A 56,618-nucleotide genomic window follows, 5' to 3' on the forward strand; every position below is an offset into this window, starting at 1 on the left:
GGTGGGTGGGTGGGGGAGAAGGTCGGCCGCAGGCCGGTGGGGTGGGTGGGGGAGTCAGCCGAATTGCTGTTCGAGGTCCTTGAGTTTGCGTTCCAGTGAGTCGAGGCGGGGCAGCGTCTGGGTGTCGTCCTCGGCCGTGAGGTCGACGGTCACCGGACCCGCGGCTTCACTCGGTACGGCCTGTAGGGAGGGCCTGGACCGTACGGGCAGCTCTTCCTGCGGGGGCGGCGACGACGGCGACGTACCTATGGCAGGGTCCGCGCCGGCCTGCGCGGACCCGCCGGACGAGGCGACGGCAGGCACATCCACCTGCCGCCCGCCGCGGTGGTAGCCGCGATGCCCCCGGCTGATGGCCTTGAGCTGGGCCCGCGACAGCTTCTCCTGGTCGCGCCGCCGTGTCCGCGCCTGCTCCTTCTCGCGCCGGTCCTCGCGGACCTCCTCGACGGCCTCGTCGAGGGTGCGCACACCTTCGAGCAGCATCAGGGACCAGGCGCCGAACGTCTCCCGGGGTGCCCGCAGCCACCGCACGATGCGGATCTGCGGCAGCGGCCGCGGTACGAGTCCCTGCTCGCGCAGCGCGGCCCTGCGGGTCTGCTTCAGCGCGCGGTCGAAGAGGACCGCCGCCGACAGCGACATCCCGGCGAAGAACTGCGGGGCGCCCGCGTGCCCGATGCCGCGCGGCGCGTGCACCCAGTTGAACCAGGCGGCGGCGCCCGCGAACGTCCACACGAGCAGGCGCGAGCCGAGCGCCGCGTCGCCGTGGCTTGCCTCGCGCACCGCGAGGACCGAGCAGAACATGGCGGCGCCGTCGAGGCCGAAGGGGACCAGGTACTCCCAGCCGCCAGTGAGGTTCAGGTTCTGGCGGCCGAAGCCGACCAGACCGTGGAAGGAGAGCGCGGCGGCGACCGCCGCGCAGCAGAAGAGCAGGACATAGGAGGCGGTGCCGTACACGGCTTCCTTGCGCCTGCGGCGCTCCTCGCTGCGCTCCCACGAATCGTCGTGCGCGGTGGCCGCCTTCGCCTGGGCCTTCCTGCCCCGCGCGAGCACCGCCACCGCCACTGCCATGCCCAGAAGAAGAATGCCGCCGGGCAGCAGCCAGTCCAGCGATATATCGGTCAGTCTCATCTGGCGTCCCTTGCGTCGCGGTAGGGCGTTTTCGGGCGCCATAGTGGCCCACGCCGCACGGCGCCCACGGCGGTTTTCCGGCAAGAGGCCGCGAAGAGGGTGGTGAATGCCGCGCCGAGCGCCGCATACCTCGAACTCATGGCAGGGGGACGCGAATTGAGTTCGATTAAACAGGCACGAACGGATGGTTCAGTGCGCGAGGGTGGGGAGGGAAGGTGTCAGGGGTGACCCGCGAGGCCGCCGGGACGGCGCACGAGGGGGCTGCGGGGCGCCGGGGCAGGGGCAGGGCGGAGCGTCAGCTCGCCGCCGCCGTGGTGTCGGCCGTCAGCCGGGCGACACGGTCCGCGTCGCACATGCGCGGGCAGGTGACGCAGGTGTCCGCGGGACGCAGGGTGTAGAACATGCAGCAGCTCGCCCGGTCCCGGGTGGGCAGCTCCTCACCGTTCGGGCCGGAGAGCGTGCGGAACGCGGCCGTGCCGACGTACGGCTTCGTGGCGCCGGGGAGCAACTGCTCCAGCTCGGTCGTCGCGCGCTGCTCCTCGCCGAGCAGATGGGCGACGTACCACAACCCCTCCACGATCTCGTCGGTGGCGACGGCCCACAGCGCCCTGCCCCGGCGCCGCATGCGCGGCCCGAAGCCGTCGAGCAGCGGGCCCATGTGCTCCGCGACCGCGGCCCGCACCTCGCCGCGCAGCGCCTCCTCGTCCGGCACGACCCGGGCGCCGGGCAGCGTGGCCGCCGGGTCGTCGGGGAGGCAGGCGAAGGAGCCGGGGCGCACGGCGAACCTGCCGAGGGCGCGCTGGAAGGCGACGTTCTGGACGGGGTAGCGCGGCACGCGGCGCTGGAGGAACCACGGCACCGTGAACAGGAGGGTGGCGGGCCAGGCGTAGCGGTGCAGGGCGAAGCTGGCGACGACGTCGGGGCGGGCCTGTTGGCCGTAGTCCTCGATGACCTGCGCCTCGTCCCAGGCGAGGAACTCGTCGAAGTCGGGTCCCGCCGCCGCGAGCCGGTCCGCGCTCACCCAGCCGCCGTCGCGCGGCGGTTGCTCGCCCTCGGTCAGCTCCTGGATGCGCAGCCCGGGGAAAACCTCGGCGAGGCGGGCATAGGCGGCGGTGACGGAGCTCTGAGCGCGCTCCGCACGTCGGGCGCCGCTTTCCAGGGTGGGAACGGACATGCGCGGGGACCACCGAATCACGATCGATTGCAGGTAAGCCTAACCTTACCCAAGTTGATCGAGGTTTCAACTGGGGTCCTGTCCGCCTATGGTGCTTCTCGTACGTTTCGGGCCGGAGGGGCGCGGAATCACAGGAGGCGAAGGTGGAACGGACGAGCGCACGAGCGGCGGACGGTGCCGCAGGCCGCGCCCCCGTGCGCCTGCCGGAGCAGCCCCGGGTGGAGCATGTGGACCGGGTGCCGCGCGGTGCCGCCCGCGACATCGGCGGTCCGGACGCCCCCAGCCCCCGCCTGCCGGCCCCCCGCAGGAGCGTGCGGCGCTCCTCCGTGCGGGCGCAGGTGCTCGACGCGTTGCGGGCCGCCCTGGTGGGCGGTGACCTCGTCCCGGGGGAGGTGTACTCCGCCCCGGCCCTCGGTGAGCGTTTCGGGGTGTCCGCGACGCCCGTGCGCGAGGCCATGCAGCAGCTCGCCCTGGAGGGCGCCGTGGAGGTGGTGCTGAACCGCGGCTTCCGGGTGCTTCGGCGCGGGGCGCGGGAGCTGGCGGAGCTGGCGGAGGTGCGGGCGCTGATCGAGGTCCCGGTGATGCTGCGGCTCGCACGGAGCGTGCCCGCGGGCGAGTGGGTGCGGCTGCGCCCGCTGGCGGAGGCCACGGTCGCGGCCGCGGCGGTCGGCGACCTGGCCGGGTACGCGGAGACGGACCGGGCCTTCCACGCGGCGCTGCTCGGCCTCTCCGGCAACCAGCAGCTCGTCCACGTCGCCGACGATCTGCACCGGCGCTCCCAGTGGCCCCTGGACACCGGCCCCGTGGGCGCCCGCCGCGCCGACCTGGTGGCCGACGCCGCGGAGCACCTGGCCCTCCTTGAGGCCCTCGTCGCCCGCGACCTCCCGGTGGTCCAGTCCCTGGTGCGGGAGCACTTCGCGGGCGGAGGGGGCTGAACCGGCGGCGAGAGCGGGCCGCCGGAGCCGCCAGCCGCCGGACCCATGAAGCCGCCAGCCGCCAGCCGCCAGCCGCCGAGCCGCCGAGCCGCCGAACCGTCAAGCCGCCGGTGCGGGCGGCGTCAACTGTGCGGCCAGCCACGCCGGCACCCCGCCGAGCAGCCGGAAGAGCCGCGCGGCCTCCGCGCGGAGCCGGGAGGCCTCCGGCTCGGGCTCGGCGTCCGCGAGGGCGGCGAGGGCAGGTGCCGTACCCACCAGGAAGCCCAGCTCCTCGCGGAGCCGCAGGGACTCGGTGAAGCCGTGCCGGGCCTCGGCCAACTCGCCCTCGCGCAGGGCGATACCGGCCAGATGGCGCCAGGTGAAGGAGAGCAGGAGCGGGTCGTCGTGGGCGGTGGCGCCCGCGTGGGCGCGCCGGTACGCGGCCCGCGCGGACTGCGGCGAGTCCGCGAGGTGCTCGGCGATCAGCCCGCGCCGGAAGTCGAGGAGGGGCCGCCCGGCCGACCCGGGCGCGAGCAGCGCGGCCGACCGGCCGAGCGCGGTGCGCGCCTCGTCAGCTCGGTCCCGTACCCCCAACACGGTCGCGGCGTAGGCGAGTTGCCCCCGCTCGCAGGCCGCGGCCCCGCGCGCCTCGTCGTCGTCGGCGACCGCCTCCGCCGTCCGCAGGCTGTCCTCGGCCTCGTCCCAGCCGTCCCCGGTGAACAGGCAGCGCTCGACGAGGAGCGAGGTTCTCTGGACGGCGGCGTCCGCACCCTCCCGGGTGGCGAGCAGCGCTGCCGCGTCGGTCCAGCAGCCGCGCGAGCGCAGCCGCCATACCGCGGTCTGGAGTGGATCGATCCCTGAGTGCGTTCCGGTACCAGACATGGCGGTATGCGCCACGTTGCCCTCCCCTAGCGCGCCGTCGAGCTGTGAGTCGTGGGCGAATCTCAGCACGGATCGGCGGGCCCGGCCAAGGGGATGGGTGAAAGATTTCACAAACGAGGGGGAACGGAAGCGGGCGCCTCACGGGGCGCCCGTGCCGCCCGGGGCCCGTGGGCAGGCCGTGGGCAGGCCGTGGGCAGGCCCTTTCGGCCTCAGCTCATGCGCAGGGCCAGGAAGAAGTCCAACTTGTCCTCCAGGCGCGAGAGATCACGGCCCGTCAACTGCTCGATACGCCCGACCCGGTAACGCAGGGTGTTGACGTGCAGGTGCAGCCGCGCCGCGCACCGCGTCCAGGAGCCGTCGCAGTCGAGGAACGCCTCCAGGGTCGGGATGAGCTCGGCCCGGTGCCTGCGGTCGTACTCGCGCAGCGGGTCGAGGAGCCGGGCGGTGAACGCGCGGCGCACGTCGTCGGGGACGAAGGGCAGCAGCAGGACGTGCGAGGCCAGTTCCTGGTGGCCCGCGGCGCAGACCCGCCCCGGCCGGGCGGCGGCGACCCGGCGGGCGTGCCGCGCCTCCTCCAGGGCGCCCCGCAGGCCCTCCGCCGAGTGCACCGACGCGCTCACGCCGAGGGTGAGGCGCCCGTCGTCGGCGAGGCCCGCCGTGAGCGGCTCCCGCACGGCGGCGAGCAGCGCGTCGGCGAGCAGCCCCGGCTCGGCTCCTTCGGCCTCCGCGGACATCGCGGACAGCGGCACGAGCGCGATGGCCTCGTCGCCGGTGTGGGCCACCGCGATGCGGCCCGAGGGGTCGGGCCCCGCCGTCCCCGGGTCGACCAGGATCTCCTCCAGGAGCGACTGGGCCACCGGGCCGCCCGCGACCTCGCCCGCCGTCCCGCCGTCCCACTCGACCCGTGCCACGACCACCTGCCAGTGCGGCGCCGCCCCGAGGCCGGGCAGCAGCACCGGCGCGGCGACCCGCAGCCGGGCGGCGATCTCCGCGGGCGCGGCACCCGTCTGGACCAGTTCGAGTACCTCCTGGGCGAGCCGCCTGCGCACCGTGCGCGCGGCGTCCCTGCGGTCCCGCTCGACCGCGATGAGCTGCGTGACGCCCTGGAGCAGGTCGAGGCGCTCCTCGGGCCAGTCGCCCGCGTCCGCCTCGACCGCGAGCAGCCAGTCCGACAGAACCGTCTCGCGCACGTCCCGGGAGGCGTTCGCCGCGCCCCGGCCGCTGGACCGGATGGGGAACAGCGAGTACGTCACGCCGGCCACGGTCACCCGGTGCGGGCCGCGGCGGCCGGTGCGGGCGGCGGCCAGATGCTCCCCGGAAAGGCGGGCGCAGACGGCCGCGGGCAGCGCGGGCCCCGCCGTGCTCGCCCCCGCGATGGGGCGCCCCGCCGGGGAGAGGACCCAGGCCCGCAGGTCCAGGTCCGAGCCGAGCAGGTCGAGGACCACGTCTGGGCCGCCGCCCGCGGGGCCCGAGGTCATCAGGCGGCGGTGCCGGTCCACCACGGCCGCGAGGTCCCCGGCGCGCTCGCCGGACACCTGCCTGACGACGTGCTCGGTGATCGTCGCGAACGCCACCGACTCGTTGACGGCGAACAGCGGCAGGCGGTGCCTGGCGCACGACTCCACGAGGTCGTCGGGGATGGCGCCGAGCTCGGCCTCACCGGCGGCGAGGGCCGCGACCCCGGCCGCCGCGAGGATGCGGACGAAGGGCTCGCTGTCCGCGGCGTCCCTGCGCCAGGCGAGGCCGGTGAGCACCAGCTCGCCGCCCGTGAGATAGCGGCTGGGGTCGCGCAGGTCCGTGGTCATCACCCCGCGCACCGTGCGGTCGAGCTCGTCCTCGCCGCCGAGCAGCCGGAGGCCGAGGGCGTCGGTGTCAAGGAGTGCGCGCAGCCGCATGGGGTCGTCGCCGCCGATCTGTCTCGATTTCACGTGTGGCCGCGGGCCCGGTCGGTCCGGGGCCGCCGGGGCCCGGGGGGCGCCGCGGTTTCCGGGGGGAATCCGCGAGGTTACCCGGGCCCGTTCTTCATACGAATCTACAAGACTTGCAGCGTGGCCAGCCAACTCCTTCATGGTTTCGGTGACTGACCCCATTGGCGGAGCGGGCGGTGTACTTGCCCCACTCCGCGTTAACAGCACCTGAACGAGCAGTCGAGAGGCGAAGGGCCACCTTGGCCGGAACGTTCGCCCCGGCTCATCAGCCTAATCAGCCCCGGTCGGATCCCCAGTGGGACCCGGCCGTCAGGCACGATCACGAAGAGAGAGCCACTCATGGACTTCCTTCGCCCCGCCAGTTGGGAGGAGGCGCTCGCCGCGAAGGCCGAGCACCCCACCGCTGTGCCGATTGCGGGTGGCACCGACGTCATGGTCGAGATCAACTTCGACCACCGCCGTCCGGAGTACCTCCTGGACCTCAACCGCGTCGGTGAGCTGCGGGAGTGGGAGGTCGGCGCGGACACGGTCCGGCTCGGTGCCTCCGTTCCGTACACCCAGATCATGGAGAACCTGCGCACCGAACTGCCCGGCCTCGCCCTGGCCTCGCACACGGTCGCGTCCCCCCAGATCCGCAACCGCGGCGGCGTCGGCGGCAACCTCGGCACCGCGTCGCCCGCGGGTGACGCCCATCCGGCCCTGCTCGCCGCCGACTGCGAGGTCGAGGTGGAGTCCGTACGCGGCTCCCGCCTGATCCCGATCGACGCGTTCTACACCGGCGTGAAGCGCAACGCCCTCGCCGCGGACGAGCTGATCAGATCCGTGCACATCAAGAAGGCCGACGGACCGCAGCAGTACTCGAAGGTGGGCACGCGCAACGCGATGGTCATCGCCGTGTGCGCCTTCGGCATCGCCCTGCACCCCGAGACCCGCACGGTGCGCACCGGCATCGGCTCGGCCGCGCCGACGCCGATCCGGGCCGCGGCCGCCGAGGAGTTCCTGAACGCGGCGCTCGAAGAGGGCGGCTTCTGGGACAGCAGGAAGATCATCACTCCCTCGATCGCCAAGCAGTTCGCCCAGCTCGCCGCCGGCGCAGCCAACCCGATCGACGACGTGCGCGGCACCGCGAGCTACCGCCGCCACGCCGTCGGCATCATGGCCCGCCGCACGCTCACCTGGACGTGGGAGTCCTACCGCGGCAACGGCCGCACCACGGAGGGAGTCGCGTAATGCGTGTCAACTTCACGGTCAACGGCCGCCAGCAGGAAGCCGACGACGTGTGGGAGGGCGAGTCCCTGCTGTACGTGCTGCGTGAGCGCATGGGCCTGCCGGGTTCCAAGAACGCCTGCGAGCAGGGCGAGTGCGGTTCCTGCACGGTCCGCCTTGACGGGGTGCCGGTGTGCGCGTGTCTGGTCGCCGCCGGGCAGGTGGAGGGCCGCGAGGTCGTCACCGTCGAGGGCCTCGCCGACTTCGCCAAGCAGCGCGCGGAGCACGGCGGTTGCGCGTCCGGCGCCTGCGGCACACCGCTCCAGGAAGCACAGCGGTGGCGGGCGGACCCGGCCAAGGGAGCGATGGACTCGGGGACCGGCGAGGTCGGCGGCGGCAACCCGGACGCGACGCTCTCCCCGATCCAGCAGGCGTTCATCGACGCGGGCGCCGTCCAGTGCGGTTTCTGCACCCCCGGTCTGCTCATCGCCGCCGACGAGATGCTGGAGCACAACCCGCAGCCCACCGACGCGGACATCCGCGAGGCGCTGTCCGGCAACCTCTGCCGCTGCACCGGTTACGAGAAGATCCTGGACGCGGTCCGCCTCGCGGCCGCCCGCCAGGACCGTCAGGGACTCCAGGAAGGGGCGGTCTGACCATGGGATCCACACGGACGACCGGCGTACCCACCAAGCTCACCCAGGGTTCGCAGACCAAGGGCGGCATCGGCGAGTCGACACTGCGCCCCGACGGGACCCTGAAGGTCACCGGCGAGTTCGCGTACTCCTCGGACATGTGGCACGAGGACATGCTCTGGGGCCAGACGCTCCGCTCCACCGTGGCGCACGCCGAGATCGTGTCCATCGACACCTCCGAGGCGCTCGCGCAGAGCGGTGTGTACGCGGTCCTGACGTACGACGACCTGCCGGCCGAGATGAAGAAGTACGGGCTGGAGCTCCAGGACACCCCGGTGCTCGCGCACGGCAAGGTCCGCCACCACGGCGAGCCGGTCGCCCTCGTGGCCGCCGACCACCCGGAGACCGCGCGCCGCGCCGCCGCGAAAATCAAGATCGAGTACCGGGAGCTGCCCCTCGTCACCGACGAGGCGTCGGCGACCGCTCCGGGCGCCGTCCTCGTCCACGAGGGCCGCGACGACGAGTACATCAAGCACGTCCCGCACCCCAACATCGTGCACCGCCAGCCCATCATCCGGGGCGACGCCGACGAGGCCGCGAAGAAGGCCGACGTCGTCGTCAGGGGCGAGTACACCTTCGGCATGCAGGACCAGGCCTTCCTCGGCCCGGAGTCCGGCCTCGCCGTGCCCGCCGAGGACGGCGGCGTCGACCTCTACGTCGCCACCCAGTGGCTGCACTCGGACCTGGAGCAGATCGCTCCCGTCCTCGGCCTGCCCGAGGAGAAGGTGCGCATGACGCTGTCCGGTGTCGGCGGTGCCTTCGGCGGCCGCGAGGACATCTCGATGCAGATCCACGCCTGCCTCCTTGCGCTGCGCACCGGCAAGCCGGTCAAGATCGTCTACAACCGCTTCGAGTCCTTCTTCGGCCATGTGCACCGCCACCCGGCGAAGCTCTACTACGAGCACGGGGCCACGCGCGACGGCAAGCTGACGCACATGAGGTGCCGCATCGTCCTGGACGGCGGCGCCTACGCGTCGGCGTCCCCCGCGGTCGTCGGCAACGCTTCCTCGCTGAGCGTCGGCCCGTACGTGATCGACGACGTCGACATCGAGGCCATCGCCCTCTACACCAACAACCCGCCCTGCGGCGCCATGCGCGGCTTCGGCGCCGTTCAGGCCTGCTTCGCCTACGAGGCCCAGATGGACAAGCTGGCCGCGAAGCTCGGCATGGACCCGGTCGAGCTGCGACAGCTCAACGCCATGGAGCAGGGCACGCTCCTGCCGACCGGGCAGGTCGTGGACTCACCGGCGCCGGTCGCCGAGATCCTGCGCCGCGTCAAGTCCCGCCCGCTGCCGCCCGAGCGCCAGTGGGAGAGCTCCGAGGGCGCGGACGTCCGCCAGCTTCCCGGCGGCCTGTCCAACACCACGCACGGCGAGGGCGTCGTACGCGGTGTGGGCTACGCGGTCGGCATCAAGAACGTCGGCTTCTCCGAGGGCTTCGACGACTACTCCACCGCCAAGGTGCGCATGGAGGTCATCAACGGCGAGCCCGTGGCGACCGTGCACACCGCGATGGCGGAGGTCGGCCAGGGCGGCGTCACCGTCCACGCGCAGATCGCCCGGACCGAGCTCGGCGTCACCCAGGTGACGATCCACCCCGCCGACACCCAGGTGGGCAGCGCCGGTTCGTCGTCCGCGTCGCGGCAGACATACGTCACCGGTGGCGCCGTCAAGAACTCCTGCGAGCTGGTGCGCGAGAAGGTCCTCGAACTCGGCCGCCGCAAGTTCGGTACGTACCACCCCGCGTGGGCCACCGCCGAACTCCGCCTGGAGGGCGGCAAGGTCGTCACCGACGGCGGCGAGGTACTCGGTGACCTCGTGGACGTCCTGGAGGACGAGAGCGTCGAGGTCGAGGCCGAGTGGCGGCACCGCCCCACTGAGCCCTTCGACCTGCGCACCGGACAGGGCAACGGCCATGTCCAGTACTCCTTCGCCGCGCACCGCGCCGTCGTCGAGGTCGACACCGAGCTCGGCCTGGTCAAGGTCATCGAGCTGGCCTGCGCGCAGGACGTCGGCAAGGCGCTCAACCCGCTGTCCGTGCTCGGCCAGATCCAGGGTGGCACCACCCAGGGCCTGGGCGTCGCGGTCATGGAGGAGATCATCGTCGACCCGAAGACCGCGAAGGTGAAGAACCCCTCCTTCACGGACTATCTGATCCCCACCATCCTCGACACGCCGACCATCCCCGTCGACGTGCTCGAACTCGCCGACGAGCACGCGCCGTACGGGCTGCGCGGCATCGGCGAGGCCCCGACCCTGTCGTCCACCCCGGCCGTCCTCGCGGCGATCAGGAACGCGACGGGTCTTGAGCTCAACCGGACACCGGTCCGCCCCGAACACCTCACGGGCACGGCGTAGCTCGCCACCGTCGCTGTGGGCAGGCGTCCCGCATGGCGAGTGGGGTCTCCCCTGCTCGAGCGGAGCCGAGAGCTCGGGGAAGGGTGGGCACAGCGACGGCCACCCTGGCACCGGGCAACGGAGAGCCGGCGGTCACCTCGGTCCGGCTCAAGTCCAGTACCACGTTTCGTTCGTCTCGGGCCGTCCCCCGGGTCGTGCGCACCATCCCAAATCCCGCAGCTCTGCGGGTGCCCCTGTGAACCTTGGGAGTAGGCACCATGACCCAGCAGTCACTGGAGCCAAAGACCACCGCCGAGGACGCGGGCTCCGGCTCACGCGTCCCGGCCGGACGGTCCTGGCTCGACCGGTACTTCCACATATCCCGCAGAGGATCGACGGTCGCGCGTGAGGTGCGCGGCGGCATCACCACCTTCATGGCGATGGCGTACATCGTCCTGCTCAACCCGCTGATCCTGTCCGGCAAGGACGCGGCGGGCGACACCATGGGGCAGAAGGCCCTCATCACCGCCACGGCGTTCGCCGCCGCCGTCACCACCCTGCTCATGGGCTTCGTCGGCAAGGTGCCGCTGGCCCTGGCCGCCGGACTCTCGGTGTCCGGAGTGATCTCCTCGCAGGTCGCGCCCGAGATGACCTGGCCGCAGGCCATGGGCATGTGCGTGATGTACGGCGTCGTGATCATGCTCCTTGTCGTGACCGGGCTGCGCGAGATGATCATGAACGCGATCCCGCTCGCGCTCAAGCACGGCATCACCATGGGCATCGGCCTGTTCATCGCCATCATCGGCCTGGTCAAGGGCGGCTTCGTCCACCAGGGCAAGGCGACCCCGCTGACCCTCGGCCCCGGCGGCGAGCTCCAGGGCTGGCCCGTCCTGCTCTTCGCGGGGACCCTGCTCCTGATCTTCATGCTGCAGGCCCGCAACACCCCCGGCGCCATCCTGATCGGCATCATCACCGGCACCGTCGTCGCCGTCGCCCTGAACGCGATGGACGTCATCGACCCCAAGCAGTGGGCCAACGGAGCACCCGAGCTGCACGGCGGCGCGGTCTCCTCGCCCGACTTCTCGCTCTTCGGAGACGTCGAGTTCGGCGGCTGGGGCGAGGTCGGCGCGATGACGGTCGGCATGATCGTCTTCACTCTCGTCCTCGCGGGCTTCTTCGACGCCATGGCGACGATCATCGGCGTCGGCACCGAGGCCAACCTGGCCGACGACAAGGGCCGTATGCCCGGCCTGTCCAAGGCCCTGTTCATCGACGGGGCGGGCGGCGCCATCGGCGGCGTCGCGGGCGGCTCCGGGCAGACCGTCTTCGTGGAGTCCGCGACCGGCGTCGGCGAGGGTGCCCGCACGGGCCTGTCCTCCGTCGTCACCGGCCTGTTCTTCGCGGCCTGCCTGTTCTTCACACCCGTCACCGCGATCGTCCCGCAGGAGGTCGCGTCCGCCGCGCTCGTCGTCATCGGAGCGATGATGATGATGAACGCACGACACGTCGACTGGGCCGACCGCGGCACGGCGATCCCGGTCTTCCTGACCGTGGTCCTGATGCCCTTCACCTACACCATCACCACCGGTGTCGCGGCGGGCGTCATCGCCTGGGTCGCCATCAAGATCGCCCAGGGCAGGGCACGGGAGATCGGGGCCTTCATGTGGGGCCTGACGCTGATCTTCCTCGTGTACTTCGCCCTGAGCCCCATCGAAAGCTGGATGGGCGTCCACTGAGGCGCCACCGTCCGCCCCGTATCCGCGGAGCCTCTCGGGGAGGCTCCGCAGACTCCCTGAGGAGACCGACATGCTGGACATCGCCGAAGAGCTGAACCGGTGGGTCGAGCAGGGACGCGCGTTCGCCGTCGCCACCGTGGTGGCGGTCGGCGGCAGCGCGCCCCGGCAGCCCGGCGCCGCCCTCGCCGTGGACAGCGAGGGCACGGCCATCGGGTCGGTCTCGGGAGGCTGCGTGGAGGGCGCGGTGTACGAGCTGTGCCGACAGGCGCTCGACGACGGCGAGACCGTCGTCGAACGCTTCGGCTACAGCGACGAAGACGCCTTCGCCGTGGGCCTGACCTGCGGCGGCGTCATCGACATCCTGGTCACACCGGTCCGCGCGGACGGTCCCGCGCGGCCGGTGTTCGGTTCCGCGCTCGCCGCCGCCGCCCGTGGCGATGCGGCGGCGGTGGCGCGGGTCACCGAGGGCCCGGCCGAGCTGATGGGGCGAGTGCTCCTTGTCCGTGCGGACGGCGGCGCCGGGCTGCAGGGGGTCGCGCACGGTGACGGCCCCGCGTACGACGAGGAGGTCCCGTACGCGGCCACGACCGGGTACGAGGGCGGGCTCGGCGGCCACCCCGGTCTCGACAGGACCGTGGCCGCCGAGGCCCGGGCCCTGCTGGACGCGGGGCGCACCGGGACCGTCGTGATCGGTGCGGAGGGGTCGCGCTGCGGGCAGCCCCTGACCGTCCTCGTCGAGTCCTCCGTGCCGCCGCCCCGCATGATCGTCTTCGGGGCCATCGACTTCGCGTCGGCGCTCGTACGGGTCGGCAAGTTCCTCGGCTACCACGTGACGGTGTGCGACGCCCGGCCCGTCTTCGCCACGCCCGCCCGCTTCCCCGACGCCGACGAGATCGTCGTGGCGTGGCCGCACGAGTATCTGGAGCGCACCGGGGTCGACGGCCGCACCGTTCTGTGCGTGCTCACCCACGACGCCAAGTTCGACGTGCCCCTGCTGCGGCTCGCACTGCGGCTGCCCGTGGCGTACGTGGGCGCGATGGGGTCCCGGCGCACGCACCTGGAACGCAACCGCCGTCTGCGCGAAGTCGGCGTCACCGACCTTGAGTTGTCGCGGCTGCGGTCGCCCATCGGCCTCGATCTGGGGGCGCGGACGCCGGCGGAGACCGCGCTGTCCATCGCGGCGGAGATCGTCGCCGTCCGGCGGGGCGGGCAGGGGGGCTCCCTCGCCGGGGGGCACACGCCCATTCACCACGAGGGTGGGCCGGTGGTCGCGCTGCACGCGCGTCCTCAAGCGCCGGAAGGGCTGGAATCCGCATCGCGCCCCGCGCACGCCCTCAAGCGCCGGACGGGCTGAGACCGCCTCGCGTTCGTTCCTGGGCGCCGGTCGGCAACTCGTAGCGTACGTCCGTCAGTTCCTCCGAGAGTTCCCACAGGCGGCGGGCGGTTTCCGGATCCGTCGCCCGGGGTGCCAAGGCCACCCGCTCGGGAGCGCCGCGGAGTTCTGCCGTGCCGTCGGGGCCGAAGAGGTCACCGCCTGTCGCCTCCGGAGCCGTCGCCGCGTACAACTGGGGGAGCGCGCCCTGCGCGGGCCGCTGGGCCAGGGGCTTGAGGAGCCTGCCGAAGAGGAGTTTGGGCAGGCCCGTGGGGGAGCTCGTCTGGAGGCGGGTCGCCGTGTAGCCGGGGTGGGCCAGGACGCTGCGTATCCCGCTGCCCGCGGCTGCCAGACGGCGGTGCAGTTCGTGGCCGAAGACGGCGTTGGCCAGCTTGGACTGGTTGTAGAACGCCATCGGCCTGTACGTGCGCCCGCCTGAGAGGTCGTCGAAGGACAGACGGGCCTGCCGGTGGTTGACCGACGTCACGGTGACCACGCGGGAGTCGGCGCCGTCCGGCAGCAGACCGAGCAGCAGGCCCGTCAGCGCGAAGTGGCCCAAGTGGTTGGCCGCGAACTGGAGCTCGTGGCCCTGGGGGCTGAGCGTCCGCGGGGGAGCCATCACGCCCGCGTTGTTGACGAGGACGTCGAGTCGGGAGTGGTCGGCGCGCACCCCGGCGGCGAACGCGCGGACCGAGTCCAGGTCGGCCAGGTCGAGGCGGCGCACCTCAAGGCGGTCGTCGAGGCGGTCGTCGGGGCGTGCCCGCGGCCGCTCCGCGGTGAGCGAGGCGACCGCGGACCGCCCCTTCGCCTCGTCGCGCACCGCTAGGACCACGTGCGCGCCCCGGTGGGCGAGTGCCCGGGTGGTCGCCAGGCCGAGGCCGCTGTTGGCTCCGGTGACGACGCACACCCGGCCGGTCTGGTCCGGTATGTGGCCGGTGTTCCAGTTCTGCTGCTGTCGCGTCATGCGGCACACTCTGCCCTTGGCGGCATCGAGTGTCAATGTGGCAGTGAGTGCCATGCGAGGCATGGCGTGTAGCATGATGGGGTGAGTTCCCGTCGTGAAATCAGCCTCGCCGAGCGCAAACGGCAGCTCGTCGCGGACGAGTTGACCGAGGCCGCGCTGCAGGCGCTCGCCCTGAAGGGGTTCGACGCCGTCACGGTCGACGAGATCGTGACCGCGGCGGGCGTCTCCAAGCGGACGTTCTTCCGGTACTTCGCGTCCAAGGAGGACGTGGTCGTCCAGTTCCTCGCGGGCATGGGCACGGACATCCGTGCGGAGCTGGCGGCGCGCCCCGCGACCGAGCGCCCTTCGGAGGCGTTGCGGCACGCGGTCTGGGTGCCCCTCGGGCAGTGCGCCGACCACGGCGAGCGCGCGCTGCGCGTCGTCCGGCTCATCCTGCGCACGCCCGCGCTGCACGCCCGCTTCCTGGAGCGCCAGGCCGAGTGGCGCGACGACCTGGCGGAAGAGCTGGCGCGCCGCCTCGGCCTCGACGCCGAGGCGGAGCTCTATCCGCGCCTCGCCGCCGGCATGGCCCTGAACGCCTTCGACACCGTGCTGCACCGGTGGAGCGCCAGCGACGGCGCCGAGGATCCCGCGGCGCTGACCGACCGGGCGTTCACCGTCGTCGCACCGGCACTTGACGCGCGCGCCGGACGGGGCGCCTGAGGCACGGACGCCCCGGTGGGGCCCGCTCATGCCCTTTCGCCACGGGGCGGGGGTCGGGCACCATGAGGAGGGTGGACCGGCAACAGCACGCCAGGCTCGACGAGTTGATGCGCGACCCGTATCCGCTGTACGCCCGCGCCCGGCGTGCCGAAGGGCTCACCTACGTACCGGAGTTCGGCGCCTGGCTGGTCGCCAGGGACGCCGATGTCCGAGAGGTCCTGCGCCGGCCCAGCGTCTTCTCGTCGGCGAACGCCGTGCGCGCGGACGCCGCCCCCTCGGCCGCCGCCCGGGCCGTCCTCGGCCTCGGCACCGGTGCCCGCCGCCGCGTCGTCATCACCGCGGACGGCCCGGCGCACCAGCGCCTGCGCACTCCCATCGTCCGCGGCCTCACCCCGGCCCGCGTCGCCGCGGTCCTTCCGTACGCCGCAGAACGGGCCGCCGCGCTGGCCGACGCCTTCGCGGGACCGGGGCGCGACCGGCACGTGGACGTGATGGACGCGTACGCGATGCGCCTGCCGGGCCAGGTGATCGGGCACATCCTGGGCTTCGACCCGGCGGACGTGCCGCTCGTCGTGCGCGGCGGCCACAGCATCGAGCAACTGCTGTTCCGGCCGCTCCCCGAGGACGAGCAGGTCGCGGCCGCCCGCGACATGGTCGCCCTCCAGCGCCTCCTGGAAGGCTACGTACGCGACCGCCATGCCGCCCCGCGCGACGACCTGTGCAGCGAGATGGTCACCTCGCTCGCGCCCGACGACGGCGAGCCCGAGGAGGCCGACCCCGCGGGCGACCGCCCGCGCCACGCGGACGCGGGGCCCGAACTCACCGTCGGCCAGCGTGGCGAACTCGTGTCGCACCTGCAGAACTTCCTGCTCGCCGGGCACCTCACCACCACGGCCCTGATCGGTACGACCCTGCTGCACCTGCTGCGCCACCCCGCGCAGTGGAAGCTGCTGTGCGAGGAGCCCGAGCGGATCCCGGCGGCCATCGAGGAGGCGGCCCGCTTCGACACCGCGTTGCAGGGTTTCCGCCGGGTCACCACCCGGGCCGTCACCCTCGCGGGCACCGAACTGCCCGCGGGCGCCGAGGTGCTCGTCGGCTTCGGCGCGGCGGGCCGGGACGAGGGCCGGTACGCGCGCCCCGACGTCTTCGACATCACCCGCACCCCGGTCGCCCGGCACATCGCCTTCGGCCTCGGCGCGCACGCCTGCCCCGGCGCCCTGCTCGCCCGCGAGCAACTGCGCCTGACCCTGGAGCTGTTCACACGGCGCTTCCCGGGACTGCGGCTCGCCGGGGACGGAGCGGCGGTGCGGATGCGGCCGACACTGATCCACCGCTCACCGGAGGCGCTGTACGTGACGTGGTGAGCGGAGGGGCACCTGCCCGCCGCCGCCATGTGCGGCCTGGGGCAGACAGGCCCTAGCAGACAGGCCCTAGCGGTAGACCTTGCCCGCCTCGGCCTTGCCGGGGGCGAGCAGTTGCGGCACGGTCACGAAGACGTACCCGCGCTTCTTCAGCTCGTCGATGATGCCCGGCACCGCGGGGACCGTGCCCTTGTAGATGTCGTGCAGCAGGATGATGCCGTCCCGGCTCGACTGTTCGAGGACCCGCTTCTGTATCAGCGCCGGGTCGTTCGTCGTGTAGTCCTTCGCCGTGACCGTCCACAGGATCTCGGACAGCCCGAGCTCGCGCGAGATCTTGTTCACGGTGTCGTTGGTGCGGCCCTGCGGCGGGCGCATCAGCGTCGGCTTCTTGCCTATGAGCTTCTCGATCGCCTTGTTGGGGCGCTCCAGCTCGGCACGTGCCTCCGCCGGCTCGATCTTGGTGAGGATCTTGTGCGACCAGGTGTGGCTCGCGACCTCGTGCCCCTCCGCGTCCATCTGCTTGACCAGCTCGGGGTACTTCACGATGTGGTTCTTGCCGAGCGTGAAGAACGTCGCAGGTACGGCCTTCTGCTTGAGGATCTTCAGCAGGCGGGGCGTGTTCTCGCTCGGGCCCGCGTCGAAGGTCAGCGCGATGCACTTGGCCTTGCGGCAGTCCACCGTGCCGAACTTGCCCTGCTCGGCGGTGCTCGCGTTCGCCGCGTCCTTGCGGACGGTGCTGGGGGAGACCGTCTCCAGCTTGGTGCAGCCGGTCAGGGCCACGGTCGCGGCGAGTGCGGAGAGCCCGAGAAAGGTCGTACGGCGGTGCAACCTCGTCATGGGCTTCCGCATCTTGTGTATGGCGAGCATGGGTGCACTATACACAGGGTGTATAGCTCGGGTGCTGACCGCCCCCCCCGGGCACGGTCGAGGCTCGTGTGCCGCGGGAGGCGCGGGAGCGCGTGAGGCGCGCGGGTCGCGGAAGCGGGTGAGGCGCGCGGGTCGCGGAAGCGGATGAGGCGCGTGAGGCGCAGCGACCCGGGGGTGCGTGACGGCGTCAAGGGGACGGGGGTGTGGGACGCGATCGTCTGGGCACTCGACGCGGAGCGGACAGACAGGAAGATTCCGCCCTATTGCCCCTCCGATCCGACCGAGGAGAACCGGAGCGATGAAAGACGCCGGACGCCCCGACGACCCGACGACCGCCCACCCCCGCCCCGACTTCCCGCAGCAGGAACAGGAACACCCGGGCTGGACGGGACCCATGGACCCGCCGCCGGACCACGGCGAGGACTCCTACCGGGGCAGCGGCCTCCTGCGGGACCGTGCGACGGTCCTGACCGGCGGCGACTCCGGCATCGGCCGTGCCGTGGCCCTCGCCTACGCCCGCGAGGGTGCCGATGTGCTGTTCACCCACCTGCCCGAGGAGGCGGAGGAGGCGCGCGAGACGGTCCGCCTGGTCGAGGAGGCGGGCCGCACCGCCGTGGCGATGCCCTGCGACCTGCGCGAGGAGGAGCAGTGCCGTGCGGTGGTGGAGCGTGCCGTCGCCGAGTTCGGGCGCATCGACGTCCTGGTCAACAACGCCGCGTACCAGATGTCGCAGCCGGACGGGATCGGCGCCATCACCACCGAGCAGTTCGACCGCGTCGTCCGCACCAACCTGTACGCGATGTTCTGGCTCTGCCGCAGCGCCGTACCGCACATTCCCGCGGGCGGCTCCATCATCAACACCACGTCCGTGCAGGCCTACAAGCCGAGCCCGCACCTGCTCGACTACGCGATGACCAAGGGCGCCATCGTCACCTTCACGCAGGGCCTCGCCCAGATGCTGGCCGAGGACGGGATCCGGGTGAACGCCGTGGCGCCCGGCCCGGTCTGGACGCCCCTGATCCCCGCGACGCTCCCCGACACCGCGGAATTCGGCAAGCAGGCGCCGCTGGGGCGGCCCGCTCAGCCCGCCGAGATGGCACCCGCGTACGTCTTCCTCGCCTCGTCCCAGGCCGGGTTCATCACCGCCGAGATCCTGAACGCGACGGGTGGCACTCCGCTGCCCTGACCGGCCCGAAGGGCGACGGGCGGGGCCCTCGACTTCCCAGGCAGGCAGTCGACGGCCCGGCCCGGTCGCTCCGGCCCCGCCTCCTTCGCCCGGTCAGGAGGCGATGCCCAGGACCTCGGCGCGCACCTTGCGGCACGACTTGGTGATGAGACGCGAGACGTGCATCTGTGAGAGGCCGAGCTCCTCGGCGATGCTGCTCTGCGTCATGTCGCGGAAGAACCGCAGGTAGAGAATGGTCTGCTCGCGCTCAGGCAGCCGACTCAGGCCGTCCCTCGCCCCCTGGCGGTCGACGACCAGGTCGAATCCGGGGTCGGAGTCGCCGAGGGTGTCGGCGAGGCTGTAGCCGTCGTCCCCGGCGGCGGTCATCTCGGCGTCCAGGGACAGGGACCGGTAGGCGTCCAGGGCTTCGAGGCCGTCGCGGACCTCCTGGGGGGCGAGTTCGGTGTGCTCGGCGAGCTGGGTGACGGTGGGTTCGGGGCTGCCGGGGGTCTGGGTGAGTTCGCGGCGTGCGTAGCGGATGCGGTTGCGCAGGTCCTGGACGCGGCGGGGGACCCGTACGTCCCAGGTGTGGTCGCGGAAGTGGCGGCGCAGTTCACCGGTGATGGTGGGCACCGCGTAGCTCTCGAAGGCGGCGGTGCCGGTGGGCTTCGTGGCTGTGCCTGCGGGCTTCGTGGTGGGCATGAATCGCTCCTCGGCCGTGTCGACGTATGGGGTGTCGCGGCACGGCCGTGCGCACAGCCCGGCAGGGGGCGGTGCGCGAGCGGTGAGAACCGTCCCGCGAACGCGCCTCCTGTCCGAAGCACGATGATCGCCTGCCCCTCGTCCGGCACGGCAAACGGGTCGGCGTGCTACCGATGGTGAACGTCCGGAATCACTGCCTCCCGAGTCGCTCCCTCCCGAGTCACTGCCTCACTGCTTGCGCGGCTGGGTGAAGCGCAGCATGTTGCCGGAGGGGTCGCGGAAGGCGCAGTCGCGGACGCCGTACGGCTGGTCGACCGGTTCCTGGAGAATCTCGCCGCCCGCGGCACGGATGCGCTCGAAGGTGGAGTCGCAGTCGTCGGTGTGGAAGATGACCCCGCGCAGCAGGCCCTTGGCGAGGAGCTCCGCCATGGCCTGCTTGTCGGCGGCGGACGCGTTCGGGTCCGCGAGCGGCGGTTCGAGGACGATGTTCACGTCGGGCTGCGCCGGGGAGCCTACGGTCACCCACCGCATGCCCTCGAACCCCACGTCGTTGCGCACCTCCAGACCGAGTACGTCACGGTAGAAGCCGAGCGCCTTGTCGTGGTCGTCGACGGCGATGAAGCACTGCGAAAGCTTGATGTCCATGTGCCTCACGCTACGGGCGGCCACCCGGGACGCGCTTCTCCGATCCTGACCGAAGTCGTCTCTTCGCCCCCGAGCGGAGTCGTCCCGGCCGGAGTCGTCCTGACCGGAGTCGTCCTGACCGGACGCGTGTAGATCTTGGCGACACAGGCCGGGACACCGGCGCCGTCGCCGTGGTCCCGGGACCGGTACGCGCTCGGGCTCTCGCCGACCAGCTCGGTGAACCGCGAGCTGAACGACCCCAGTGACGTACAGCCGACCGCGAAGCAGACCTCCGTGACCGACAGGTCTCCCCGGCGCAGCAGCGCCTTGGCCCGCTCGATCCGCCGCGTCATCAGATAGCTGTACGGCGTCTCCCCGAAGGCGGCGCGGAAGCTGCGGGAGAAGTGTCCCGACGACATCAGGGCGTCGCGCGCGAGGGCCGGCACGTCGAGGGGCTGCGCGTAGTCGCGGTCCATGCGGTCACGGGCCCGGCGCAGCCGAACGAGGTCCTCGAGCGATGTCACCTGAGCAGGATCCCACAGGGCCTCAAGGCGGTCGCTGGTATCCTTTACTGAGTCATTACGCTCCATTGAGCGGACGTGCGCTCATTTTGCGAGCGTACGAGGCGTACGGACGTACATCCGTACCGGCGGGTAGAGGGGGCGCGGCCATGGGGGCACATCTCTCCGTCCTGGACGTCGCGCCCGCGCCCACCCGCGCGGTCCGCCGTCCCGAGGTGCGGACTCCCCGAGCGGCGCGTGCCGACAACGCCGCCCGCGACGGCGTTCCTGAACCCGGCGGCCGCGAACGCTGCTTCGGCGAGCGGCGCCGCTGACGCGTCCGGGTTCCGGGCGCAAGGGACTCACGGCACCCGGCATCCGATGCCGGTTGCCCGACGCCCGTTGCCCCACCCCCGGCAGGAGCGGAACGCGGTCGTACCCGCCCGGGTAGACGTTGCCTGTCACCCGTACGCCACACAGGCTTCTCTCTGGAGCACGCCATGGAGCACCCGGCTCACGTCAGCAAGACCGCCCTGCCCGGGGTCGGCACGCGCTACGACCTGCGGACGGAAGCAGGCCCGCACCTGTCGGTCGTCGTCCGCCAGGACGGCCGGCGCGTGCTCGCCTTCCACGACCCCGAGGACGACGACAACTGCAAGGAGGCAGCTCCGCTCGCACCGCACGAGGCCACCGCCCTCGCCAAGCTGCTCACGCCCGACCCGGTCGCGCACCTCCACCAACACCTGGAGATCGACCTGGTCACCGAGCACGTCCCGGTCACCAAACGGTCCCCGTACGCGGGCCGCACGCTGGGCGCCACCCAGGCCCGCACCCGCACCGGGGCGTCCGTCGTCGCCGTGCTGCGCCGCACCGCCGCGGTCCCCTCGCCGACCCCCGACTTCCGGTTCGCCATCGGCGACACCCTCGTCGTCGTCGGCACCAGGGAAGGCGTGGACGCCGTCGCCGAACTCATCACCGGAGGATAGAGAACCCGTGCACGACACCACTGCCATGCTGATCGAGCTCGGGTCGATCATCCTCGGTCTTGGCGTCCTCGGGCGCCTCGCGGGACGGATGGGCTTCTCGCCGATACCCCTGTACCTGCTCGCCGGGCTCGCCTTCGGCCACGGCGGCATCCTGCCGTTGCGGGCCAGCGAGGAGTTCACCGCCACCGGCGCGGAGATAGGCGTCATCCTGCTTCTGCTGCTGCTCGGCCTCGAGTACAGCGCCTCCGAACTCGTCGACAACCTCAGGACGCAATACCCCTCAGGGGCGGTCGACTTCGTCCTGAACGCGGTGCCGGGCGCCGCCGCTGCCCTCGTCCTCGGCTGGGGTCCCGTCGCGGCCGTGGCCCTGGCCGGAGTCACCTGGATCTCCTCGTCCGGCGTGATCGCGAAGGTCCTGGGGGACCTGGGCCGCCTCGGCAACCGCGAAACCCCGGTCGTCCTCGGCGTCCTGGTGATCGAGGACCTGGCCATGGCCCTCTACCTGCCGATACTCACGGCGCTGCTCGCGGGCGTGAGCCTCGCGGGCGGTGCCCTCACCCTGCTGATCTCCCTGGGCACCGTCGGTGCCGTCCTCTACCTGGCCCTGCGCCACGGCCGCCTCATCAGCCGCGCGGTGTCCTCCGACAACGCCGAGATGCTGCTCCTTGTGGTCCTCGGCCTGACGCTGCTCGTCGCGGGCATCGCCCAGGAGCTCCAGGTGTCGGCGGCCGTGGGGGCGTTCCTCGTCGGCATCGCGCTCTCCGGTGAGGTGGCCGAGGGCGCGAGCACCCTCCTCACCCCGCTGCGGGACCTGTTCGCCGCCGTCTTCTTCGTCTTCTTCGGCCTGTCCACCGACCCCGCGGACATTCCGCCGGTGCTGCTGCCCGCCCTCGCCCTGGCCGTCGTCACGACCCTGACGAAGATCGCCACCGGCTGGTACGCGGCCCGCCGGGCAGGAGTGGGCCGGGCGGGCCGCTGGCGCGCGGGCGGCACGCTCGTCGCCCGGGGCGAGTTCTCCATCGTCATCGCGGGCCTCGCGGTCGGCGTGGAACCCCGTATCGGCCCGCTGGCCACCGCGTACGTCCTGATCCTCGTCGTACTCGGCCCGCTCACCGCCCGCTTCACCGAGCCGCTCGCCCGCCGCGTCACACCCCTCGTCACCGGCCGCGGGACACCGCCGGGGTCCGTGGCGGCGGCCGGGCGCCGGCCGGAGGGCCCACCTGGCGGCCGTCCGGTGGAAGAATCCATCCGCCTCCGTGACCCGCGCGAACGCCTGCCGGTCACGCGGGAGGGAGCGGCAGGCGGAGACGGGAGAAAGGACCGTGAGCATGATTGAGTGGGTGCGGCTCAGTACGGGCGCGAGGGCCGTTCCACAGCCCGTCGCCACCCCCTTCGTCTGGTCGGCGGCGTTCGTCGGCGCCCTGTTCCTGGTCTCCCTCTCCAACCACCTCGGCGGCCACGGGGAACCCACGGCGGCCCTCATCGCCCTGTCCCTCCTCGCGGCCCTCCTCGGCCTCTGCGCCCGCTTCACCGCCGCCCCGGCACCGCCGTCCTGTGCTGGCTGTTCCTCAACACCTTCGGCATCCCACCCGCCGGCCGACTCGACTGGGCGGGCCACCGCGACACCGCGTGGCTCGCGTGCCTGCTCGCGGCGACGGTGGCGGGGACGGCGGTGGCCCGGGTGGTGAACGCGCGGGCCGCGTATCGCAGGGTCAGTTAGGCCCGCGGGGTGCGCGACGACCCCCCGGTCTCCAAGCGGTACCGGCACTCCAGCGCCGTCACCGAGTACCGGTCCGGTCAAAGGCGTGGACCGAGGAAAAGGCCACCGCTCGCATCGATGACCTGGCCGGTGATCCAGCGAGCGGCGTCGGACGCGAGGAAGGCGGCCACGTCGGCGACATCGTCGGGTCCGCCCAGTCGGTCGAGTGCCGTCATCGCGGCGATCTGTTCGGTGAGGCCCGGTACGTCGAAGACGGCTTCGTTGGCCGCCGTCCTGGTGGCTCCGGGGGCGACGGCGTTCACGGTGACACCCCGGGGCCCGAGTTTTCAGCACCCACCGTCAGGACACCGAACCCGCCGTCAGGACAGGAAACCCGCCGTCAGGACTGGAACCCGCTGCCAGAACAGGAACGTCGCCGCAGGTGACGGAACTGGGCTCCCGCAGAGGGCAGGGCGTCGGCTGCGGGGCGACGTCGAACCGGCCCCGCGGCCGACGCTCCGTCAGCCGTCCACCAGGGCCGCGGGGAAGAGAGCGCGGGCGACTTCGGAGGCGGACGAGCTGGTCTCGACGGGGGTGTAGCCGTCACGCAGGGAGGCGTCCTGGTCCTTGAGTCCGTTGCCGGTGAGGGTGACGACGACGGTCTGGCCCGGAGTGAGCAGGCCGTGGGAGTGCCGGTCGAGGAGCCCGGCGACCCCGGCCGCCGACGCCGGTTCCACGAACACGCCGTCATGGCGGGCCAGCAGCCGGTAGGCGTCGAAGATCTGCTCGTCGGTGACGGCGCCGATCAGGCCCTCGGACTCGTCGCGGGCCTCTACGGCGCCCTGCCAGGTCGCGGGGTTGCCGACGCGGATCGCGCCCGCCGCGGTCTGCGGCTCGGCGATGGGCGCCCCGTGCACCAGCGGGGCCGCTCCTGCTGCCTGGAACCCCCACATCCGCGGCAGCCCGCCGATGCGTCCCGCGGCGCGGAAAGTCCGGTACCCGCGCCAGGTCGCGGTGATGTTGCCGCCGTTGCCGACCGGCAGGCAGTGGATGTCGGGGGCGGCGCCGAGCGCGTCCACGGTCTCGTAGGCGACGGTCTGCTGACCGGACAGGCGCAGCTCGTTGCCCACACTGTTGACGAGTGCGACCGGGTGGTGGCCGGCCAGGTCGCGGGCGATGCGCAGGCAGTCGTCGAAGGTGCCTGCCACTTCGACGATCCGTGCGCCGTAGCGGACCGCCTGGCCCAGCTTGCCCCGCGCGACGCGGCCTGCGGGGATCAGGACGGCCGAGGCGATGCCCGCCCGCGCCGCGTAGGCGGCAGCCGAGGCGCTGGTGTTCCCGGTGGAGGCGCAGACGACGAGTTCGGTGCCCTCCTCCGCGGCCTTGCTGATCGCCACCGTCATCCCGCGGTCCTTGAAGGAGCCCGTGGGATTGGCTCCCTCGACCTTGAGCCGGACGTCGCAGCCGGTGACGTCCGACAGATGGCGGGAACGCAGCAGTGGGGTGTTGCCCTCGTGGAGGGAGACGGTCGGGGTGCGGTCGGTGACCGGCAGCCAGCGCCGGTACTCACTGTCGATCAACCCTTGCCAGGTTTCCATGACCGGGAACGTAACATCTGTTTCACCTACACAGTCAAGCCCCTCTTCATGTAACATTCGGTGCTATGGATCCCGTGGTGTCCCGACTCGAAGCCGCCTACCCCAAGCTCCCCCCGGGCGAGCGCGCGGTCGCCCGGATCATCCTGGACGACTATCCCTTCGCGGCGCTGAACTCGCTGCGCACGCTCGCGGACCGGGCCGGGGTGAGCCCGCCGACCGCGTCCCGGCTGGTCGACCGGCTCGGCTTCGGCTCCTTCACCGAGTTCCAGACCCTCGTACGGACCGGCGCGCAGGACCGGTCACGGCTGCGCGAGTTCGCGGACCGAGCCTCCGATCCAGGCAGTGCCGCACGCGAGTTGCAGGACGGCCTGTCCAGCGCACTGGCAGCCGTGAACCCACCCCTGCTGGACTCGGCAGCCGACACCCTCGCGACCGCCCGAACGATATGGGCGCTGGGCGGCCCGCTGAGCGAACTCGCCGCCGACTACCTGGTCCGGCAGTTGGGCGCGCTGCGGCCAGGGGCCCGACTCGTCCCGGGGCCCGCGCACGAACGAGCCGGATCGCTGCTCGACATGACGTCCCAGGACCTCGTGGTCGCCTACGACTTCCGCCGGTACTCGGCCCGGACAGCCGCCTTCGTCCGGGCCGCACGCGAACGCGGTGCACGGCTGCTGCTCGTCACGGACGCCTGGAAGTCACCCCTGGCCGAGCACGCCCAGACCCTGATCCCCCTGCCCCGTGAGGCGGCCGGACCGATCGCCCCCCTGACCCACCAGATCGCCGTGACCGAACTGCTGCTCGTCGCGGCCGCGTCCCGCCTCGACGCCGCGGCACGCCTCACCGAACTGGACACACTCACCGCCTCGCTCCGACGGGAGGAGTCGTAGGGCGCACGCGGGGCGACCCTGCCGCAGAGCCTTGGCCGTGGGCAGCCTGGTTCGGGCAGCCTGGTTCGCCAGCCTGGTCATGATCGGCGGAAGACTTGGCGGGTGTGCCAGGAGCGGTGGGACGCGGCGATGGGCCGGATGCCGGGCTCTGGGCCCAGGAGGGGGCGGCCGGCGAGTGCTGTGACGTGGTCGCGGGCGGCGGGACTGCGGCCCGCGAAGCGCTGGGAGACCAGGATGCGGTGGCCGTCGCCTATGCCGAGGACGCCCCTGTCGAAGAGCTTGTGGTGCAGGGAGCACAGACACAGTCCGTTGTCGATGTCGTCCGGGCCGTCGAACGCCCACCAGCGCACGTGCGCGGCCTCAAGCCCGACGGGCACGGTGCCGAGCATGCCGTCGTAACCGCAGAAGGCACACCGATACGCGTAGGCGGTCAGTACGATCTCCCGCAGCCGCCGATCCCGCTGCCGCCTCCCGGGAGCCACCAGCGCCTCCGTTTCCGCCAACTCCAGTTCCAGGCCCACCGCGTCGCACAGGTCCTGGTGCAGCGAGGGCGGGAAGTGCAGGTCGAGGAGGACCCTGGCCATGCGGCCAAGCAGCGACGGTTCCCGCCCGAGCACCACCCGCAGGCCCGGGGCGAGCCGCCCGGCGGCCCCACTGGCCCGCAGCTCCCGTACACCGGTGCCGGGGCTGCCGCCGCCGCGGTCGGTCCGTACCTCCCACACCCCGTCACTGACCAGGTGGTGGAAGGGATAGGCGGGCGTGGTCGCGCGCGCGGGACCGTACTCCGCCAGCAGCCGCTTCAGATCCGCCTCCACCGCCGTGTACGGCAACTCGCCCTCGGCGTCCGCCTGGAAACGGCCCAGCGCGTACAGCAGCAACAACGGTTTGTGCGGCGCCCGCACACCGTCCCGACTCCACTGCCGCAGCCCCGCGACGCGCTCCAGCCAATCCATGACGGTGATCGTAGCGATGCCTCGCTGCGCATCACGGCGTACGGTGAGGCGACTGCACCCGCACACTCTGCTCACCACTACAGCGAGCCCTGCCTGCTCCGGGTTGTGTGCCGCCGGGGAAGCCGAGCTGCGGTACGGAGCAGCGCCTCAGCGTTTCCTCGCGGAGCGCGTTCGTGCAGGAGGAGTGGCCCCGGAGGATCCGGTGAAAGAAAGACCGGGAATCCCGCTTCCGGTGTTCCGATGGGAAAGCAGGCGAGCGAGGTCCGGGCGAAGGCAGCCGATCCACGGAGTGGCGGCGGTGATGCCCGGCCACACGGTGTCCGCGTCCAGGGGGACGCTCACGCGTGGGGGTAGGGATGGCTTGCCGTGCACAAGCAGAGGCGGTCCGAGTGGAGCACGGCGATCAAGGCGGCCTCGTACCGTGACTTCAGGGAAAGCTTCTCGATGATCCGCGCTATGTGTGCTTTCACTGTACGTTCCGTGATGCAGAGTATTTCAGATATGTTGCGATTACTTGCACCACCGCCCAGGAGCGAAATCACTTCCCGCTCCCGTTCTGTCAGGGCTGCCACATCCCTTTTTTGGAGATCGTCGCGAAGCGGCGGGCGGGTCCGGCCTTGCCGCCTCCCTCGCAATACGGGCACATCGGGCAAAAGATGCAAAGAATCCTAAACGCTATTCAACATTAACTATGCAGTGCCCGAGGAGGTGCTGCCCCCTCGGGCACTGTCCCTTCGGGCACTGTCCCTGCGGCCACTGTCGACGGTGGAGGCGCGCGAGTAAATTGATTCGCCTGGTCAGTGATCCGTCCATAGGGAGGAGAAAACACACGTGTTGAATACCTCAAGGTTCTCAAAGAAATCCATTGCCGGCGCCGTGAGTGGAGCGATGCTTATCGGAGGAATTTCGGCTGGGATCGCCTACGCCGACTCGGGCTCTGATGGTGTGGCTGTACGGAGCAGCGCGAGCAAGTTCGATCAGAAGACCATCTTCCGGGGCGTGTTCTTCGGGCACGGTCCGGCGGCGAAGGAACTCTCCCGGTATTTCGGGAGTGCTGCCACGGAGACCGATAAGACGCGCGCGGCCGAGAACCGTGTCATGGCCGAGATCGAGCGGCGCTCCCCGGGGACCGTCGGTGACCTCGCCGCCGCGGTGTCCAGCGGATCCCATGTCCGTACGAAGCAGGAACTGCTGAAGGCAGGCCAGACGGTCGAGGCCGTCGCCAAGGACCTGAGCACCGGCGAGCCCGCGGACGAGAAGCAAAGGGGCCAGGCCATCGTAGTGGCTCTTCCGGTGGCGGCTGCGGTAGTCGTCGTGGTGTGGAAGTGGGTGAAGGTGAAGAGCATCGCCCCGGACAACGCATCCGAACTCAAGGTCGACGGGCTTGTGCACGACATGGTGACCAAGCTCCGGTGAACCCACTTGGTCCTGGTCCTGTGGGGGTGGCGTCATCGGCGCCCCCGCAGGACCGTCGTGTTCCACGATGGGGAGAGGAGCCATGGAGTCGGACAGCCGGAACTCGTGGATGCCGGTGAGCGAATCAGCACCGAGCCGGGCCCAATTACAGGTCAGGGGTGTTCTCGTCCTCCTGGTGGTCGGCGTGTTCTCCGTCACCGGCCTCTACGTCGTGGACGCGGCCGTTCCGGGGAGCGCGATGAGCCTTCCCGGGCAGCAACGGAAGCACGTGCAGACGGTGCTCCCGGAAGGATGGGCGTTCTTCACCCGGGACGCACGCGAAAAGGACCTGTACGCCTGGAAGTACCGCGACGGCAGCGGATGGGGCCAAGCCGGGAACAGGCACCACCAAGCATCCCCGGTCAACCTCTTCGGAGTGCGGCGCTCACGGAACTCGGACGGCATCGAGATGGGCCTGATCTACACGGAAGCACTGCAGCGCAAAGCCAGGTGGGTGGACTGTGCGCTGGGCGGGGCGACCGACAGCGAGAAGGATGTGCTCACTGACTGTGCATCGGGGCGAAGTGCTGTCGAGGTACGCAACCCCACGCCCGGGCCGGAGTTGTGCGGCACGGTCGCCATCATCAGGAGAGCGCCGCAACCATGGGTGTGGGCGGCGCACGGTGTCGACGAGCAGATGCCCATGCAGCTCCTCCGGTTGGAGGTCGGGTGCTGACGCGCGACACGCTGGCCGGCCTCGGCGCGCGCATGACGCGGCTGACATCACCTTCGCCGATCACCAACGTGTATGGCTGCGCCCGCACGCTGCTGGCCGTCGGTACGCTCCTCACTCTCGTCGCCAACTCGACCGATACGCTGTTCGCTCCGGCCTCGGGCGTAGGACCGCCACCGCAGTGCGAGGGCGCCGCGGGAGCCTCGATCTACTGCGTGTCGCCCTCTTTGGACCTGGCCCGATGGCTGTCCATTCTTGTTCTCGTGGCGGCGGCCAGTGGATACTTCCCCCGCTGGACGGCCATACCCCACTGGTATGTCACCTTCAGTTTCCAAGCCTCTGCCACGACGCTTGACGGAGGTGATCAGGTCGCGGCTGTGCTTGCGTTCCTCATCGTGCCGATCGCCCTGTGCGACAGCCGGCGTACCCATTGGGATCCACCGAAGAAGATCCCGGAATCTTCGCAGCCGCTCTGGACGGGCGCCATGGTCACACTTGTGACCGTGTGCGTCATAAGGATCCAGGCAGCCGTTCTCTACTTTCAGGCCGGTACGGCGAAATTCGGTGTACGTGAGTGGGCAGACGGAACCGCGATGTACTACTGGATGACGGATGAGACATTCGGTGCCCCGCCGTGGCTTTCCTGGATGTTCGACCCCCTCATCCATCACGGGACGCCACTGACTATCTTCACCTGGTCCATGATGGTGGGCGAAATTATCCTTGCGCTTGCCCTGATCCTGCCGCAGGCGTATTGGAAGTACTTCCTAGTGGGTGCCGTGGTCTTCCATGCAGGCATAGCCCTGGTCATCGGGCTTTTCACCTTCGCCTGTTCCATGGTTGCTCTCGACATCATATTTCTGCATTCCTGTCGCCATCCGATCACATGGCCCAAGTGGCTGCCTCGGCCTGTGGCAGGAAACAGACAGGCGCGTTGGCCGGATACATCACCTGTCAGTGATCCGGTCCGAGAGCCCTCCGTCCGCTGACCCACGGTGGTAGAATTTCGTCCGTCTCGATCAGGGCTGGTGGGGAAGCGGTTCGGTGGGTGTCGCAGCACCCGGGGAGGCGTACGGTCATGGACGGAAATCTATGGGGCGCACTGTTACCGCTCATTGTTCTCGCGGTGGCTTTCCTGGTGTATTGCCTGGTCGATCTCGGTAAATCGAAAAGCACGCGACATCTGCCGAAATGGCTCTGGGCCGTGGTGTGTCTGATATCTGTTCCCATGGGGGGAATCCTTTATCTGGCGATCGGCCGAGAGAGCCGATGACCGGCTCCCTGGCGACCTTCACCACCACTGGGCTGTCCCGGGACTTCGGCGGTGTCGGTGTTTTCGACGTCGACCTGTCGATCGACCGGGGGAGTGTCTACGGCCTGGTCGGCAAGAACGGAGCCGGCAAGACGACGCTGCTGTCCATGTTGGCCGGCCTCATCGCACCTGACGCCGGCTCCATCGGGCTGACGAGCGCCACCGTCGCGATGTGCCCTGACGTGCCGGAATTCGAACCCTGGCTGACAGCGGCAGAGGTCGTCGTACTCTCCGCGAAGCTGACCGGCGCCGCGGCGGCCACGCGGGCCGCCGCGCGCGGCCAGGCGCTGGAGTTCCTCACCCTGGTCGGCCTGGAAGCGGCGGCCGACCGCCGCGTCGGCGGGTTCTCCCGCGGCATGGTGCAGCGGCTGAGCCTGGCCGCCGCACTCGTCGTCGGACCGGATCTCCTCATCCTCGACGAACCGACCTCCGGCTTGGACCCCGAAGGCAGAAGGCGGACTCTGGACCTGATTCAGGACCTGCGAAGAGAGTCCACGGTCATCTTGTCCAGCCACATCATTCACGACGTGGAAACCGTCTGCGACGGACTGGGGATCATGGACAGGGGGCGTCTGATTCTTCAGGGGCGTACACGTGACATCGTCGACGCGCATGTTCATCCTGTATGGCGCGTACGACTGAGCCACCCGGAAGAGACGCGCGTGCTGCTATCGGCATTGCGTACGGAGAAGTGGGTGACGGCCGTCGAGGAGGAGGGCTCGCGCTCGCTCCGAGTGGAAGCGGAGACCGTCCACCACGGCGCAGTCGGGATTCCGAGGGTCGTGGCTCGAGAGTCGTGTGCGCTGACCGGACTTGAGACGGTAGGTGCTGATCTTGAGTCGGTCCTGCTCTCCGTATCGTCCGGAGACGCAGCCGCACCCCTGCGTGCCGACGGAGCCGAAGCCCTTGGCGACAACCCATCCCGGAGGGCGACATGACGATGTGGCGGCTTGAGGTGCTCCGCCTCACGCGGACGCGTCGCGCTCTGATCCTGGGTGTCGCCTTCGTCTTTCTGGGCTGCAGCGCGCCACTCCTGGAGTACTTCGCCGACGACATCGTCTCCAGTGCGGCCTCGGATGGCGTTCACGTCGAGATGCCGCCCCCGTCCCCGGAAGACGGCATCGGATCGTACGCGAGCAACATGCAGCAGCTCGGCCTGATCTGTGTCGCGGCCGTCGCAGCGGCATCGCTGTGCCTCGACGCGCGGCCGCAGACCTTCCTCTTCTACCGGCTGAGAGTCTCCAGAAAGAGCGACATCCTCATCCCTCGCTACGTAGTGGTCACCGCGGCCTGCATCGTCGCCTACCTCCTCGGGCTCGTCGGCGCGGGGTACGAGACGGCCGTCCTCATCGGTGACCCGGGAATTCCCCGCACACTGGAACACGGCGGCCTGGTCTGCCTCTACCTGGCGTTCGCCGTCGCGGTCGTGGCTGCTGTGGCCTCCGTACTGCGGAGTGTCTTGGCGACAGTCGGCTGCTCCCTGGGCCTGCTCCTGGTGGCCTTGCCGGCCCTCTCGGCCGTGGACGAGCTCCAATCATGGACACCGCAGACCCTTGCGGGGAGCGCCGACCCGCTGCTGTCCGGCAAGGAGGGCCTCCACGAGTACGCGCTGCCCGCGGCGGTCTGCGTATGCCTGACAGCGCTGCTCCTGACCGTCGCCGCCAGCCGGGTGCGGTTGCCTGTCACCAGGAAGTGAGAACCGTGGCAGGGAGCATCGCATGCGCATCCAACCGTCGCAGATGTCTGCTACGCGGGCGCTTCATAGGCCAATCAGCATGACGACGGCGAAAGTCGCGCAGCGACGGCCGCCATTGCGCAACTCCGTTGGCTGTCAAGGCCAATGCGCCTGCGCGACTGGCATGACGCAGGCGGGTACGGGCACCTGAACCATGTCGGTGTCGGCGTGCGTCTGCTGCGTGGAGGCTCGACGCAGGCCGTGGGGGAGCGGGGGCGTGAACGCGGCGGAACAGGGGGCAGGCGGCAGCGCGCAGGACCGTGGGGAGGAACCGGTCGGCACCTCGGCCGCCCAGCGTGCCGACTGGACCTAGCGGACCGAGATCGGGGTGGCGGTGCTGGCGGGCCTCGCGACGCTCTTGGAGCGGTCGACTGTCTACAGCCAGTCCCGCCGCTTGAAGATGAAGTACAGGCTCACACAGACCACGGCCATCAGGAGGACGGCGAAGGGGTAGCCGAAGGTCCAGTTCAGTTCTGGCATGTGGTCGAAGTTCATGCCGTAGATCGTGCCCACCAGGGTGGGGGCGAAGAGGATCGCCGCCCAGGAGGAGATCTTCTTGATCTCCTCGTTCTGTTCGAAGCCCGCCTCCGCCAGAGCCCGCATCTCCGCGTTCTGCTGCTGGGTGACCAGCGTGGCGTTGACGGTGAGGATGTCGGCCAGGGCCTGGCGGAAGCTGTCCACACGTTCGCTGGTGTGGGTCACGTGGTCGGCCACGTCACGGAGGTAGCGCTGGAGCTCCTCGTCCGTGCCGTACTTCGCGAAGCCCGCCATCAAGCCGTGCAGCATGCCCACCAGGGGGCGCGTCGCGCGCTGGAACTCCACCACCTCGCGGGAGAGTTCGTAGATGCGGCGGGACACCGACGGGTCGCCGCCGAAGACCTCGGTCTCGATCTCGTCGATGTCGTTCTGGACACCCGACACCACGGGGGCGTAGCCGTCCACGACCGCGTCCAGGATGGCGTACAGGACCGCCTCCGGGCCCAGGCGCAGCAGCTCCGGGCTCTCCTCCATCCGGTGGCGCACCGCCGACAGATCGGGGGCCGCCGCGTGCCGCACCGTGATGACGAAGTCGGCGCCCACGAAGATGTGCAGCTCGCCGAAGTCGACCTCCTCCGGCGCGTCCAGGTAGCGCGCCGCCCGCAGGACCACGAACAGCGTCTCTCCGTACCGCTCCAGCTTCGGGCGCTGGTGTGCCTCCATCGCGTCCTCGACCGCCAGCTCGTGCAGGTCGAACTCCGCTGCCAGGGAGAGGAGTTCCTGCTCCGTCGGGCGGGCGAGGCCGATCCACGCCATGCCGTCGGGCTCCGCCCGCAGGGCGCGGAACGTGGCCGCCAGGGAGCCGGGCGACGCCACATGTACGCCGTCCCGGTACAGCGACGCCTGCACCACGCTCGGGTCCGCCGCGAGTGCGGGCCGCTCGGGCCGCGCGTGCTCCGCGGAGTGCTTCGGTGAGTCCGCCGGTGGCTTCCCGCCGCCCTGCGCCGACTGCGAGGACGCTCGCCGCCATGAATGCTTGCGTGCCTGCTGCGGGCGGTGTGTCCGTCGCTCGGGGGTCACCTGTGCCCCTCCCGTGGTCGTTCGGTTCCGGCGTGCGTCGTTCGGCTGCGTCGTGCGTCGTGCGTCGTGCGTCGTGCTTTATGTGTTGTGCGTTGTGCGTTGTGCGTCATGTGTCGTGCGTCGTGCCGGTGTGCGGGGGCGCATGCCCGCGCCCGTGCTCCGTACGTCCCCGATCAGGGTATATGCGGTGGACGGACCGCGGCGCGACCCCCGTCGGCGCCGCCCTCGCGGACCGTACCCGTCCGCGACCGGCGCTAGCGTGCGGGGCATGACGAAGACCCCGGCCACCCCGGCGAAGCGCCCCGCGCGCGCCCCGGTGCTCAGCCGTCGCGCCCTCAACCGAGCCACCCTCGCCAGGCAACTCCTCCTGGAGCGCGCCGCCATGTCCGCCGAAGCGGCCCTCACCCACCTCGTCGGGCTCCAGGCGCAGAACGTCAAGCCGCCGTACCACGCCCTCGCCGCCCGTCTCGCGGACTTCGATCCGATGGAGTTGTCCGGGCTGATGGGCGAGCGGGCCGCGGTGCGCATCGTCACCATGCGGTCCACCGTGCACACCCTCACCGCCGACGACGCCCTGGTCCTGCGGCCCTTCAGCCAGGCCGCCCTCGACCGCGAGCTGCGGATGTTCCGCCGCGGCCTCGTCGGCGTGGACCTGGACCGGCTCGCCGTGCTGGCCCGGGCCCACGTCGAGGAGGAACCCCGTACCCTCGCCCAGCTCCGTACCGAGCTGCTGCGGCACTGGCCGGACGCCGACCCGCAGTCCCTCGGCATCGCCGCCCGCGCCAGGCTCCCGCTGCTCCAGGTCACCCCGCGCGGGCTGTGGCGCCGCAGCGGCCAGGTCGCGCTCACCACCGCCGAGCACTGGCTCGGCCGGGCGCTCGCCGACGACCCCGCCCCTGACGACATCGTGCTGCGCTACCTCGGCGCCTTCGGGCCGGCCTCCGTCAAGGACATGCAGGCCTGGGCGGGCCTGACCCGGCTCCGCGACGCCTTCGAGCGGCTGCGGCCCGGGCTCCGCGCCTTCCGCGACGAGCACGGCGTCGAGCTCTTCGACCTGCCCGACGCGCCCCGGCCCGACCCCGAGACCCCGGCCCCGCCCCGCTTCCTCCCCGAGTACGACAACCTGCTCCTCTCGCACGCCGACCGCACCCGCGTCATGGACCCCGTACACAAGGACCGCACCTGGACGGGGAACCAGCCGCACCGCACCTTCCTCGTGGACGGCTCCCTCGCCGGTGTCTGGCGTCTGGACGAGGACAGGGGCGGGGGCGGGACGGGCGTGCGGCTCACCGTGCAGCCCTTCGCGGAGTTGGACGGGCGACGGCGCCAGGAAGTCCTCGCCGAGGCCGAGCGCACGGCCCGGATGCTCGGCGGCGACGGCGACGGCGACGGCGACGGCGGCGCCACGTCGTCCTGCGACATCCGGTTCGGGGAGGTCCTCCCCGGGCGGTGAGCCGCGGAGCACCCGCCCCGGACTCGGGGACCTACGGCAGCACCCCCATGCGGCGCGCCACCACCACCGCCTCCCACCGCGTGTGCGCCCCGAGCTTCCGCATCGCTGAGCGCAGATAGCCCTTCACCGTCTCGGGGCGCAGGCCCAGGCGTTCCGCGGCCACCGCGTTGGTGACGCCGTCCGTCAGGCAGACCAGTACGTCCACCTCGCGCGGGGCGAGCCGCGGTGCCGCCGGGGCCGGTGCCGGTGCCGGGGCCGGTGCCGTCGGGGCGGGAGCCGGTGTCGCGGACGTCAGCCTCGCGCACGCCGCCAACAGCTCCTCCCGCAACGCGGGATCACCGATGCGCGGAGCCAGCGCACGCAACGCCTCGCGCGCCTCCCGTACCTGCTCCCACGCCCCGCTGGGGCCCGGCGGCAGCCCGGACGCCGCCTCCCGCGCCGCCGCCACGAGCGCCGCCGCCTCGTCCCGCACCACAAGGGCCTGCTCCACGTCCCGCGCCGCCGCCACGGCCGCCGCGAGCGTCCGGTCGCCCAGCGGGAGCGCGGTGCGCAGCGCGCCGTACAGCAGGCCGCGCACCCGGCGGCGTACCACCAGCGGCACGGCGAGCACCGCCCGCAGGCCCTCGGGGGCGACGACGGCGTCGTACTCGTGGCTGATCTGCCGCGAGACGCTGTAGTCCGTGACGGCGCAGGGCCGGGCGAGGGCCACCGCCTTGCCGCCGAGCCCGTTGCCCGCGCGGATCGTCAGGCCGTTCAAGGAGCGCGTCGCGGTGCCGTTCAGCTCGGCGATGCGTACGCACGACGCGTCGTCGACCAGGCCGCCGAAGGCCACCTCCAGACCCGTACCGCTGCGCAGCCGCTGCAGCGCGGCCCGCACCTCCGCCGCCTCGACGCCGTCCGCAACCGTCACGCGTCCGCCCTTTCCGGCTCCGGGCTCCGTGTCGCCCCGGGTCGCCGCTTGTCGCCTCTTGTGCCGACGGGACACCACCCCCGTACGGGGGTGGTGAGACCTGCGTCACGGATTAGACGATGGTACGGAACCAGCGGCGGCACGCGGAATGCGAGGGGTAACAGATGACGGCGACCGGGGCGGACGGCGGCGGTGTGGCGGACTTCCGGGCGGCGCGGGACTTCCTGCTGCGCCACCGGGAGGACTACCGGACCGCGTACGAGGGCTTCACCTGGCCGCGGCCCACCCACTTCAACTGGGCCCTTGACTGGTTCGACGCCATCGCGGCCGGCAACGACCGCACGGCCCTGCACATCGTGGAGGAGGACGGGGCCGGGACACGGCTTACCTTCGCCGCTCTCTCGCGGCGCTCCGCGCAGGCCGCCAACTGGCTGCGCGGCCTCGGCGTACGCGCCGGTGACCGCGTCGTCGTGATGCTCGGCAACCAGGCCGAGCTGTGGGAGGTCGCCCTCGCCGCGATGAAGCTGCGCGCCGTGGTGATCCCGGCGACACCGCTGCTCGGCGCCGCCGACCTGCGCGACCGCGTCGAACGCGGCCGGGCCCGGCATGTCGTGGTGCGCGGCGACGACACCGCCAAGTTCACGGACGTGCCGGGGGAGTACACCCGGATCGTGGTCGGGGGCCGTGCCGGTGCGCAGGCCCCGCCGGGCCCCGAGTGGATCGCGTACGACGGCGTCGACTCCGCCCCCGCCGACTTCACCCCCGAAGGACCCACCCGCGCCGACGACCCGCTGATGCTGTACTTCACCTCCGGCACCACCGCCCGGCCCAAACTCGTCGAGCACACCCATGTGTCGTATCCGGTGGGGCACCTGGCGACGATGTACTGGATCGGGCTCAAGCCGGGCGACGTGCATCTGAACATCTCCTCGCCCGGCTGGGCCAAGCACGCCTGGTCGAACCTGTTCGCGCCGTGGAACGCGGAGGCGACCGTGTTCCTCTACAACTACACGCGGTTCGACGCGGCGCGGCTCATGGCCGAGATGGACCGCGTCGGCGTCACCAGCTTCTGCGCGCCGCCCACCGTGTGGCGCATGCTCATCCAGGCCGACCTCACCCAGTTGCGTACGCCGCCCCGGGAGGTCGTGGCGGCGGGGGAGCCGCTGAACCCCGAGGTCATCGAGCAGGTGCGGCGCGACTGGGGGGTGACCGTCCGGGACGGCTTCGGGCAGACCGAGACCGCCGTACAGGTCGCCAACAGCCCCGGGCAGGAGCTGAAGCCCGGCTCGATGGGGCGGCCCACGCCCGGCTTCGTCGTCGAACTGCTCGACCCGGTCACGGGCGAGCCGGGGGCCGAGGAGGGTGAGATCGCGCTCGACCTGTCGGCGCGCCCGGTCGGCCTGATGACCGGCTACCACGGCGACCCGGAGCGCACGGCCGAGGCCACGGCGGGCGGCTACTACCGCACCGGCGACATCGGCGCCCGCGACGCCGACGGATACCTCACCTATGTCGGCAGGAGCGACGACGTGTTCAAGGCCTCCGACTACAAGATCTCGCCGTTCGAGCTGGAGAGCGCGCTCCTGGAGCACGAGGCGGTCGCCGAGGCCGCGGTCGTGCCCGCCCCCGACCCGGTGCGGCTCGCCGTCCCGAAGGCGTACGTGGTGCTCGCCGAGGGCCACGAACCGGGGCCCGGCACGGCCAAGCTCCTGTTCGAGCACTCGCGGGCGACGCTCGCTCCGTACAAACGCCTGCGCCGCCTGGAGTTCGGCACGCTCCCCAAGACGGTGTCCGGCAAGATCCGCCGCATCGAGCTGCGCGAGGCCACGGCCAAGGGGTCCGACGCCGAGTACCGCGAGGAGGACTTCCGGTGAGCGCCACGGCCGAACCGGCTCCTGCCGGGCTCTCCTACGCCCACGGCACCAGCAGGACCCCGCTGCTCGGCGACACCATCGGGCAGAACCTCGCCCGTGCCGTCGCCGCCTGGCCCGACCGGGACGCGCTCGTCGACATCGCGGCCGGGACCCGCTGGACGTACGCCGAGTTCGGGGCCGCCGTCGAGCAACTGGCGCTCGGGCTGCTCGGCTCCGGGGTCGGCAAGGGCGACCGGGTCGGCATCTGGGCCGTCAACTGCGCCGAGTGGGTGCTCCTGCAGTACGCCACCGCCCGCGTCGGCGCGATCCTGGTGAACGTCAACCCGGCGTACCGCTCGCACGAACTCGCCTATGTGCTGCGGCAGTCGGGCGTCTCCCTGTTGGTCGCCACCGAGCGGCACAGGACCACCGACTACCGGGCCATGGTCGACGAGGTCCGGGGCGCCTGCCCGGACCTGCGGGCCGTGCACTACATCGGGGACGACGCGTCGTGGGGTGCGCTCCTGGACGCGGCGCGGTCCGTCGGCGAACGTGAACTCGCCTCCCGGGAGGCGGAGTTGAGCTGCGACGACCCGGTCAACATCCAGTACACGTCGGGCACCACCGGCTTCCCCAAGGGGGCCACGCTCTCCCACCACAACATCCTCAACAACGGGTACTGGGTGGGGCGCACCATCGGCTACGGCGAGCAGGACCGGGTGTGTCTGCCCGTGCCCTTCTACCACTGTTTCGGCATGGTGATGGGGAATCTCGGCGCCACCTCGCACGGCGCCTGCGTCGTCATCCCGGCGCCGTCGTTCGACCCCGTGGCCACGCTGCAGGCCGTGGAGCGCGAGCGGTGCACCTCGCTGTACGGGGTGCCGACGATGTTCATCGCCGAGCTCAACCTCGCCGACTTCGCCACGTATGACCTGACCAGCCTGCGTACGGGGATCATGGCCGGCTCCCCCTGCCCCGTCGAGGTCATGAAGCGGGTCGTCGCCGAGATGCACATGGCGGAGGTCTCCATCTGCTACGGCATGACGGAGACCTCGCCCGTCTGTGTGCAGACCCGGATGGACGACGACCTGGAGCGGCGCACCGGGACCGTCGGGCGGGTCCTGCCGCACATCGAGGTCAAGGTCGTCGACCCGGCGACCGGGGTCACGCTGCCGCGCGGCGCGTCGGGCGAGCTGTGCACCCGCGGGTACAGCGTGATGCTCGGCTACTGGAACGACCCCGAACGGACCGCCGAGGTCATCGACTCCGGGCGCTGGATGCACACGGGCGACCTCGCCGTCATGCGCGACGACGGATACGTACAGATCGTCGGCCGCATCAAGGACATGATCATCCGTGGGGGCGAGAACGTCTACCCGCGCGAGATCGAGGAGTTCCTGTACGGGCACCCGAAGATCGCCGACGTACAGGTGGTCGGAGTGCCCGACGAGCGGTACGGGGAGGTGCCCCTTGCCTGCGTCATCCTGCGCGACCCCGAGGACGCCCTGACGCTCGCGGAACTCCGGGACTTCTGCGAGGGGCGGCTCGCCCGCTACAAGGTCCCGGCCGGGCTGCGCATCCTGGAGAGCTTCCCGATGACGGTGTCGGGCAAGGTGCGCAAGGTGGAGTTGCGGGAGCGGTTCGGCTGAGGGGTCACGCCCCCGTCGCCGTCAGCTCGTCCGCCGCGCCGTTCAGGGGCTCCGGTGTGCCCGAGAGCTCGATGCGGAACAGGGCCACGTCCAGTTCGTCGGCCCGGGTGCGGGCCGCGGGAGTGAATCCGGACAGGGCGAAGCACGCGCAGGTCACCGCGTGCGTCGTCGCCGTCAGCCAGGCGCACTCCACGTCCCGCAGCGAGGCGGGCCGCACGGTCGGCTCGACCTGCGCGAGCACGCCGAGCGCCGTGAGCCGGGTGCCCGACGGGGGCCGCTCCTCCTCGGGGCGGGCCTCGCGCACGTCCTCGTAACCGAGCCGGCGCAGGAACAGCACGGCCGTGGCCACCGCGTCCCGGGCACCGCGGACGGGAACCGGGCGGAAGGCGTACCGCGGGGTCGGCGCCGTCCCGGGCAGGGGGATGTGCGGCGGGCTGAGCGAGGGACGCCCTTCCGGGGCCTGCGGCCTCTCCGGCACCACCGGAATCCGCAGCACCGCCCCGCACGCGCACCCCAGCTCCGGCCGCGGCCAGTCCGTGCCGCGTCCGCAGGCGGCGCACCGCACCGTCACCCAGGCGTCGGCCGGGGTCCGGTGGGTGAGCGCGGTGGCGGAGCCGTGGGTGACGGGAGGGACGACAGGGGCGCCGCAGGGGCAGGGGAAGGCCGGGGGCGCGTAGATCTGTTCGTGCCGGCACACCGGGCACCACACCAGGACGTCGTACCCCGTCATCGTCCCCACCCCCGTCCTTCCGTGCACCGCCGTCCGCCGGCCGTACCCCGCGCCCGTCGCGCTCGTCGCGCCCGTCGCGCCCGTCGCGTTCCTGGCCGCCCTGGGTGGACTTTCGGCCACCGGGCCGCCGGAGCCCATCGTCGTACGGAACGCGACCGCGCCGATACGCCATTTTGAGCTGGAGCGAGCCCCGGGTCCCTTGACGGTCCTCGCACGCCCGCTTACATTGCTTCCATATAGCAGAACATAGTTTCCGTAATGCGGAATTCACAGCTCACCGCGGGGCGCGACGGGAGCCCGAATTCGCCAGCCGAAGCAGGAGAACTCCATGGCTCGTATGACCGCTGCCCGCGCGGCAGTCGAGATCCTCAAGCGCGAGGGCGTCACCAACGCGTTCGGCGTGCCGGGGGCCGCGATCAACCCCTTCTACCGGGCGCTCGAGGAAGGCGGCGGCATCGATCACACGCTCGCCCGCCACGTCGAGGGCGCCTCACACATGGCCGAGGGGTACACCCGTACCGAGGCGGGCAACATCGGCGTCTGCATCGGCACTTCGGGCCCGGCGGGCACCGACATGATCACCGGCCTCTACTCCGCCATCGGTGACTCGATCCCGATCCTGTGCATCACGGGCCAGGCGCCCACGAACGTGCTCCACAAGGAGGACTTCCAGGCCGTCGACATCGCCTCCATCGCCAAGCCGGTCACCAAGATGGCCGTCACGGTCCTGGAGGCCGCGCAGGTCCCCGGCGTCTTCCAGCAGGCCTTCCACCTGATGCGCTCGGCGCGTCCTGGGCCTGTCCTCATCGACCTGCCCATCGACGTCCAGCTCACCGAGATCGAGTTCGACCCGGAGACGTACCAGCCGCTGCCCGTCTACAAGCCCGCGGCGAGCCGTGCCCAGGTCGAGAAGGCCATCGGCCTGCTCCTTGATTCCGAGCGGCCGCTGATCGTCGCGGGCGGCGGCGTCATCAACGCCGACGCCTGCGAACTGCTCGTGGAGTTCGCCGAACTGACGGGCACTCCGGTCGTCCCCACCCTGATGGGCTGGGGCATCCTGCCCGACGACCACGAGCTGAACGCGGGCATGGTGGGCCTCCAGACCTCGCACCGCTACGGCAACGCGACGTTCCTGGAGTCCGACTTCGTCCTCGGCATCGGCAACCGCTGGGCCAACCGCCACACCGGCTACAAGATGGACGTCTACCGCAAGGACCGCACGTTCGTGCACGTCGACGTCGAGCCGACCCAGATCGGCAAGATCTTCGCACCGGACTACGGCATCGCGTCCGACGCCAAGGCGGCCCTGGAACTCTTCGTCGAGGTCGCCAAGGAGCTGAAGGCGGCGGGTCGGCTCCCCGACCGCGGTGAGTGGATCGCCCGCGGCCAGGAGCACCGGGCCACGCTGCTCCGCCGCACGCACTTCGACGACATCCCGATGAAGCCGCAGCGCGTGTACGAGGAGATGAACAAGGCCTTCGGGCCCGAGACCCGGTATGTCTCCACGATCGGCCTCTCCCAGATCGCCGGCGCCCAGATGCTGCACGTCTACAAGCCGCGGCACTGGATCAACTGCGGCCAGGCGGGCCCCCTCGGCTGGACCATCCCGGCCGCCCTGGGTGTCGCCACGGCCGACCCGGACGCCCAGGTCGTCGCCCTCTCCGGCGACTACGACTTCCAGTTCATGATCGAGGAACTGGCCGTCGGCGCCCAGCACCGCATCCCCTACGTCCACGTCCTCGTGAACAACTCCTACCTGGGCCTGATCCGCCAGGCCCAGCTCGGCCTCGGCATCAACTTCCAGGTCAACCTGGAGTTCGAGAACATCAACTCGCCGGAGCTCGGCGTGTACGGCGTCGACCACGTCAAGGTCGCCGAGGGCCTCGGCTGCAAGGCGATCCGCGTGACCGACCCGAACGAGCTCGGCGCGGCCTTCGAGCAGGCCAAGAAGCTCGCGCAGGAGTACCGCGTGCCGGTGGTTGTCGAGGCGATCCTGGAGCGCGTCACCAACATCTCCATGAGCCGCACGGCGGACATCAGCGATGTCACCGAGTTCGAGGAGATCGCCACGGAGCCGTGGCACGCCCCGAGCGCCATCAAGACCCTCAAGGCCTGAACCGGCCGGTCCTCGCGGTCCGGTCCCCACGCCGACCCCCGTGCCAGGAGAGCTGCACCTCCTGGCACGGGGGTCGGCCGTTTCCCGGCCCGCGCGTTCGGGCCCCTTACGGCGTACGTACGGGACCTCACGCCGTACGGCGGCGGCGTACGAAGTAGTGCACGCTCAGGGCGAGGACCATTGGCCCCCACAGTCCCGCCGGCAGCAGACAGGCCCGGCCCGCCACCTCCCAGGCGCCGTTGTCGAAGTCACCGAAGTGGAGGCCGATGTCGAGCGCGGCCAGGGTGAACTGGCCGAACAGGAGCGTGGCGGCGGTGCCGCCGAGGACGGCCGGGACCAGGGCCGCGGCGGGCCGCACGCGCAGGCCGCCGAGCAGCGGCACCCAGCCGGGCACGACCTCTCCCCAGCCGCGGACCAGGCCGAAGCCCAGCAAGGCGAACCCCTCCGTGACGAGGCTGAGGCCGAAGACGTACGGGATGGAGACCCACGGACTGCCCATCGACCCGGTGCCCGTGCCCATGTCGAAGCCGAAGGCGAAGGGCAGCCGCCACAGGCACTGGGGCAGGAGCACGAGGGGGATGGCGTGGGCCACTCGCTCGGCCCAGCGGGGCACGGGGCGTTCGGTGCCCGCGCCGGAGCGCGGCCGGGTCCGGGTGCCGGTGTCCCAGCCGGTGTCACGCGTCTTGGTGGTGCGGGCACGCTCGTGAGCGGGGGTCGTCGTCATGGCACCGACTCTGCCGCCCGCCGGAACACGGATCGTCAGCTCAGCCGCTGGACCGTCTCCGCCGCGCGGGGGAGGGGGCGTACGCCGACACGGCGAGGCCCCCGGTGCGTCGATCCGACGCGTACCGGGGGCCAAGAGCTGGCGCGGGAGGGTGAGTTGCTGCCGCCCGACGGCGCGCGACTGGCGGAACATGCATACGCGCCGCCGGGCGGAATCCATGGGCATGACCGGGACCGCGGCGGTCGGGCGACGGTCCCCGGACACCCTTCCTCAGGTCGAAAAGGGGCCGGGAGACCTTCACCACCGCACTGGCTCGCCCGAGCCGCCGCGGTCCTCGTCGTCCCGCCCGCCGGGTGACCACCCCTCATCCGGGTCCACGGCGGTGCGGGTCTCCGCGCGGGGCACTGACCTCCCGTCAAGTGCCCCGCGCAGTCTGTGGGTCGAAAGAACCCGGGGGCTCAGTCCTCGCGCAGAGCGCGGACCGCCGCCTCCACGCGCTTGCCGTAGTCGGGGTCGGCGGCGTGGAAGTGGGCGAGGTTCTTCTCGACGACGTCCTCGCGGGAGACCTGCGAGAGGCCGCCCGCGATGTTCGCCACCAGACGGGACTTCTCCTCGTCCGACATCAGCCGGTACAGCTCACCGGCCTGGAAGAAGTCGTCGTCCTTGGTGTGGGCCGGGGCCTCGTGGGTGCCGGTGTGGCCGCTGATCGCGAGGGGGGCCGACAGCGGCCTGCCCGTCTCGGCGGGCCCGTCGTACGAGTTCGGCTCGTAGTTCTTGCGGTCGCGGCCGTAGGCGTTGGACGCCATCAGACCGTCGCGGCCGTAGTTGTCGGCCTTCGTCGCCCTGGGGGCGTTCACCGCGAGCTGGGTGTGGTTGACGCCGAGGCGGTAGCGGTGCGCGTCCGCGTAGGCGAACAGGCGGCCCTGGAGCATCTTGTCGGGCGACGGGCCGATGCCGGGCACGAAGTTGTTCGGCGAGAACGCGGCCTGCTCGACCTCGGCGAAGACGTTGTCCGGGTTGCGGTCGAGGACGAGACGGCCCACGCGCTGCAACGGGTAGTCGGCGTGCGGCCACACCTTGGTGAGGTCGAACGGGTTGAAGCGGTAGTTCGCCGCGTCGGCCGCGGGCATGATCTGCACGTGCAGGGTCCAGGACGGGTTCACGCCCCGCTCGATGGCCTGGAGCAGGTCCGTCTGGTGCGAGTTGGCGTCCTTGCCCGCGAGCTCCGCGCCCTGCTCGGCGGAGAGACAGCGGATGCCCTGGTTCGTCTTGAAGTGGTACTTGACGAAGAAGGCCTCACCCCGCGCGTTCGTCCACTGGTAGGTGTGCGAGCCGTAGCCGTTCATGTGGCGGTACGAGGCGGGGATGCCGCGGTCGCCCATCAGCCAGGTCACCTGGTGCGTGGCCTCGGGGGCGTGCGCCCAGAAGTCCCAGACGTTGTCCGGCTCCTGCTTGCCCGTGAACGGGTCGCGCTTCTGCGAGTGGATGAAGTCCGGGAACTTCAGCGGGTCCTTGATGAAGAAGACCGGGGTGTTGTTGCCGACGAGGTCGTAGTTGCCCTCCTCGGTGTAGAACTTCACCGCGAAGCCGCGCGGGTCGCGCACGGCGTCGGCGCCGCCGAGGCTGTCGGCCACGGTGGAGAAGCGCAGGAACACCTCGGTGCGCTTGCCGACCTCGGCCAGGAAGTCCGCGTGGGTGAAGCCGGTGACGTCGTCGGTCACCTCGAAGTAGCCGTACGCGCCCGAGCCGCGGGCGTGCACGACGCGCTCCGGGATGCGCTCACGGTTGAAGCGGGCCAGCTTCTCCAGCAGGTGCTGGTCCTGGAGGAGGATCGGGCCGCCGACGCCGGCGGTGGCGGAGTTCTGGTTGTCGGCGACGGGAGCGCCGGACTCGGTCGTGAGCACACGCTTCGACATGGTGGCGGAGTTGACCTTCCGTACGGACTGCTGGAACTGCTGACGGTGAACCGGAGCGTAAGGACCTCTGAACAGCTCCGTCAACAGTTTGTTGAAGTTGATGAAGGGGGTTCCGGGCCGCGGCGGCGCTTGGGCGCGACAGGACAGGTGTCAGCGACGCCGCGACCCGGAAGTCTGGGGTGCCCGCGGTGTCAGGCGACCGGGTTGCCGGAGAGGCGCTCGACGGAGCGCAGGAGCGCCGAGTGGTCGAGGCCGCCGTCGCCCTGGGCGCGCAGGCTGGCCACGAGCTGGGCGACCACGCCGCCGACGGGCAGGGCGGCACCGACGTTGCGGGCGGCGTCCGTGACGATGCCCATGTCCTTGTGGTGCAGGTCGATGCGGAAACCCGGCTTGAAGTCCCGGTTCAGGAAGTTGTCCTTCTTGCGGGTCAGGACGGTCGACCCGGCGAGGCCGCCGCCCAGTACGTCCAGGGCGGCCTTCAGGTCCACGCCGGACTTCTCCAGGAAGACCACGGCCTCGGCGCACGCCTGGATGTTGACGGCGACGATGAGCTGGTTGGCGGCCTTCACGGTCTGACCGGAGCCGTGCGGGCCGCACCGGACGACGGTCTTGCCGAGTGCGTCGAACAGCGGCTTGGCCTCGTCGAAGTCGGCTTGCTCACCGCCGACCATGATGGAGAGCACCGCCTCGACGGCGCCCGCCTCGCCACCGGAGACCGGGGCGTCGAGCACGCGGACGCCCTTGTCCTTGGCGGCCGCGGCCAGGTCCACCGAGGTCTGCGGCGTGATCGACGACATGTCGATGAGCAGCGCGCCGGAGCGCGCGTTCGCCAGGATGCCGTCCGGGCCGTACGCGATGGCCTCCACCTGCGGGGACGCGGGCACCATCGTCACGATGACGTCGGCGTCGCGGACGGCATCGGCGATGGAGGGGGCGGCGGTGCCGCCGGCCGCGGCGAGGCGGTCCAGCTTGTCCTGCTCCAGGGTGAAGCCGGTGACGGAGTAGCCCGCCTTGACCAGGTTCTCGGACATGGGCGAGCCCATGATCCCGAGCCCGATCCAGGCGACCTTGGGGAGGGTGTTGCTCATGGCGGAACCTTTCTTGCTGCGTTTCTGCGTCGGCTGTGAGGTGCGGAGTGACGGGTGGGCGGGTGGGGAAGGCCCGCTGCGAAGCGGCGGCTCAGTCCGCAGCCGGCAGCCAGTCGAACGCCTCGGCGCTCGGGCGGTCCCCGGCCTTGTACTCCAGGCCGACCCAGTTGTCGTACCCGGCCTTGTGCAACTGGTCGAGGAGGTCCTCAAGAGGCAGCGAACCGGTTCCGGGAGCCCCGCGGCCCGGGTTGTCGGCGATCTGCACGTGCCCGGTCTTCGCCGCGTACTGCTCGATGACCGCGGGCAGGTCCTCGCCGTTCATGGAGAGGTGGTACAGGTCCAGGAGGAACTTGGCGTTGCCGATGCCGGTCGCGGCGTTGACCTTGTCCACGATCTCGACGGCCTTGGGCGCGCTGACGATCGGGCAGAGCGGCGACTCCACGGCGTTGAGCGCCTCGATGAGCAGTACCGCCCCCACGCGGTCTGCCTCACGGGCGGCCAACACCAGGTTCTCCAGGGCCAGTTCGTCCTGCACGGCCGGGGCGACGCCGGGGACGCGGTTGCCGTAAAGGGCGTTCAGGGCCTTGCAGCCGAGCGACTCGGCGAAGTCCGCGGCCACCGCGAGGTTCGCGCGGAACCTGGCGCTCTCCTCGCCGGGGATGGACAGCGCCCCGCGGTCGGGCCCCGGAAGCTGTCCGGCGTAGAAGTTCAGGCCCACCAACTGCACGCCCGCGTCCTCGATCGCCCGCTTCAGGGCGTCGAGCTCGGACTGCTCGGGGGTGGGGGCGTCGACCCAGGGCCACCACAGCTCGACGGCCTCGAATCCGGCGGCCGCGGCGGCCGCGGGCCGCTCCAGGAGCGGGAGCTCGGTGAAGAGGATCGACAGGTTCACATTGAAGCGCTGGTCGGAGTATCCCATGGGGCTTTCCGCGCTCCTTCCGTATTGCGGAAGTTCAATTTTGCTTGATGGAAGATTGCATCCGATCCGTGGAAGCTGTCAAGAGGGGCTGCCGGAAAATCAAGGGGCCGCGTTAAGTTGGCGCCGTGCGATTGAGAGTGGAGTTCACAACCGAGCCCTTCGACCTCGACGAGGCGCCGCCCCACGCCGTGGCCGCCCGTGAGGTCATCCAGGGCGCCGACCTCGACGCCGTCGACGTGGGGCCCTTCGGCAACACCGCCGAGGGGGACGTCGACGCGGTCCTCACGGCCGTCGACGCCATGCTGCGCCGGTCCCTCGGTGCCGGCGCCACCCGCGTCTCGCTCCAGGTGAACGTGATCGCGGAGCCGGGCGAGCGGACCGCGCCGGGGGAGGTGGCCAGGTGACCGGATTCGGGGACGTCCCCTTCGCGGCCGCGGTCAAGCCGCTCGTGGACGCGATGGGCGGCGAGATGGTGGAGCCGGACCAGGCGGGGCCCGACGACGTCGTGCTCACCTGGGAGGGCGAGGACGTGCTCGCCGTGCGCCTGCCGCAGCTCGCCGACTCGCTCGACCACATCCTGCTCGCCCTGGAGCGCCAGCGCGGCAAGCCCCTCGCGGAGCTCGACCGCAAGGCCAAGCAGGAGGTCGTGCGGATACTGGAGGCCCGTGGCGCGTTCTCCGTGCGCCATGGCGTGGAGACCGTGGCGGGCGCACTCGGCGTGTCCCGCTTCACCGTCTACAACTACCTGAACAGGGAGAATGCCGCGAAGGGCAAGTAGCGACACGTCCATGACGTGAGCGGCGTCACGCTGCGCGGTCGAGCCGTCACCCGGATCGCGGGGTGGCGGCTTCTTTGTTCAAATGATTTCAACAAACTGTTGACGCGCTGTTGTTGAAGGTCTTAGCTGTTCCGCAGCCCGTTCAGCCAAAGGCCACGGAGGCTCCCGTGACTTCCCGTACGACGCCGGGCATCGCCCGGTTCAACGCCTTGGAGGAGGCCGCGGCCACCGCCGCGCTCCACGAGGCCTGCGCCTCTTCGGCCTGGGGGAGCAAGCTGCTCTCCCGGCGCCCCTACGCCACCGCCGAAGCCCTCCTCGCCGCGAGCGACGCCGCCATGGCGGAGCTGACCGCGGACGACCTGGCCGAGGCGATGGCGGGGCACCCGCCGATCGGCCGCCCGAAGCCCGGCGACCCGACCTCGTCCCGCGAGCAGCGGGGCATGGCGGGCGCCTCCGAGGAGCTCAAGGCCGAGATGCTCGAACTGAACCTGGCGTACCAGGAGAAGTTCGGACACGTCTTCCTGATCTGCGCCACCGGTCGCACCGGCGAGCAGATGCGGGACGCGGTCAAGGAACGGATCGGTAACTCGCCCGAACAGGAGCGGGAGATCGTCCGCTCCGAGCTGGGCAAGATCAACCGTATCCGTCTGACCCGCATCCTGGAGGAGGAGACCGCATGAGCGCCGACCCCACTGGCCCGACTGGCCCCGCTGGCCTCACGGAAACGACCGCCTCGGTGTCCACGCACATCCTGGACACCAGCGTCGGACGTCCCGCGGAGGGCGTGGCCATCTCCCTGTCGGCCCGTGGCGCCGGGGAGTGGGAGGTGCTCGGCGGCAGCAGGACCGACGCGGACGGGCGCTGCAAGGACCTGCCGGCGCTGCCGCTGTCCACCACCCACGTGCGTCTGGACTTCGCGGTCGAGCCGTACTTCCTGAGCAAGCAAGCACAGCAAGCCGAGGCGCAGCAGGACGCCCCCGCGAATCGGGACAGCGGTGCGAACGGAGTGTTCTTCCCCGAGGTGGCGATCACCTTCGCCGTCGTGCCGGGCGAGCACTACCACGTACCGCTGCTGCTCAACCCGTTCGGCTACTCCGTTTACCGAGGGAGCTAGCGAAGATGCCCACCATTCTGGGACAGAACCAGTACGGCAAGGCTGAGAACCGGGTCGTCAAGATCACGCGGGACGGCGACACCCATCACATCAAGGACCTCAACGTCTCCGTCGCCCTCTCCGGCGACCTCGACGACGTCCACTACAACGGCTCGAACGCCAACTGCCTGCCGACGGACACCACGAAGAACACCTGCTTCGCGTTCGCCAAGGAACACGGCATCGAGTCCGCGGAGCAGTACGGCATCCACCTCGCGCGGCACTTCGTGGACAGCCAGCCCTCGATCCACCGGGCCCGCATCCGCATCGAGGAGTACACCTGGGAGCGCATCGCAGCCTCCGACGCCAACTCGCAGTTCATCGGCGCCGACGAGGTCAAGCACTCCTTCGTGCGCAAGGGCCAGGAGACGCGGCTCGCCCAGATCACCTACTCCGCCGAAGGTGACGCGGGGGCGAGGTTCGAAGTCCTGAGCGGCCTCAAGGACCTGACCGTGATGAACTCCACGAACTCCGAGTTCTGGGGCTACATCAAGGACAAGTACACGACGCTCAAGGAGGACTACGACCGCATCCTCGCCACGTCCCTCTCGACGTGGTGGCGGCACAACTGGACCAGCGACGAGCAGCGCATGCCCAACTGGGAGAAGTCCTACGAGCAGGCCAAGAAGCACATCCTCCAGGCCTTCGTGGAGACGTACTCCCTCTCCTTGCAGCAGACGCTGTACCAAATGGGTTCGCGGGTGATCAACAACCGGAGCGAGATAGACGAGATCCGCTTCTCCGCCCCGAACAAGCACCACTTCCGCCAGGACCTGTCCTTCTGCGGCCTCGACAACGAGGCGAAGGACGGCGCGGTCTACTACGCCGCCGACCGTCCCTACGGCCTCATCGAGGCCACCATCCTGCGCGACGGCGCCGAGGCGAGGATCCCGGTCGACATGACCAACCTCTGACGCGGGACGCGCGCCCCGGCATCTGCCGCCGGGGCGCGCCACACCGGAGGGAACGACAGCTATGGCACCGCCAGAAATACCCGACGGGACGTCAGCTCCCGTGTGTCACCCGGTGGATGAGAAGCTCCACCCCTCGCGGCTCGTCCCCGCCGCGCTCCAGCACATCGCCGCCATGTACGCGGGCGTCGTCACCCCTCCGCTCATCATCGGCCAGGCCGTGGGCCTCGACACCGCCGCCCAGACGAGGCTCATCGCGGCGAGCCTCCTCATCGCGGGACTCGCCACCGTCCTGCAGACCATCGGCGTCAAGGGCTTCGTCGGCAACCGCCTGCCGTTCGTGAACGCCGCGTCCTCCGCGGGTATCGCCCCGATCCTCGCCATCGCCGAGAACAGCGCCACGGGACACCAACTCCCCGCCATCTACGGCGCGGTGATGGTCGCCGGAGTCTTCTGCCTGGCCGTCGGGCCGTTCTTCGGCCGCCTGCTCCGCTTCTTCCCGCCGCTCGTCACCGGCGTCGTCATCACACTCATCGGCGTGACCCTGATGCCCGTGCCCGTCACCTGGGCGCAGGGCGGCGACAAGGAGGCCGCCGACTTCGGCGACATGCGCTTCCTCGCGCTCGCCGCGTTCACGCTCGTGGTCATCCTGCTCTTCCAGCGCTTCGGCAGCGGCTTCCTCCGGCAGGTCGCCCTGCTCATGGGCCTGTTCATCGGCACCCTCGCCGCGATCCCGTTCGGCCTCGCCGACTTCGCCGCCCTGAAGTCCGCGCCCGTGGCCGCGGTGCCCGCGCCGTTCGCCTTCGGCGCCCCCGAGTTCCAGCCCGCCGCGATCCTGTCCCTGTGCATCGTGATGCTCGTCCTGATGACCGAGTCAAGCGCCGGGATGCTCGCCCTCGGTGAGATCTGTGAGCGCAGGACCGACGGGAGGACCATCACGCGCGGCCTGCGCACCGACGGCCTCGCCACCCTCATCGGGCCGGTCTTCGGCGGCTTCCCCACCTCCGCCTTCGCGCAGAACGTCGGCGTCGTGTCCCTGACGCGGGTACGCAGCCGCTATGTCGTCGCCGTCGCGGGCGGTGCGCTGCTCGTGCTCGGCGCCTTCCCGGTGCTCGGCGCGGTCGTCAGCCTCGTACCGATGCCGGTGCTCGGCGGCGCGGGCATCGTCCTGTTCGGCTCCATCGCGGTCAGCGGCATCCGTACGCTCTCCGAGGCGGGCCTCGACGACAGCTCCAACATCATCCTGGTGGCCGTGGCGCTCGGAACGGGCATCATCCCGCTCGCCGCGCCCGCCTTCTACGCGGACTTCCCCGCGTGGGCCCAGACCGTGCTCGGCTCCGGCATCAGCGCCGGCGCGCTCACCGCGGTCACGCTCAACCTGTTCTTCCACCATCTCGGCACCCGTGGCGGCGCACCCAACGCGGCCGCGGCACTCAAATCTTCCTAGGGTCATGCCGTGCCCAGCAATTCGCCACTCACGTAAGGAAGCACCATGGCAGCACCGGCAAACCCCGACGGCGCGGGTACGCGCACCGTCATCGAGAACTGCGCCATCGCGACCGTGGACGCCAATGACACCGAGTACGCGTCGGGATACGTCGTCGTCGCGGGCAACCGGATCGAGTCGATCGGCGCGGGGAAGGCTCCCGAGGGCCTCGACAACGTCGTACGCCGCATCGACGGCACCGGCCACCTGGTGACACCCGGCCTGGTCAACACCCACCACCACTTCTACCAGTGGATCACCCGGGGTCTCGCCACCGACCACAACCTCTTCGACTGGCTGGTGGCGCTCTACCCGACGTGGGCCCGCATCGACGAGGAGATGGTCCGCGCCGCCGCGCAGGGCTCCCTCGGCATGATGGCCCGCGGCGGTGTCACCACCGCCATGGACCACCACTACGTCTACCCGCAGGGCTCCGGCGACCTGTCCGGCGCCGTCATCGGGGCGGCCCGCGAGATGGGCGTGCGCTTCACCCTGGCGCGCGGCTCGATGGACCGCAGCGAGAAGGACGGCGGGCTGCCGCCCGACTTCGCCGTGGAGACCCTGGAGGGCGCGCTCGCCGCCACCGAGGAGACCGTCAAGCGGCACCACGACGCGTCCTTCGACGCCATGACGCAGGTGGCCGTCGCCCCCTGCTCGCCGTTCTCCGTCTCCACCGAGCTGATGAAGCAGGGCGCCGAGCTCGCCCGCCGCCTCGGGGTGCGGCTGCACACCCACGGCAGTGAGACGGTGGAGGAGGAGAAGTTCTGCCACGAGCTGTTCGGCATGGGCCCGACCGACTACTTCGAGTCGACCGGCTGGCTCGGTGACGACGTGTGGATGGCGCACTGCGTCCACATGAACGACTCCGACATCGCCGCGTTCGCCCGTACCGGCACCGGCGTCGCCCACTGCCCGTCCTCCAACGCCCGGCTCGCCGCCGGTATCGCCCGCGTCCCCGACATGCTCGCCGCGGGCGTGCCCGTCGGCCTCGGCGTGGACGGCACCGCCTCCAACGAGTCCGGCGAACTGCACACCGAACTGCGCAACGCGCTCCTCATCAACCGCCTGGGCGCCCACAAGGAAGCCGCCCTGAACGCCCGTCAGGCCCTGCGCCTCGGGACGTACGGCGGTGCCCAGGTCCTCGGCCGGGCGAGCCAGATCGGCTCCCTGGAAGCGGGCAAGCTCGCCGACCTGGTGCTCTGGAAGGTCGACGGCATCGGACACGCCTCGATCGCCGACCCGGTCACCGCGATCGTCTTCGGCGCGGCCGCGCCGGTGACCCTCTCCCTGGTCAACGGTGAGCCGGTCGTGGAGAACGGACGGCTGCTGCACGTCGACGAGGACGCCATCGCCCGCGTCACGCGGGACGAGGCACAGCGACTGGCGCGCATCGCCGCCGAGAGCTGACCCCTGGATGTCCGGTCGGGGGGGACGGCCCCTGACCGGACCCGAGCAGCCGAGCGGGCTGCTCGGGTGCCGCCCCGGAACGTGGCCCAAAGCTTCACGTTGCCGGGGCGGTCAGTACTGCCTGGGCGCTTCAACAACCGCATATCGAGCAAGTCCTTGCATCACGCACCACCTCCCAGAAGCGCGTGCCGGTCAGCGGCCGGCACAGGAAAACAACCGGAGGAGCCGCAGTGGCGACCAAGCCCAGGTTCACCAAGCAAGGCACCACCCCCGATCCCGAAGGGTCTTCGCACCCCGAAGGGACGCTGCATCCCGTGGACGAGAAGCTGCCACCCCTGAAAATGGCCACCACGGGCCTGCAACACGTCGCCGCCATGTACGCGGGCGTCGTCGCCCCGCCGCTCATCGTGGGCGCGGCGGTCGGGCTCTCGGCGAAGGAACTCACCTTCCTCACCGGCGCCTGTCTGTTCACGGCCGGACTCGCGACCTTCCTCCAGACGCTCGGCGTCTGGAAGATCGGCGCCCGGCTCCCGTTCGTCAACGGCGTCACCTTCGCCGGTGTCGCGCCCATGCTCGCGGTCGTCGACTCGACCAAGGACAAGGACGACGCGCTGCCGATCATCTTCGGCGCGGTGATCGTCGCGGGGCTGCTCGGCTTCGTCGCCGCGCCCTTCTTCTCGAAGATGGTCCGCTTCTTCCCGCCCGTCGTGACGGGCACGGTCATCACCCTCATCGGCATATCCCTGATGCCGGTCGCCTTCGGCTGGATGCAGGGCCCGAACCCGGGGGCCGACGACTACGGCTCGACGAAGTACCTGTCCCTCGCGGGCATCACGCTCCTGATCGTGCTGCTGCTCCGCCGCTTCACGCGCGGCTTCGTGAAGCAGATCGCGGTGCTGCTCGGCCTGGTGCTCGGCACCCTCGTCGCGATCCCCTTCGACGTCACGGACTTCGGCCCGGTCGCGGACGCGGACGTGGTCGGCTTCCCGACCCCGTTCCACTTCGGCGCCCCGCAGTTCGCCGCCGCCGCGATCGTCTCCCTCTGCGTCGTCATGGTCGTCTCGATGACCGAGTCGACGGCCGACATGCTGGCCCTCGGCGAGATCGTGGACCGCCCCGCCGACGAGAAGACCATCGCGGCGGGCCTGCGCGCCGACACTCTCGGCTCCGCCGTCAGCCCGCTGTTCAACGGCTTCATGTGCAGTGCCTTCGCGCAGAACATCGGCCTCGTCGCGATGACGAAGATCCGCAGCCGGTACGTGGTCGCGACCGGCGGCGGCTTCCTCGTCCTGATGGGCCTGTGCCCGATGGCGGCCTCGCTCATCGCGGTGGTGCCGCGTCCGGTGCTCGGCGGCGCGGGTGTCGTCCTGTTCGGCTCGGTCGCGGCGAGCGGCATCCAGACCCTGGTCAAGGCGGGCCTGGAGCGGGACAACAACGTCCTGATCGTCGCCGTCTCGCTCGCGGTGGGCCTGATCCCCATCTCCGCGCCGGAGTTCTACCACGCCTTCCCGGAGACCGCGAAGATCATCCTGGACTCGGGCATCTCCACCGGCTGCGTCGCCGCCGTCGTCCTGAACCTGCTGTTCAACCACACCGGCAGGAATCGCGAGGACGACGAGGTCACCGCCCCGATGGAACCGGGCGGCGAGATCTCGGAGACCCGGGTGCCGAAGCAGGCCGCGGCCCACTGACCCGGCGCGGGGCGGACCCCAGGGCGCCGCCCCGCGTCCGGCTCAGCCGCCGTTCCCGCTCAGCCGCCGGTTCCCGCTCAGCCGCCGATGCCGGCTCAGGCGTCGAGCCCGGTCAGCGCGTCCACGACCGGTCCTGGGTCGAGCGGCCCCATGTGGGGCGCCTCGGGGAAGTCCCGGACCCGGAAGGGGTTGTCGGGGGTCCGCTCGTCCGCGAGGCGGATCATGAGGTCCTGGAGTGCCGGGGGAAGGAGGCGGTCCTTGCCGAAGCGCAGATACGTACGCGGGATCCGGCCCCAGGTCGCGGCTTCGCCGACGGCGGGGTCGTGGTTCACGTCGCTCGACTCGTCCGGCTGGAGCCCCGCGAGCACGCGCAGGAAGTCGGCGTCCGGGTGGTCCGCGCAGAACATCTCCCTGAACACCGCGAGGTCCTCGGCGGCGCCGCTGCGGAAGTTGAGCCGCAGCACCCCGAGCTTCGCCGGATCGCCGACGACCTGCCCGGCGGGCACGACCGCGTCGGCGGCCTCGGGCGTGGCCATGACGGCGTCGATGCTCGGCACGCCGGGGCTGAAGCAGCACGCCGTCATGTAGACCAAATGCTCCAGGAGCTCGGGCACGGCGTTCGCCACCCGGCTGACGGAGCAACCGCCCATGCTGTGACCGACGAGCACCACACGCCCGCCGGGCGCGGCACGCGCGGCCCGGCGCACCGCACGGGTGACGCGCCGCTCGAAGTCGTCGAGGCCGATGCCCGCGAGCGGCGAGGGCTCCGTCGCGAGCGCGTCCAGGTCCTGGGTCTGGTAGGCGGCGGGCAGGTGGGCCTCCGTGCCGTGCCACGGCTGGTCCACCGCGATGGCCCGGTGCCCGCGCAGGGCCAGCTCCCCCGCGATCGGCGCCCAGAAGGCGCCCGCGCCGTGGCTGCCGTGCACCAGTACGTACGTCCGCGCGCCGGGGCCCGCGCCCTTCTCACCCGTGGCGTTCTGCGTCATGCCCGTGAACGTAGGGGGCGGGGCCGCCGCGGGGCAACGGATGGGAGGCGTGGGGCGCCGGTGCGTGCCTTCAACCACCGGCCACATAGGTCCAGTACGGGTCGACGAGCTCCCCCAGTTGTCGGGCGGTGTGGAGGATGCGATCCGGTTCTTCTCCCCGGTCCAAGCCGTACTGGAGTACCTCCAGAGTGCCCTCGGCGACCTCCGGCGGCGGCTTCTCGCCCCAGGACTCCATGTAGGTGAGCACGGGGGCGGGTACGTCCGGCAGCCCCCGGGACGCGGAGCTGATCCGGGAGAACAGGGTGCACCAGGTCGAGAGGTCCGTGTGCAGGTAGAGGGCGGCTTCGGCCGGTCCCGCCTGGGTGCCCATCCAGGTGAGGTCGCGGACGACGCGGAACAGCCCCTGGTCGGCCGGCACGGGCGGGATGTCGCGGCTGGTGATGCCGACGGACGGGGCGGCCTCGCGCAGCAGCCGGCGGACGGTGGCGATGGTGTGCTGGATGTGGGCGAACAGGGTTGCCGGTATCTCATGGCGGTGCCGGGACACCAGGAGGGCGTACGTGGACAGTTCGGCTTCCTGGCACTGGTACTCGGCGAGGAGGATCCGTTTGAAGTGATCAGGCCCGATCCGTCCGGCTCGCGCGAGTCCGACGACCTGATTGTCGCTGACGAACCGCTCGACATCCGGCTTCATCGCCTCGATGAGCTGTTCGGGTGTCATCCGAGTCCGAGTCTCCTCGGCCGGTTCAGGGGGTGCGGGGTGCGGCCGCTCCCGGTACGCGGTCACCGGGACGGCGGCCTGTTCCCCGGTGACCGGACGGCCGTCCTGGAAGACGTACCGTGCGCGGTTCGTGGCGTTGATGTCCTTGAAGGGGTCACCCTCAAGAGCGACCAGGTCCGCCGTCGCCCCCGGGGTGACGGTGCCGAGGTCAGGGCGCATGAGGAGGTCCGCCGCGACGCACGTGGCGGCCCGCAGCACACGGAGCGGGGTGTAGCCGTGAGCCAGCAGGGCGGGGAACTCGCGCCAGTTCTCGGCGTGCGGGAACATACCGGCGTCGGTCCCGAAGGCCGTCTTCACGTTCGTACGGGCCGGCCTCAGCAGACCCTCGCGCAGGGCTTCCGCGTGTTCCCGGTAGTTCTCCCGGATGACGGCCGTGGAACCGTCCCAGAACTCGTCGTCGTCCAGTTGGTCGAGGAAGTAGGTCTGGGCGTAGTGGGTGGGCACCAGGAAGATGCCCGCTTCCTCCATGGCCTGGTATGTCGGGCCGGTGGCGAAGTAGCCGTGCTCCACGCTGCGCACTCCCGCGGCGACAGCTCGCGACACGGCGCGGTCGGTGAGGGCGTGCGTCGCGCAGGGCAGTCCGAGGTCGTCCGCGGTGGAGACGATGGTGTGCATCTCCGCGCGGGAGTAGGCGGTACTGGTGGGACTGACCACCGGTGAGGAGAAGCCGCCGCCACCGGCGAACTTGATCCAGTCGGCACCGGCACGGGACTGCTCCCGGACGGCACGGCGCAACTCCTCGACACCGTCGGCCAGGGTGCCCACCTGGTGTCCGTACCGCTGGGCGAGGGCGGGTTCCTTGTCTCCGTGACCGCCTCGGGGAGACAGGATGTTGGGTGCCGCGAGAATGCGCGGCCCTTCGACCAGACCGTCCTCGACCGCCGCGCGCAGGGACACATTGAGCGGAAGGTGCGCGCTGCCCAGGTCCCGGACGGTGGTGAAGCCCCCGTACAGCAGGG

General features: G+C 71.1%; 51 protein-coding genes and 3 pseudogenes (1 of these 54 running past the window's edge). 32 read left to right on the top strand and 22 right to left on the bottom strand.

Annotated features, from left to right (window positions below):
* Positions 1-54: 54 nt before the first annotated feature.
* Both IG78_RS0119170 and IG78_RS0119175 read right to left on the bottom strand, forming a co-directional pair.
* The gene (locus IG78_RS0119170) at positions 55-1,125 is read right to left on the bottom strand and encodes a DUF2637 domain-containing protein (RefSeq protein WP_030564793.1); all 1,071 of its coding nucleotides are present in this window, start codon (positions 1,123-1,125) and stop codon (positions 55-57) included.
* Between the two features lie 295 nt (positions 1,126-1,420).
* Positions 1,421-2,299: a (2Fe-2S)-binding protein gene (locus tag IG78_RS0119175; RefSeq protein WP_030564794.1), complete on the bottom strand. Its 879-nt coding sequence runs from the start codon at positions 2,297-2,299 to the stop codon at positions 1,421-1,423.
* A gap of 143 nt (positions 2,300-2,442) precedes the next feature.
* Here IG78_RS0119175 and IG78_RS0119180 point away from each other — a divergent pair, with 143 nt between their 5' ends.
* Positions 2,443-3,234 (top strand): GntR family transcriptional regulator, encoded by a 792-nt coding sequence (locus tag IG78_RS0119180; RefSeq protein WP_404827702.1) that lies wholly within the window; start codon positions 2,443-2,445, stop codon positions 3,232-3,234.
* A gap of 99 nt (positions 3,235-3,333) precedes the next feature.
* Here IG78_RS0119180 and IG78_RS0119185 read toward each other — a convergent pair whose 3' ends face one another.
* Positions 3,334-4,110, bottom strand: a complete 777-nt coding sequence (locus IG78_RS0119185) for a hypothetical protein (protein ID WP_030564798.1) — start codon at positions 4,108-4,110, stop codon at positions 3,334-3,336.
* 194 nt (positions 4,111-4,304) lie between these two features.
* Entirely contained in the window at positions 4,305-5,990 is a 1,686-nt protein-coding gene (locus IG78_RS0119190; protein ID WP_030564800.1) for a PucR family transcriptional regulator, read from the bottom strand.
* A gap of 372 nt (positions 5,991-6,362) precedes the next feature.
* Between IG78_RS0119190 and IG78_RS0119195 the strand changes: the two genes are divergently transcribed.
* The 5 genes from IG78_RS0119195 to IG78_RS0119215 all read left to right on the top strand — a co-directional run bounded on the left by IG78_RS0119195 (position 6,363) and on the right by IG78_RS0119215 (position 13,350).
* Entirely contained in the window at positions 6,363-7,253 is an 891-nt protein-coding gene (locus IG78_RS0119195) for an FAD binding domain-containing protein (protein ID WP_030564802.1), read from the top strand.
* A complete protein-coding gene (locus tag IG78_RS0119200; RefSeq protein ID WP_030564804.1) occupies positions 7,253-7,885 on the top strand; it encodes a (2Fe-2S)-binding protein in 633 nt (210 codons plus the stop codon). Before IG78_RS0119195 ends, IG78_RS0119200 begins: the two co-directional genes overlap by 1 nt.
* A gap of 2 nt (positions 7,886-7,887) precedes the next feature.
* Complete coding sequence (pucD, locus tag IG78_RS0119205; RefSeq protein WP_030564806.1) at positions 7,888-10,281, top strand: xanthine dehydrogenase subunit D; 2,394 nt, start codon at positions 7,888-7,890, stop codon at positions 10,279-10,281.
* 257 nt (positions 10,282-10,538) lie between these two features.
* Positions 10,539-11,996 carry an NCS2 family permease gene (locus IG78_RS0119210; RefSeq protein ID WP_030564808.1) on the top strand — a complete coding sequence of 486 codons (1,458 nt, stop codon included), beginning with the start codon at positions 10,539-10,541 and terminating at the stop codon, positions 11,994-11,996.
* 70 nt (positions 11,997-12,066) lie between these two features.
* Positions 12,067-13,350, top strand: coding sequence for an XdhC family protein (locus IG78_RS0119215; RefSeq protein WP_225882111.1), 1,284 nt, complete (start codon positions 12,067-12,069; stop codon positions 13,348-13,350).
* Here the strand turns inward: IG78_RS0119215 and IG78_RS0119220 are convergent.
* Positions 13,331-14,332, bottom strand: coding sequence for an oxidoreductase (locus tag IG78_RS0119220; protein ID WP_051852761.1), 1,002 nt, complete (start codon positions 14,330-14,332; stop codon positions 13,331-13,333). The two genes, IG78_RS0119215 and IG78_RS0119220, sit on opposite strands and share 20 nt — an antisense overlap.
* An 81-nt stretch (positions 14,333-14,413) precedes the next feature.
* Here IG78_RS0119220 and IG78_RS0119225 point away from each other — a divergent pair, with 81 nt between their 5' ends.
* Positions 14,414-15,034, top strand: a complete 621-nt coding sequence (locus IG78_RS0119225) for an acyl-CoA-like ligand-binding transcription factor (protein WP_225882112.1) — start codon at positions 14,414-14,416, stop codon at positions 15,032-15,034.
* A gap of 71 nt (positions 15,035-15,105) precedes the next feature.
* The gene (locus tag IG78_RS0119230; RefSeq protein WP_030564817.1) at positions 15,106-16,398 is read left to right on the top strand and encodes a cytochrome P450; all 1,293 of its coding nucleotides are present in this window, start codon (positions 15,106-15,108) and stop codon (positions 16,396-16,398) included.
* Positions 16,399-16,464: 66 nt separating this feature from the next.
* Here IG78_RS0119230 and IG78_RS0119235 read toward each other — a convergent pair whose 3' ends face one another.
* Positions 16,465-17,244: a polysaccharide deacetylase family protein gene (locus tag IG78_RS0119235; RefSeq protein WP_030564818.1), complete on the bottom strand. Its 780-nt coding sequence runs from the start codon at positions 17,242-17,244 to the stop codon at positions 16,465-16,467.
* Between the two features lie 316 nt (positions 17,245-17,560).
* On the opposite strand from IG78_RS0119235, the gene IG78_RS0119240 reads away from it, so the two are divergent.
* Entirely contained in the window at positions 17,561-18,448 is an 888-nt protein-coding gene (locus tag IG78_RS0119240) for an SDR family oxidoreductase (RefSeq protein WP_030564821.1), read from the top strand.
* 93 nt (positions 18,449-18,541) lie between these two features.
* Here the strand turns inward: IG78_RS0119240 and IG78_RS0119245 are convergent.
* From IG78_RS0119245 to IG78_RS0119255, 3 genes and pseudogenes are all read right to left on the bottom strand, one after another.
* A pseudogene (locus tag IG78_RS0119245) lies at positions 18,542-19,078 on the bottom strand (sigma-70 family RNA polymerase sigma factor); the annotation flags it as partial.
* A 279-nt stretch (positions 19,079-19,357) separates the two neighbouring features.
* Positions 19,358-19,774, bottom strand: a complete 417-nt coding sequence (locus tag IG78_RS0119250; protein ID WP_030564825.1) for a VOC family protein — start codon at positions 19,772-19,774, stop codon at positions 19,358-19,360.
* A 5-nt stretch (positions 19,775-19,779) separates the two neighbouring features.
* Positions 19,780-20,277: a helix-turn-helix transcriptional regulator gene (locus IG78_RS0119255; RefSeq protein ID WP_030564827.1), complete on the bottom strand. Its 498-nt coding sequence runs from the start codon at positions 20,275-20,277 to the stop codon at positions 19,780-19,782.
* Positions 20,278-20,423: 146 nt separating this feature from the next.
* On the opposite strand from IG78_RS0119255, the gene IG78_RS49240 reads away from it, so the two are divergent.
* The 4 genes and pseudogenes from IG78_RS49240 to IG78_RS45925 all read left to right on the top strand — a co-directional run bounded on the left by IG78_RS49240 (position 20,424) and on the right by IG78_RS45925 (position 22,959).
* The gene (locus IG78_RS49240; RefSeq protein WP_157855810.1) at positions 20,424-20,588 is read left to right on the top strand and encodes a hypothetical protein; all 165 of its coding nucleotides are present in this window, start codon (positions 20,424-20,426) and stop codon (positions 20,586-20,588) included.
* 165 nt (positions 20,589-20,753) lie between these two features.
* On the top strand, positions 20,754-21,239 hold the full coding sequence (locus IG78_RS0119265) for a cation:proton antiporter regulatory subunit (RefSeq protein ID WP_030564830.1): 486 nt from the start codon (positions 20,754-20,756) through the stop codon (positions 21,237-21,239).
* Positions 21,240-21,246: 7 nt separating this feature from the next.
* Positions 21,247-22,575 carry a cation:proton antiporter gene (locus tag IG78_RS0119270; RefSeq protein ID WP_225882113.1) on the top strand — a complete coding sequence of 443 codons (1,329 nt, stop codon included), beginning with the start codon at positions 21,247-21,249 and terminating at the stop codon, positions 22,573-22,575.
* A pseudogene (locus IG78_RS45925) lies at positions 22,568-22,959 on the top strand (hypothetical protein). The gene IG78_RS0119270 and the pseudogene IG78_RS45925 overlap by 8 nt, the downstream one beginning before the upstream one ends.
* Positions 22,960-23,036: 77 nt before the next feature.
* Here the strand turns inward: IG78_RS45925 and IG78_RS0119275 are convergent.
* Both IG78_RS0119275 and thrC read right to left on the bottom strand, forming a co-directional pair.
* Positions 23,037-23,285 (bottom strand): annotated as a pseudogene (locus IG78_RS0119275) (SDR family NAD(P)-dependent oxidoreductase); the annotation flags it as partial.
* Positions 23,286-23,459: 174 nt separating this feature from the next.
* A complete protein-coding gene (thrC, locus tag IG78_RS0119280; RefSeq protein ID WP_225882114.1) occupies positions 23,460-24,536 on the bottom strand; it encodes a threonine synthase in 1,077 nt (358 codons plus the stop codon).
* A 65-nt stretch (positions 24,537-24,601) separates the two neighbouring features.
* On the opposite strand from thrC, the gene IG78_RS0119285 reads away from it, so the two are divergent.
* On the top strand, positions 24,602-25,423 hold the full coding sequence (locus IG78_RS0119285) for a MurR/RpiR family transcriptional regulator (RefSeq protein ID WP_051852763.1): 822 nt from the start codon (positions 24,602-24,604) through the stop codon (positions 25,421-25,423).
* A 77-nt stretch (positions 25,424-25,500) separates the two neighbouring features.
* Here IG78_RS0119285 and IG78_RS0119290 read toward each other — a convergent pair whose 3' ends face one another.
* The gene (locus IG78_RS0119290; protein ID WP_030564840.1) at positions 25,501-26,376 is read right to left on the bottom strand and encodes a phosphorothioated DNA-binding restriction endonuclease; all 876 of its coding nucleotides are present in this window, start codon (positions 26,374-26,376) and stop codon (positions 25,501-25,503) included.
* A 338-nt stretch (positions 26,377-26,714) separates the two neighbouring features.
* A complete protein-coding gene (locus IG78_RS45930) occupies positions 26,715-27,020 on the bottom strand; it encodes a helix-turn-helix domain-containing protein (protein WP_318657870.1) in 306 nt (101 codons plus the stop codon).
* A gap of 187 nt (positions 27,021-27,207) precedes the next feature.
* Between IG78_RS45930 and IG78_RS0119300 the strand changes: the two genes are divergently transcribed.
* The 6 genes from IG78_RS0119300 to IG78_RS0119320 all read left to right on the top strand — a co-directional run bounded on the left by IG78_RS0119300 (position 27,208) and on the right by IG78_RS0119320 (position 31,512).
* Positions 27,208-27,792: a sporulation delaying protein family toxin gene (locus tag IG78_RS0119300; protein ID WP_157855811.1), complete on the top strand. Its 585-nt coding sequence runs from the start codon at positions 27,208-27,210 to the stop codon at positions 27,790-27,792.
* Between the two features lie 82 nt (positions 27,793-27,874).
* The gene (locus IG78_RS0119305; protein WP_030564843.1) at positions 27,875-28,507 is read left to right on the top strand and encodes an SdpA family antimicrobial peptide system protein; all 633 of its coding nucleotides are present in this window, start codon (positions 27,875-27,877) and stop codon (positions 28,505-28,507) included.
* A complete protein-coding gene (locus tag IG78_RS0119310) occupies positions 28,501-29,493 on the top strand; it encodes a sporulation-delaying protein SdpB family protein (protein ID WP_051852764.1) in 993 nt (330 codons plus the stop codon). The genes IG78_RS0119305 and IG78_RS0119310 overlap by 7 nt, the downstream gene beginning before the upstream one ends.
* Positions 29,494-29,582: 89 nt before the next feature.
* Positions 29,583-29,777 (top strand): PLDc N-terminal domain-containing protein, encoded by a 195-nt coding sequence (locus IG78_RS52675; protein WP_078965243.1) that lies wholly within the window; start codon positions 29,583-29,585, stop codon positions 29,775-29,777.
* Entirely contained in the window at positions 29,774-30,754 is a 981-nt protein-coding gene (locus tag IG78_RS42280) for an ABC transporter ATP-binding protein (RefSeq protein WP_063760769.1), read from the top strand. Before IG78_RS52675 ends, IG78_RS42280 begins: the two co-directional genes overlap by 4 nt.
* The gene (locus IG78_RS0119320; RefSeq protein WP_030564850.1) at positions 30,751-31,512 is read left to right on the top strand and encodes an ABC transporter permease; all 762 of its coding nucleotides are present in this window, start codon (positions 30,751-30,753) and stop codon (positions 31,510-31,512) included. Before IG78_RS42280 ends, IG78_RS0119320 begins: the two co-directional genes overlap by 4 nt.
* A gap of 414 nt (positions 31,513-31,926) precedes the next feature.
* Here IG78_RS0119320 and IG78_RS0119330 read toward each other — a convergent pair whose 3' ends face one another.
* Entirely contained in the window at positions 31,927-33,108 is a 1,182-nt protein-coding gene (locus IG78_RS0119330; protein WP_078965245.1) for a magnesium and cobalt transport protein CorA, read from the bottom strand.
* A gap of 268 nt (positions 33,109-33,376) precedes the next feature.
* Between IG78_RS0119330 and IG78_RS0119335 the strand changes: the two genes are divergently transcribed.
* Positions 33,377-34,561: a winged helix DNA-binding domain-containing protein gene (locus IG78_RS0119335; RefSeq protein ID WP_030564855.1), complete on the top strand. Its 1,185-nt coding sequence runs from the start codon at positions 33,377-33,379 to the stop codon at positions 34,559-34,561.
* Positions 34,562-34,592: 31 nt separating this feature from the next.
* On the opposite strand, the gene IG78_RS0119340 is transcribed toward IG78_RS0119335, so the two are convergent.
* Positions 34,593-35,471, bottom strand: coding sequence for a helix-turn-helix transcriptional regulator (locus IG78_RS0119340; protein ID WP_030564857.1), 879 nt, complete (start codon positions 35,469-35,471; stop codon positions 34,593-34,595).
* Positions 35,472-35,635: 164 nt separating this feature from the next.
* On the opposite strand from IG78_RS0119340, the gene IG78_RS0119345 reads away from it, so the two are divergent.
* On the top strand, positions 35,636-37,345 hold the full coding sequence (locus IG78_RS0119345) for an AMP-binding protein (RefSeq protein WP_030564859.1): 1,710 nt from the start codon (positions 35,636-35,638) through the stop codon (positions 37,343-37,345).
* A complete protein-coding gene (locus IG78_RS0119350) occupies positions 37,342-38,973 on the top strand; it encodes an AMP-binding protein (protein ID WP_030564861.1) in 1,632 nt (543 codons plus the stop codon). Before IG78_RS0119345 ends, IG78_RS0119350 begins: the two co-directional genes overlap by 4 nt.
* Positions 38,974-38,977: 4 nt before the next feature.
* On the opposite strand, the gene IG78_RS0119355 is transcribed toward IG78_RS0119350, so the two are convergent.
* Positions 38,978-39,703 carry a hypothetical protein gene (locus tag IG78_RS0119355; protein ID WP_030564863.1) on the bottom strand — a complete coding sequence of 242 codons (726 nt, stop codon included), beginning with the start codon at positions 39,701-39,703 and terminating at the stop codon, positions 38,978-38,980.
* Between the two features lie 328 nt (positions 39,704-40,031).
* On the opposite strand from IG78_RS0119355, the gene gcl reads away from it, so the two are divergent.
* The gene (gene gcl / locus IG78_RS0119360; RefSeq protein ID WP_107054953.1) at positions 40,032-41,819 is read left to right on the top strand and encodes a glyoxylate carboligase; all 1,788 of its coding nucleotides are present in this window, start codon (positions 40,032-40,034) and stop codon (positions 41,817-41,819) included.
* Positions 41,820-41,946: 127 nt separating this feature from the next.
* Here gcl and IG78_RS0119365 read toward each other — a convergent pair whose 3' ends face one another.
* The 4 genes from IG78_RS0119365 to IG78_RS0119380 all read right to left on the bottom strand — a co-directional run bounded on the left by IG78_RS0119365 (position 41,947) and on the right by IG78_RS0119380 (position 46,466).
* Positions 41,947-42,543, bottom strand: coding sequence for a hypothetical protein (locus IG78_RS0119365; protein ID WP_225882115.1), 597 nt, complete (start codon positions 42,541-42,543; stop codon positions 41,947-41,949).
* A gap of 458 nt (positions 42,544-43,001) precedes the next feature.
* Positions 43,002-44,459 carry a catalase gene (locus tag IG78_RS0119370; protein ID WP_030564868.1) on the bottom strand — a complete coding sequence of 486 codons (1,458 nt, stop codon included), beginning with the start codon at positions 44,457-44,459 and terminating at the stop codon, positions 43,002-43,004.
* Positions 44,460-44,650: 191 nt separating this feature from the next.
* Positions 44,651-45,547 carry a 2-hydroxy-3-oxopropionate reductase gene (locus IG78_RS0119375; protein WP_030564870.1) on the bottom strand — a complete coding sequence of 299 codons (897 nt, stop codon included), beginning with the start codon at positions 45,545-45,547 and terminating at the stop codon, positions 44,651-44,653.
* A 91-nt stretch (positions 45,548-45,638) separates the two neighbouring features.
* Positions 45,639-46,466 (bottom strand): TIM barrel protein, encoded by an 828-nt coding sequence (locus IG78_RS0119380; protein WP_030564872.1) that lies wholly within the window; start codon positions 46,464-46,466, stop codon positions 45,639-45,641.
* Positions 46,467-46,591: 125 nt separating this feature from the next.
* Here IG78_RS0119380 and IG78_RS0119385 point away from each other — a divergent pair, with 125 nt between their 5' ends.
* The 8 genes from IG78_RS0119385 to IG78_RS0119420 all read left to right on the top strand — a co-directional run bounded on the left by IG78_RS0119385 (position 46,592) and on the right by IG78_RS0119420 (position 53,892).
* Positions 46,592-46,870: a thiamine-binding protein gene (locus IG78_RS0119385; RefSeq protein ID WP_078965247.1), complete on the top strand. Its 279-nt coding sequence runs from the start codon at positions 46,592-46,594 to the stop codon at positions 46,868-46,870.
* Positions 46,867-47,244 (top strand): helix-turn-helix domain-containing protein, encoded by a 378-nt coding sequence (locus IG78_RS0119390; protein ID WP_030564876.1) that lies wholly within the window; start codon positions 46,867-46,869, stop codon positions 47,242-47,244. The genes IG78_RS0119385 and IG78_RS0119390 overlap by 4 nt, the downstream gene beginning before the upstream one ends.
* 167 nt (positions 47,245-47,411) lie before the next feature.
* Positions 47,412-47,924: a 2-oxo-4-hydroxy-4-carboxy-5-ureidoimidazoline decarboxylase gene (uraD, locus tag IG78_RS0119395; RefSeq protein ID WP_030564878.1), complete on the top strand. Its 513-nt coding sequence runs from the start codon at positions 47,412-47,414 to the stop codon at positions 47,922-47,924.
* Positions 47,921-48,358 carry a hydroxyisourate hydrolase gene (uraH, locus tag IG78_RS0119400; protein ID WP_051852765.1) on the top strand — a complete coding sequence of 146 codons (438 nt, stop codon included), beginning with the start codon at positions 47,921-47,923 and terminating at the stop codon, positions 48,356-48,358. The genes uraD and uraH overlap by 4 nt, the downstream gene beginning before the upstream one ends.
* A 5-nt stretch (positions 48,359-48,363) precedes the next feature.
* Positions 48,364-49,311: a factor-independent urate hydroxylase gene (gene pucL, locus IG78_RS0119405; protein WP_030564883.1), complete on the top strand. Its 948-nt coding sequence runs from the start codon at positions 48,364-48,366 to the stop codon at positions 49,309-49,311.
* Between the two features lie 61 nt (positions 49,312-49,372).
* Complete coding sequence (locus tag IG78_RS0119410; RefSeq protein WP_037685705.1) at positions 49,373-50,755, top strand: nucleobase:cation symporter-2 family protein; 1,383 nt, start codon at positions 49,373-49,375, stop codon at positions 50,753-50,755.
* Between the two features lie 45 nt (positions 50,756-50,800).
* On the top strand, positions 50,801-52,201 hold the full coding sequence (locus IG78_RS0119415; RefSeq protein WP_037685706.1) for an 8-oxoguanine deaminase: 1,401 nt from the start codon (positions 50,801-50,803) through the stop codon (positions 52,199-52,201).
* Between the two features lie 230 nt (positions 52,202-52,431).
* Positions 52,432-53,892 (top strand): nucleobase:cation symporter-2 family protein, encoded by a 1,461-nt coding sequence (locus IG78_RS0119420; protein WP_051852766.1) that lies wholly within the window; start codon positions 52,432-52,434, stop codon positions 53,890-53,892.
* Between the two features lie 95 nt (positions 53,893-53,987).
* On the opposite strand, the gene IG78_RS0119425 is transcribed toward IG78_RS0119420, so the two are convergent.
* Both IG78_RS0119425 and IG78_RS44940 read right to left on the bottom strand, forming a co-directional pair.
* The gene (locus IG78_RS0119425; protein ID WP_037685711.1) at positions 53,988-54,878 is read right to left on the bottom strand and encodes an alpha/beta fold hydrolase; all 891 of its coding nucleotides are present in this window, start codon (positions 54,876-54,878) and stop codon (positions 53,988-53,990) included.
* A gap of 70 nt (positions 54,879-54,948) precedes the next feature.
* Positions 54,949-56,618: the 3' portion of a metal-dependent hydrolase family protein gene (locus tag IG78_RS44940; RefSeq protein ID WP_063768104.1), read on the bottom strand. The gene runs 280 nt beyond the window's last position; only the last 1,670 of its 1,950 coding nucleotides appear in the window; the start codon falls outside the window, past its right edge; it ends in the stop codon at positions 54,949-54,951.

It is taken from the genome of Streptomyces aureocirculatus, from assembly GCF_000720475.1.
In the GTDB taxonomy this organism is placed as follows: domain Bacteria; phylum Actinomycetota; class Actinomycetes; order Streptomycetales; family Streptomycetaceae; genus Streptomyces; species Streptomyces aureocirculatus.

Coding starts and splice junctions, on each gene's coding strand:
- IG78_RS0119175 (WP_030564794.1), bottom strand. CDS start 2,299: ATGTCCGTTCCCACCCTGGAAAGCGGCGCCCGACGTGCGGAGCGCGCT.
- thrC (WP_225882114.1), bottom strand. CDS start 24,536: ATGGAAACCTGGCAAGGGTTGATCGACAGTGAGTACCGGCGCTGGCTG.
- IG78_RS0119250 (WP_030564825.1), bottom strand. CDS start 19,774: ATGGACATCAAGCTTTCGCAGTGCTTCATCGCCGTCGACGACCACGAC.
- uraH (WP_051852765.1), top strand. CDS start 47,921: ATGAGCGCCGACCCCACTGGCCCGACTGGCCCCGCTGGCCTCACGGAA.
- IG78_RS0119335 (WP_030564855.1), top strand. CDS start 33,377: ATGACGAAGACCCCGGCCACCCCGGCGAAGCGCCCCGCGCGCGCCCCG.
- IG78_RS0119265 (WP_030564830.1), top strand. CDS start 20,754: ATGGAGCACCCGGCTCACGTCAGCAAGACCGCCCTGCCCGGGGTCGGC.
- IG78_RS0119305 (WP_030564843.1), top strand. CDS start 27,875: ATGGAGTCGGACAGCCGGAACTCGTGGATGCCGGTGAGCGAATCAGCA.
- IG78_RS0119410 (WP_037685705.1), top strand. CDS start 49,373: ATGGCACCGCCAGAAATACCCGACGGGACGTCAGCTCCCGTGTGTCAC.
- IG78_RS0119285 (WP_051852763.1), top strand. CDS start 24,602: ATGGATCCCGTGGTGTCCCGACTCGAAGCCGCCTACCCCAAGCTCCCC.
- IG78_RS0119415 (WP_037685706.1), top strand. CDS start 50,801: ATGGCAGCACCGGCAAACCCCGACGGCGCGGGTACGCGCACCGTCATC.
- IG78_RS0119375 (WP_030564870.1), bottom strand. CDS start 45,547: ATGAGCAACACCCTCCCCAAGGTCGCCTGGATCGGGCTCGGGATCATG.
- IG78_RS0119190 (WP_030564800.1), bottom strand. CDS start 5,990: ATGCGGCTGCGCGCACTCCTTGACACCGACGCCCTCGGCCTCCGGCTG.
- IG78_RS0119345 (WP_030564859.1), top strand. CDS start 35,636: ATGACGGCGACCGGGGCGGACGGCGGCGGTGTGGCGGACTTCCGGGCG.
- IG78_RS52675 (WP_078965243.1), top strand. CDS start 29,583: ATGGACGGAAATCTATGGGGCGCACTGTTACCGCTCATTGTTCTCGCG.
- IG78_RS0119380 (WP_030564872.1), bottom strand. CDS start 46,466: ATGGGATACTCCGACCAGCGCTTCAATGTGAACCTGTCGATCCTCTTC.
- IG78_RS0119170 (WP_030564793.1), bottom strand. CDS start 1,125: ATGAGACTGACCGATATATCGCTGGACTGGCTGCTGCCCGGCGGCATT.
- IG78_RS0119220 (WP_051852761.1), bottom strand. CDS start 14,332: ATGACGCGACAGCAGCAGAACTGGAACACCGGCCACATACCGGACCAG.
- gcl (WP_107054953.1), top strand. CDS start 40,032: ATGGCTCGTATGACCGCTGCCCGCGCGGCAGTCGAGATCCTCAAGCGC.
- IG78_RS0119355 (WP_030564863.1), bottom strand. CDS start 39,703: ATGACGGGGTACGACGTCCTGGTGTGGTGCCCGGTGTGCCGGCACGAA.
- IG78_RS0119215 (WP_225882111.1), top strand. CDS start 12,067: ATGCTGGACATCGCCGAAGAGCTGAACCGGTGGGTCGAGCAGGGACGC.
- IG78_RS0119210 (WP_030564808.1), top strand. CDS start 10,539: ATGACCCAGCAGTCACTGGAGCCAAAGACCACCGCCGAGGACGCGGGC.
- IG78_RS0119370 (WP_030564868.1), bottom strand. CDS start 44,459: ATGTCGAAGCGTGTGCTCACGACCGAGTCCGGCGCTCCCGTCGCCGAC.
- IG78_RS0119290 (WP_030564840.1), bottom strand. CDS start 26,376: ATGGATTGGCTGGAGCGCGTCGCGGGGCTGCGGCAGTGGAGTCGGGAC.
- IG78_RS49240 (WP_157855810.1), top strand. CDS start 20,424: ATGGGGGCACATCTCTCCGTCCTGGACGTCGCGCCCGCGCCCACCCGC.
- IG78_RS0119195 (WP_030564802.1), top strand. CDS start 6,363: ATGGACTTCCTTCGCCCCGCCAGTTGGGAGGAGGCGCTCGCCGCGAAG.
- IG78_RS0119240 (WP_030564821.1), top strand. CDS start 17,561: ATGAAAGACGCCGGACGCCCCGACGACCCGACGACCGCCCACCCCCGC.
- pucD (WP_030564806.1), top strand. CDS start 7,888: ATGGGATCCACACGGACGACCGGCGTACCCACCAAGCTCACCCAGGGT.
- IG78_RS0119425 (WP_037685711.1), bottom strand. CDS start 54,878: ATGACGCAGAACGCCACGGGTGAGAAGGGCGCGGGCCCCGGCGCGCGG.
- IG78_RS0119365 (WP_225882115.1), bottom strand. CDS start 42,543: ATGACGACGACCCCCGCTCACGAGCGTGCCCGCACCACCAAGACGCGT.
- IG78_RS0119235 (WP_030564818.1), bottom strand. CDS start 17,244: ATGCGGAAGCCCATGACGAGGTTGCACCGCCGTACGACCTTTCTCGGG.
- IG78_RS0119320 (WP_030564850.1), top strand. CDS start 30,751: ATGACGATGTGGCGGCTTGAGGTGCTCCGCCTCACGCGGACGCGTCGC.
- pucL (WP_030564883.1), top strand. CDS start 48,364: ATGCCCACCATTCTGGGACAGAACCAGTACGGCAAGGCTGAGAACCGG.
- IG78_RS0119200 (WP_030564804.1), top strand. CDS start 7,253: ATGCGTGTCAACTTCACGGTCAACGGCCGCCAGCAGGAAGCCGACGAC.
- IG78_RS42280 (WP_063760769.1), top strand. CDS start 29,774: ATGACCGGCTCCCTGGCGACCTTCACCACCACTGGGCTGTCCCGGGAC.